The 57,671-nt window shown below is 36.1% G+C and carries 53 protein-coding genes (1 of these 53 running past the window's edge); 34 read left to right on the top strand and 19 right to left on the bottom strand.

What is annotated here, in order from left to right; genetic code table 11:
* The 4 genes in view from HMPREF3031_RS01090 to HMPREF3031_RS01075 are tightly spaced (at most 40 nt apart) and all read left to right on the top strand, a layout consistent with a single transcriptional unit that may run on beyond the window.
* Window positions 1-44, top strand: the end of a protein-coding gene (locus HMPREF3031_RS01090) for a DM13 domain-containing protein (protein ID WP_002481494.1). 385 nt of this gene lie to the left of the window's left edge; 44 of the gene's 429 nt are visible here — the last part of the coding sequence; its start codon lies off the left edge, out of view; its stop codon occupies window positions 42-44.
* A gap of 40 nt (window positions 45-84) precedes the next feature.
* Window positions 85-558, top strand: a complete 474-nt coding sequence (locus tag HMPREF3031_RS01085; RefSeq protein ID WP_002481495.1) for a DoxX family membrane protein — start codon at window positions 85-87, stop codon at window positions 556-558.
* Window positions 559-571: 13 nt separating this feature from the next.
* Window positions 572-1,222 (top strand): response regulator transcription factor, encoded by a 651-nt coding sequence (locus HMPREF3031_RS01080; protein WP_051036002.1) that lies wholly within the window; start codon window positions 572-574, stop codon window positions 1,220-1,222.
* On the top strand, window positions 1,223-2,257 hold the full coding sequence (locus HMPREF3031_RS01075; protein WP_002481497.1) for a HAMP domain-containing sensor histidine kinase: 1,035 nt from the start codon (window positions 1,223-1,225) through the stop codon (window positions 2,255-2,257).
* Between the two features lie 171 nt (window positions 2,258-2,428).
* On the opposite strand, the gene scdA is transcribed toward HMPREF3031_RS01075, so the two are convergent.
* Complete coding sequence (scdA, locus tag HMPREF3031_RS01070; protein WP_002481498.1) at window positions 2,429-3,124, bottom strand: iron-sulfur cluster repair di-iron protein ScdA; 696 nt, start codon at window positions 3,122-3,124, stop codon at window positions 2,429-2,431.
* Between the two features lie 512 nt (window positions 3,125-3,636).
* Here scdA and HMPREF3031_RS01065 point away from each other — a divergent pair.
* Window positions 3,637-5,940: a nitric-oxide reductase large subunit gene (locus HMPREF3031_RS01065; protein WP_031262615.1), complete on the top strand. Its 2,304-nt coding sequence runs from the start codon at window positions 3,637-3,639 to the stop codon at window positions 5,938-5,940.
* A gap of 104 nt (window positions 5,941-6,044) precedes the next feature.
* On the opposite strand, the gene HMPREF3031_RS01060 is transcribed toward HMPREF3031_RS01065, so the two are convergent.
* The 6 genes from HMPREF3031_RS01060 to queC all read right to left on the bottom strand — a co-directional run bounded on the left by HMPREF3031_RS01060 (window position 6,045) and on the right by queC (window position 9,932).
* A complete protein-coding gene (locus HMPREF3031_RS01060; RefSeq protein ID WP_070724568.1) occupies window positions 6,045-6,884 on the bottom strand; it encodes an aldo/keto reductase in 840 nt (279 codons plus the stop codon).
* A 179-nt stretch (window positions 6,885-7,063) separates the two neighbouring features.
* Complete coding sequence (locus HMPREF3031_RS01055; RefSeq protein WP_031262612.1) at window positions 7,064-7,327, bottom strand: GlsB/YeaQ/YmgE family stress response membrane protein; 264 nt, start codon at window positions 7,325-7,327, stop codon at window positions 7,064-7,066.
* 87 nt (window positions 7,328-7,414) lie between these two features.
* Window positions 7,415-8,011 (bottom strand): hypothetical protein, encoded by a 597-nt coding sequence (locus HMPREF3031_RS01050; protein ID WP_002481502.1) that lies wholly within the window; start codon window positions 8,009-8,011, stop codon window positions 7,415-7,417.
* Window positions 8,012-8,126: 115 nt separating this feature from the next.
* Window positions 8,127-8,840 carry a 7-carboxy-7-deazaguanine synthase QueE gene (gene queE, locus HMPREF3031_RS01045; protein ID WP_002481503.1) on the bottom strand — a complete coding sequence of 238 codons (714 nt, stop codon included), beginning with the start codon at window positions 8,838-8,840 and terminating at the stop codon, window positions 8,127-8,129.
* Window positions 8,833-9,258 carry a 6-carboxytetrahydropterin synthase QueD gene (queD, locus tag HMPREF3031_RS01040; RefSeq protein WP_002481504.1) on the bottom strand — a complete coding sequence of 142 codons (426 nt, stop codon included), beginning with the start codon at window positions 9,256-9,258 and terminating at the stop codon, window positions 8,833-8,835. The genes queE and queD overlap by 8 nt, the downstream gene beginning before the upstream one ends.
* A gap of 2 nt (window positions 9,259-9,260) precedes the next feature.
* Window positions 9,261-9,932 carry a 7-cyano-7-deazaguanine synthase QueC gene (queC, locus tag HMPREF3031_RS01035; RefSeq protein WP_002481505.1) on the bottom strand — a complete coding sequence of 224 codons (672 nt, stop codon included), beginning with the start codon at window positions 9,930-9,932 and terminating at the stop codon, window positions 9,261-9,263.
* A 365-nt stretch (window positions 9,933-10,297) separates the two neighbouring features.
* Here queC and HMPREF3031_RS01030 point away from each other — a divergent pair, with 365 nt between their 5' ends.
* From HMPREF3031_RS01030 to HMPREF3031_RS00970, 12 genes are all read left to right on the top strand, one after another.
* Entirely contained in the window at window positions 10,298-10,891 is a 594-nt protein-coding gene (locus HMPREF3031_RS01030; protein ID WP_002481506.1) for an anthranilate synthase component II, read from the top strand.
* Entirely contained in the window at window positions 10,875-12,011 is a 1,137-nt protein-coding gene (locus tag HMPREF3031_RS01025; protein WP_037556546.1) for a chorismate-binding protein, read from the top strand. The genes HMPREF3031_RS01030 and HMPREF3031_RS01025 overlap by 17 nt, the downstream gene beginning before the upstream one ends.
* A gap of 5 nt (window positions 12,012-12,016) precedes the next feature.
* Window positions 12,017-12,625 carry an aminotransferase class IV gene (locus HMPREF3031_RS01020; protein WP_037556548.1) on the top strand — a complete coding sequence of 203 codons (609 nt, stop codon included), beginning with the start codon at window positions 12,017-12,019 and terminating at the stop codon, window positions 12,623-12,625.
* Between the two features lie 276 nt (window positions 12,626-12,901).
* Window positions 12,902-13,609: a 5-oxoprolinase subunit PxpB gene (gene pxpB / locus HMPREF3031_RS01010; protein ID WP_002481509.1), complete on the top strand. Its 708-nt coding sequence runs from the start codon at window positions 12,902-12,904 to the stop codon at window positions 13,607-13,609.
* A complete protein-coding gene (locus HMPREF3031_RS01005; protein WP_002481510.1) occupies window positions 13,597-14,601 on the top strand; it encodes a 5-oxoprolinase subunit C family protein in 1,005 nt (334 codons plus the stop codon). The genes pxpB and HMPREF3031_RS01005 overlap by 13 nt, the downstream gene beginning before the upstream one ends.
* 566 nt (window positions 14,602-15,167) lie before the next feature.
* Window positions 15,168-17,114 carry a polyglycerol-phosphate lipoteichoic acid synthase LtaS gene (gene ltaS / locus HMPREF3031_RS01000; protein WP_002481511.1) on the top strand — a complete coding sequence of 649 codons (1,947 nt, stop codon included), beginning with the start codon at window positions 15,168-15,170 and terminating at the stop codon, window positions 17,112-17,114.
* A gap of 224 nt (window positions 17,115-17,338) precedes the next feature.
* On the top strand, window positions 17,339-19,210 hold the full coding sequence (locus HMPREF3031_RS00995) for an ABC-F family ATP-binding cassette domain-containing protein (protein WP_002481512.1): 1,872 nt from the start codon (window positions 17,339-17,341) through the stop codon (window positions 19,208-19,210).
* A 12-nt stretch (window positions 19,211-19,222) separates the two neighbouring features.
* The gene (gene recQ / locus HMPREF3031_RS00990; protein ID WP_002481513.1) at window positions 19,223-21,001 is read left to right on the top strand and encodes a DNA helicase RecQ; all 1,779 of its coding nucleotides are present in this window, start codon (window positions 19,223-19,225) and stop codon (window positions 20,999-21,001) included.
* Window positions 21,002-21,098: 97 nt separating this feature from the next.
* Entirely contained in the window at window positions 21,099-22,055 is a 957-nt protein-coding gene (locus tag HMPREF3031_RS00985; RefSeq protein ID WP_002481514.1) for an ABC transporter ATP-binding protein, read from the top strand.
* On the top strand, window positions 22,052-23,566 hold the full coding sequence (locus HMPREF3031_RS00980) for an ABC transporter permease/substrate-binding protein (RefSeq protein ID WP_002481515.1): 1,515 nt from the start codon (window positions 22,052-22,054) through the stop codon (window positions 23,564-23,566). The genes HMPREF3031_RS00985 and HMPREF3031_RS00980 overlap by 4 nt, the downstream gene beginning before the upstream one ends.
* Window positions 23,567-23,729: 163 nt before the next feature.
* Window positions 23,730-24,794: a histidinol-phosphate transaminase gene (hisC, locus tag HMPREF3031_RS00975; RefSeq protein WP_002481516.1), complete on the top strand. Its 1,065-nt coding sequence runs from the start codon at window positions 23,730-23,732 to the stop codon at window positions 24,792-24,794.
* Window positions 24,795-24,935: 141 nt separating this feature from the next.
* On the top strand, window positions 24,936-25,472 hold the full coding sequence (locus tag HMPREF3031_RS00970; RefSeq protein ID WP_002481517.1) for a 5' nucleotidase, NT5C type: 537 nt from the start codon (window positions 24,936-24,938) through the stop codon (window positions 25,470-25,472).
* Window positions 25,473-25,598: 126 nt separating this feature from the next.
* Here HMPREF3031_RS00970 and HMPREF3031_RS00965 read toward each other — a convergent pair whose 3' ends face one another.
* From HMPREF3031_RS00965 to HMPREF3031_RS00950, 4 genes are all read right to left on the bottom strand, one after another.
* Window positions 25,599-27,101 (bottom strand): peptide MFS transporter, encoded by a 1,503-nt coding sequence (locus tag HMPREF3031_RS00965; protein WP_002481518.1) that lies wholly within the window; start codon window positions 27,099-27,101, stop codon window positions 25,599-25,601.
* Between the two features lie 294 nt (window positions 27,102-27,395).
* Complete coding sequence (locus HMPREF3031_RS00960; protein ID WP_002481519.1) at window positions 27,396-28,919, bottom strand: peptide MFS transporter; 1,524 nt, start codon at window positions 28,917-28,919, stop codon at window positions 27,396-27,398.
* Window positions 28,920-29,101: 182 nt separating this feature from the next.
* The gene (gene queF / locus HMPREF3031_RS00955; protein WP_002481520.1) at window positions 29,102-29,605 is read right to left on the bottom strand and encodes a preQ(1) synthase; all 504 of its coding nucleotides are present in this window, start codon (window positions 29,603-29,605) and stop codon (window positions 29,102-29,104) included.
* 2 nt (window positions 29,606-29,607) lie between these two features.
* Window positions 29,608-30,495 (bottom strand): DMT family transporter, encoded by an 888-nt coding sequence (locus HMPREF3031_RS00950; RefSeq protein ID WP_002481521.1) that lies wholly within the window; start codon window positions 30,493-30,495, stop codon window positions 29,608-29,610.
* 884 nt (window positions 30,496-31,379) lie between these two features.
* On the opposite strand from HMPREF3031_RS00950, the gene nrdI reads away from it, so the two are divergent.
* From nrdI to HMPREF3031_RS00915, 7 genes are all read left to right on the top strand, one after another.
* Window positions 31,380-31,781 (top strand): class Ib ribonucleoside-diphosphate reductase assembly flavoprotein NrdI, encoded by a 402-nt coding sequence (nrdI, locus tag HMPREF3031_RS00945; protein ID WP_023015387.1) that lies wholly within the window; start codon window positions 31,380-31,382, stop codon window positions 31,779-31,781.
* Window positions 31,744-33,849: a class 1b ribonucleoside-diphosphate reductase subunit alpha gene (gene nrdE, locus HMPREF3031_RS00940; RefSeq protein ID WP_070724553.1), complete on the top strand. Its 2,106-nt coding sequence runs from the start codon at window positions 31,744-31,746 to the stop codon at window positions 33,847-33,849. The genes nrdI and nrdE overlap by 38 nt, the downstream gene beginning before the upstream one ends.
* A gap of 112 nt (window positions 33,850-33,961) precedes the next feature.
* Window positions 33,962-34,936 carry a class 1b ribonucleoside-diphosphate reductase subunit beta gene (gene nrdF, locus HMPREF3031_RS00935; RefSeq protein WP_002481524.1) on the top strand — a complete coding sequence of 325 codons (975 nt, stop codon included), beginning with the start codon at window positions 33,962-33,964 and terminating at the stop codon, window positions 34,934-34,936.
* 317 nt (window positions 34,937-35,253) lie between these two features.
* Window positions 35,254-36,210 carry an ABC transporter permease gene (locus tag HMPREF3031_RS00930; RefSeq protein ID WP_172954254.1) on the top strand — a complete coding sequence of 319 codons (957 nt, stop codon included), beginning with the start codon at window positions 35,254-35,256 and terminating at the stop codon, window positions 36,208-36,210.
* The gene (locus tag HMPREF3031_RS00925; protein ID WP_002481526.1) at window positions 36,200-37,159 is read left to right on the top strand and encodes an iron chelate uptake ABC transporter family permease subunit; all 960 of its coding nucleotides are present in this window, start codon (window positions 36,200-36,202) and stop codon (window positions 37,157-37,159) included. The genes HMPREF3031_RS00930 and HMPREF3031_RS00925 overlap by 11 nt, the downstream gene beginning before the upstream one ends.
* Entirely contained in the window at window positions 37,159-37,917 is a 759-nt protein-coding gene (locus HMPREF3031_RS00920; protein ID WP_002481527.1) for an iron ABC transporter ATP-binding protein, read from the top strand. The genes HMPREF3031_RS00925 and HMPREF3031_RS00920 overlap by 1 nt, the downstream gene beginning before the upstream one ends.
* Before the next feature lie 85 nt (window positions 37,918-38,002).
* Complete coding sequence (locus HMPREF3031_RS00915; RefSeq protein ID WP_002481528.1) at window positions 38,003-39,031, top strand: ferrated catecholamine ABC transporter substrate-binding lipoprotein SstD; 1,029 nt, start codon at window positions 38,003-38,005, stop codon at window positions 39,029-39,031.
* Window positions 39,032-39,146: 115 nt separating this feature from the next.
* On the opposite strand, the gene HMPREF3031_RS00910 is transcribed toward HMPREF3031_RS00915, so the two are convergent.
* The 3 genes from HMPREF3031_RS00910 to HMPREF3031_RS00900 all read right to left on the bottom strand — a co-directional run bounded on the left by HMPREF3031_RS00910 (window position 39,147) and on the right by HMPREF3031_RS00900 (window position 40,993).
* Window positions 39,147-39,473 (bottom strand): CHY zinc finger protein, encoded by a 327-nt coding sequence (locus HMPREF3031_RS00910; protein WP_037556551.1) that lies wholly within the window; start codon window positions 39,471-39,473, stop codon window positions 39,147-39,149.
* Window positions 39,466-40,389: a UDP-N-acetylmuramate dehydrogenase gene (gene murB, locus HMPREF3031_RS00905; protein WP_002481529.1), complete on the bottom strand. Its 924-nt coding sequence runs from the start codon at window positions 40,387-40,389 to the stop codon at window positions 39,466-39,468. The genes HMPREF3031_RS00910 and murB overlap by 8 nt, the downstream gene beginning before the upstream one ends.
* Before the next feature lie 76 nt (window positions 40,390-40,465).
* On the bottom strand, window positions 40,466-40,993 hold the full coding sequence (locus HMPREF3031_RS00900) for a GrpB family protein (protein ID WP_002481530.1): 528 nt from the start codon (window positions 40,991-40,993) through the stop codon (window positions 40,466-40,468).
* Window positions 40,994-41,100: 107 nt separating this feature from the next.
* On the opposite strand from HMPREF3031_RS00900, the gene HMPREF3031_RS00895 reads away from it, so the two are divergent.
* The 3 genes from HMPREF3031_RS00895 to HMPREF3031_RS00885 all read left to right on the top strand — a co-directional run bounded on the left by HMPREF3031_RS00895 (window position 41,101) and on the right by HMPREF3031_RS00885 (window position 43,829).
* Entirely contained in the window at window positions 41,101-42,003 is a 903-nt protein-coding gene (locus HMPREF3031_RS00895; RefSeq protein ID WP_002481531.1) for an EMYY motif lipoprotein, read from the top strand.
* 133 nt (window positions 42,004-42,136) lie between these two features.
* Window positions 42,137-42,457 (top strand): bacillithiol system redox-active protein YtxJ, encoded by a 321-nt coding sequence (ytxJ, locus tag HMPREF3031_RS00890; protein ID WP_002481532.1) that lies wholly within the window; start codon window positions 42,137-42,139, stop codon window positions 42,455-42,457.
* Between the two features lie 232 nt (window positions 42,458-42,689).
* Complete coding sequence (locus HMPREF3031_RS00885) at window positions 42,690-43,829, top strand: glycerate kinase (RefSeq protein WP_002481533.1); 1,140 nt, start codon at window positions 42,690-42,692, stop codon at window positions 43,827-43,829.
* Window positions 43,830-43,946: 117 nt separating this feature from the next.
* Here HMPREF3031_RS00885 and pepT read toward each other — a convergent pair whose 3' ends face one another.
* The 4 genes from pepT to HMPREF3031_RS00865 all read right to left on the bottom strand — a co-directional run bounded on the left by pepT (window position 43,947) and on the right by HMPREF3031_RS00865 (window position 47,698).
* Complete coding sequence (pepT, locus tag HMPREF3031_RS00880; protein ID WP_002481534.1) at window positions 43,947-45,176, bottom strand: peptidase T; 1,230 nt, start codon at window positions 45,174-45,176, stop codon at window positions 43,947-43,949.
* Between the two features lie 14 nt (window positions 45,177-45,190).
* Window positions 45,191-45,685, bottom strand: coding sequence for a threonine/serine exporter family protein (locus HMPREF3031_RS00875; protein WP_031262607.1), 495 nt, complete (start codon window positions 45,683-45,685; stop codon window positions 45,191-45,193).
* A gap of 21 nt (window positions 45,686-45,706) precedes the next feature.
* Window positions 45,707-46,471, bottom strand: a complete 765-nt coding sequence (locus HMPREF3031_RS00870) for a threonine/serine exporter family protein (RefSeq protein WP_002481536.1) — start codon at window positions 46,469-46,471, stop codon at window positions 45,707-45,709.
* Between the two features lie 162 nt (window positions 46,472-46,633).
* A complete protein-coding gene (locus HMPREF3031_RS00865) occupies window positions 46,634-47,698 on the bottom strand; it encodes a GGDEF domain-containing protein GdpS (RefSeq protein ID WP_002481537.1) in 1,065 nt (354 codons plus the stop codon).
* Window positions 47,699-47,941: 243 nt separating this feature from the next.
* On the opposite strand from HMPREF3031_RS00865, the gene HMPREF3031_RS00860 reads away from it, so the two are divergent.
* Window positions 47,942-49,003 (top strand): glycosyltransferase family 4 protein, encoded by a 1,062-nt coding sequence (locus HMPREF3031_RS00860; RefSeq protein ID WP_002481538.1) that lies wholly within the window; start codon window positions 47,942-47,944, stop codon window positions 49,001-49,003.
* 66 nt (window positions 49,004-49,069) lie between these two features.
* Here HMPREF3031_RS00860 and HMPREF3031_RS00855 read toward each other — a convergent pair whose 3' ends face one another.
* Window positions 49,070-49,711: a YigZ family protein gene (locus HMPREF3031_RS00855; protein WP_002481539.1), complete on the bottom strand. Its 642-nt coding sequence runs from the start codon at window positions 49,709-49,711 to the stop codon at window positions 49,070-49,072.
* Between the two features lie 157 nt (window positions 49,712-49,868).
* On the opposite strand from HMPREF3031_RS00855, the gene fakB1 reads away from it, so the two are divergent.
* The 6 genes from fakB1 to prfB all read left to right on the top strand — a co-directional run bounded on the left by fakB1 (window position 49,869) and on the right by prfB (window position 57,603).
* Window positions 49,869-50,765 carry a fatty acid kinase binding subunit FakB1 gene (fakB1, locus tag HMPREF3031_RS00850; RefSeq protein ID WP_002481540.1) on the top strand — a complete coding sequence of 299 codons (897 nt, stop codon included), beginning with the start codon at window positions 49,869-49,871 and terminating at the stop codon, window positions 50,763-50,765.
* 88 nt (window positions 50,766-50,853) lie between these two features.
* Window positions 50,854-52,161, top strand: coding sequence for a DEAD/DEAH box helicase family protein (locus HMPREF3031_RS00845; RefSeq protein ID WP_081600404.1), 1,308 nt, complete (start codon window positions 50,854-50,856; stop codon window positions 52,159-52,161).
* Window positions 52,148-52,828 carry a ComF family protein gene (locus HMPREF3031_RS00840; protein WP_002481542.1) on the top strand — a complete coding sequence of 227 codons (681 nt, stop codon included), beginning with the start codon at window positions 52,148-52,150 and terminating at the stop codon, window positions 52,826-52,828. Before HMPREF3031_RS00845 ends, HMPREF3031_RS00840 begins: the two co-directional genes overlap by 14 nt.
* Before the next feature lie 71 nt (window positions 52,829-52,899).
* Complete coding sequence (gene hpf / locus HMPREF3031_RS00835; protein ID WP_002481543.1) at window positions 52,900-53,463, top strand: ribosome hibernation-promoting factor, HPF/YfiA family; 564 nt, start codon at window positions 52,900-52,902, stop codon at window positions 53,461-53,463.
* 337 nt (window positions 53,464-53,800) lie between these two features.
* Complete coding sequence (secA, locus tag HMPREF3031_RS00830) at window positions 53,801-56,329, top strand: preprotein translocase subunit SecA (RefSeq protein WP_070724551.1); 2,529 nt, start codon at window positions 53,801-53,803, stop codon at window positions 56,327-56,329.
* A gap of 157 nt (window positions 56,330-56,486) precedes the next feature.
* Window positions 56,487-57,603, top strand: a protein-coding gene (gene prfB, locus HMPREF3031_RS00825; RefSeq protein WP_096754524.1) for a peptide chain release factor 2 whose coding sequence is annotated in 2 segments (ribosomal slippage) — window positions 56,487-56,558 and window positions 56,560-57,603 — 1,116 coding nt in all. Because the reading frame shifts where the segments join, the coding sequence is not laid out codon by codon here.
* Window positions 57,604-57,671 lie beyond the last annotated feature (68 nt).

The following is a 57,671-nucleotide window of genomic DNA, read 5'->3' as shown; positions in this document are numbered from 1 at the left end:
GTAAGAAAGCGCATGTTATCTTCGGTGCCGCAAAAGTAAAATAGAAGGTTAAAGTGATAATTCAACGAGAAGAGAAGTGATTTCATGAAACATTATCTACGTACGATTGAACTCGTAATTTTATTTTTAATTCGTATTATAGCCGGTGGCTACATTTTAGCTCAAGGTTGGGAGAAGTTAACAGGCGGTTTTAAAATAGAACCGCTGATCCCAGTTGTGATTAAGAATGAAGATTCTCCAGTGTGGTTCAAACTCTTTTTTGAACACATCGTCGCGCACAGTGCTCCCGTCTTTAATGTAATTGTACCTTTAGGGGAAATTGCGATTGGTTTAGGGTTAATATTAGGAATTCTGTCACATATTGCAAGTTTCTTTGGCGCCTTTGTTATGCTAAATTATATTTTATCAGATATGATATTTACGTATCCTGTTCAATTAGCACTCTTTATTATATTGTTAATGAATAAAAACTTATTAAAACAAATTTCATTGAGTGCTGTAATCGCATATATTAAAGAAAAAGGTGATACAAGACGTGAACACAATCTTAATCGTTGATGATGAACAAGACATGGTCGACATCTGCCAAACGTACTTCGAATATGAAGGTTATAAAGTATTAACTGCACATAATGGGGAAGATGCTTTGAACCAACTTGACCCATCAATTGATTTAATTATTTTAGACATCATGATGCCGAATGTAGATGGTTATGAAGTGATTAAGGAAATGAAACAACGACAACTGGACATTCCATTTATTTATATGTCCGCAAAAACAAAAGAACATGACACCATTTATGCTTTGACTCTCGGCGCAGATGACTATTTAAAGAAGCCTTTCAGTCCAAGAGAACTCGTGTTACGTGCGAATAATTTGTTGAGCCGCGTTAAGCGCAGTCAGTCAGCACAAACAGCTTTAACTTTTGATACTTTAAAGTTGAATGATCAACAAAAAAGTGTGGAAATTAATGGTGCTGTGGTGAACTTGAGAATTAAAGAATTTGAATTGTTGTGGTATTTAGCAACGCATGAAAATCAAGCGATATCTAAATCGCAATTGTTAGAAGAAGTATGGGGTTATGATTATTACGAAGATGCAAGTACAGTCAATGTACATATTCATCGCATCAGAGAAAAGTTCGAACAATTTCATTTCGATGCTTACACGATTACCACAGTATGGGGTCTTGGTTATAAGTTCGAAAGGAAAGCAGACTAAATGTTTTCAATCAGAACACAAGTGATTATCGGAGTATTATCTAGTGTATTATTGGCCTCTACCATCCTCGGTATTGCTTATAAACTGATGTTGTTCAATGGTCATACCACAGTGTTATTGACAATTAGCGCTATAGTATCGAGTTGTTTAACCTTATTCATCTGCAGTTTCTTTTTAACACCTCTCGTTCAAAAGATTAAACATTTCAATGTCAGAACGAAACAATTCGCAGATGGTAATTACGAAATGGAACCTACGCAGTTTACTTCACCGAGAGAAATTAAAGAACTGAGTCATTCCTTTAATAAAATGGCGCATGAGATTACTAAACAAATGGCACAAATCAAGTCAGAACAACAAGAGAAGTATGAATTGATTCAAAATTTAGCACATGATTTAAAAACACCGCTCGCTTGTATTATTTCGTATTCAGAAGCATTAAAAGACGGTGTCGTTCACTCACAAATAGATCGTCAGGAAGCCTATGACACCTTAATCAAACAATCTAATCGCCTATCCAAAATGTTTGACGAGTTAACGCATGTCGCAACATTAGATGCTCCGAATACTTATGTAGTGGAAATAATCCAAATTGATCAATTGTTATTGAATATACTCAATGGTTATGAACAACGTATGAAAATAGACAACAGACATTTAGAAGTGAAGTTTTGTGATAAGTTGACACCTTTCAAACAATATCCGCAACCGTTAGAACGTATCATTACGAACTTAATTGATAATGCGATGAACTTTTCGCCATCAGGTAGTCCAATTTATATTTGTCTTGCTGAAAGCGAAAAACATATCCAAATTTACATCAAAGATAAAGGCATCGGAATTGCGAAAGCAGATATTAAACGTATTTTTGAGCGTACTTTCAGAGTAGAAGATTCTAGAAATTACCATACAGGCGGTTCTGGTTTAGGGTTATACATCACACAAGAACTGGTGAAACAAATCGGCGGTACGATTCAAGTTGAAAGTGAACCTGAAGTAGGAACTACGATGATCGTATCTTTGCCAAAATTATAAAGCAGTAGAAAAGAAAAGCGTAGAAAGTAAAAGTAAGTATTACAGATAAAAGATAAGAACTAATCCCTAATGAATTAGAAAAGAAAAAACAGACAAGGTTGAAGATATAATCACATCTTCAACCTTGTCTGTTTAGTTTTATAAGATATTCACGCTAAATATAAAGTTAAATCAGCCTTGTTGTAATTGTTCGCGGCATTTTTCGAATAAAACGTGGTTTTCTAAATGTACGTGTTGTAATGTCGCATTTTCTAACGCAGCTAAACGAGTGTACACTAAACGCCATGTTCCGCAAGCTTCGATAGGCGGTTGGAAATCATTCGTAATTTCATCCATTCTACGTAACAAGTTACCTGTACTGTCATGATCTGCAGTTAAATCTTCGATAATAGCTTCTACGTTATCAACATTCTCACCATTCGCAAATGCGATAAGTTGAGGGAAGTCTTTTTCATCTTCTTTTTGTGTATGTTCTAACATGTTGTTTTTAAATGTTGTATATAAATCTTTTAATTCTAACAAGTAATCATGACTTGGACCGTGAACTTTTGCGAGTTTAGTCACATAAGGTGTTAAGTTTTTGAACTCTTCTTTCATTGGTTCGTGGTATGCATCTTGGATGTATTGAATTAAAGAAGGGATGCTTAAATATTTAGGATTTAAGCCTTGTCCTCCGGCATTTTGTTTACTTGCTTCATCAAGTTCAGCTAATAAATCTTCTAAAACAACTCTTTTTTTATCTTTCGCAGCTTCTTCAATAGAAACTTGGCCGCCACAACAAAAATCTATACCAGAACGTTTGAAGATATCAGCAGTTTTCGGATAGTCTGTCACAACGTTCGCTACAATATCAGTTTTAGTAATCATAATATACGCTCCTTTTCGACTCATCTCTATTATAAGAAGAATAGTGATAAATAAAAACAAAAAGTGTTCTAAATTAAAAGTATTATTGTAATCTTCATAAAAACTTCAAGGAAATTTATTATAAATTTACCCTGATAGAGACTAAAGTAACTCACAAAAGGAGTATTAATATTAAAATAAATGTCATAAAAATTACTTTAAACACTATAAGTGTAAATAGACTTTAAATCAATCGTTTGTGACAAATTTCTGAATAATTGAAAATGATTCCCAATATCAGTAGATTAATGAAAAATATTAAGAAGGAGAGACCATACCGCTTATTAAAATATTTGTAGAACACAAAGTTTGCTTAACAATAAACATATTAAAATAAAACTAAAATCGAAGAAAACAACAATTTATGTATAAATACATTTATGACAAAATTAAGAACTAATTGAGAATGATATTTACTATCAATTGCAGTAGGCGTATTCTGAAGTTGAGAGTCGAAGTTACTGAGGAGAGAAATCGGGATGAAAAATCCATACAGTAGATTGTCGAAGGTCTTAGTAACAATTTTAGTCGTCGTATTCGGTATTTTGCTAGCTGGTGGTTGGTTGATATTTAAAAATGAAGCGCCTCGTCCAACAAAAGTGGTGAACGAAAGTGGACAGACGGTCATTTCTAAATCCGAACTAATCAGTGGTCAAGCCATTTATGAAAAATATGGATTGACGGATTATGGTTCATATTTAGGAAACGGATCTTATTTAGGTCCTGATTATACTGCAGAAACATTGCATCATTATTTAAAAGGGATGCATTACTATTATGCTGAACATCTTTATGATAAACCTTTTAAACAATTAAACCAAATGCAAAAAGCAGGCATTGAAGACAAAGTTAAAAAAGAAATACGGGTGAATCGCTATTCAAAAGCTAAAGATGAACTTGTATTAACAGATGCACAAGTTGCAGGCTTGAATTATGTCAGAGATTATTATCATAAAGAGTTTGTGAATAATCCCAAGCAAGCAGGGTTACCACAAAATATGATTGATCAAATCAAGACAGATGATTATATGGTCAAAGGGAATAAAATTGAGCATTTGAGTGATTTCTTCTTCTGGGGTGCATGGTTATCTTCAACAGATCGTCCAGATAGAGATTTCTCATATACAAACAACTGGCCATTTGATGAACAAGCGGGTAATACAATGCCAAGTGAAGCATTGATATGGTCAGCAATTTCCGTTGCGATATTAGTCGCTGGTGTTGCGATTATTATTTACTTCCAAAGACGTTATCAATTCGACATGGAATCAACATATGATAGTGAACGTCGTTTACCTGAAATTAAAATTCAAGATACAATTTCATCAAGTCAGGCCAAAACAGCCAAATACTTTGTGATTGTGATGGTGCTGTTTTTAATTCAAATCTTATTAGGTGAATTAATGGCCCATTATTATGTGGAAAATGAATTCTTTGGTATTCCGCTTCAAAAACTATTCCCATTCAACATTGCGAAGACATGGCACTTGCAGTTGGTGATCTTCTGGGTCGCTACAACATGGCTTGCGACAGGGATCTATATTGTGCCGAGGGTGCTCGGTAAAGAGCCAAAACATCAAGGTAAATTAGTCGATATCTTATTCGTCGCATTATTGATTGTTGCTGGCGGTAGTATGATAGGTGAATGGGGCAATATTCTTGGCTGGATTAACGAAAAATGGTGGTTATTCGGTCATTTCGGTTGGGAATATATTGAGCTTGGTAAATTCTGGCAAATTCTATTTATCATCGGTATGGTGCTATGGATGATTATTTTAGCCAGGGGCTTCATCCCAGCGATTAAAGATGGCAGTGAACAACATCGTAAACGTTTAATCTTGCTCTTGTTTATTGGCGCAATCGCAATTCCAATGTTCTACTTAGCATCACTCTTTATTATGCCTAACTCACATGTCACTTTCGCAGATTATTGGCGTTGGTGGATTGTACACTTATGGGTAGAAGGCATCTTTGAAGCTTTTGCGGTTATTTTAATTGGTTTCTTAATGGTAGATATGAAATTAACGACAATACATTCTACAATTCGTGCATTGTACTTCCAAATCATTTTATTACTAGGTACAGGTATTGTAGGAATGGGGCACCATTATTACTGGCAAGGCGACCATTCAATTTGGTTAGCATTAGGTTCAAGCTTCTCTGCTTTAGAAGTTGTACCGTTATGTTTATTAATTTGGGAAGCTTACACCCATTATCGTGTTTATAAATTCAGTAAAATTGAATTCCCATACAAAGGTACATTCATCTTCTTAGCTTCTACAGGATTATGGAACGCAATTGGTGCGGGTGCACTAGGATTCTTGATTAATGCGCCAGCCATTAACTACTTTGAACACGGAACACAGTGGACATCTGCGCACGCACATGGCTCAATGGCCGGTGTGTATGGTATGTTCTCAATTGCGATTATGTTATATGTATTAAGAAGTATTACTAAACCTGAATTCTGGACGAAGAAAGTTGAAAAATGGATTTCTATTTCATGTTGGTTATTAAATATTGGTTTAGCTGGCATGGTTTTTATGACATTGCTTCCAGTAGGTTATATTCAACTTACAGATGCATTGAAACATGGTTACTGGCATGCAAGATTGACAGAGTTCTATCAAAAAGACTCAGTCTTTTGGTTATTATGGGGCAGATTGCCTTGGGACTTAATCTTCACAGCCGGTGTAGTTATTTTGCTTGTGATCACAGTTCGTGCAGTCATGCATCTTAAAAAAGTTAAAAATAATGAATATCAAAATAAAATCTGATAGACAGTAAATAGCTTTCACATAAGCGGAAAAAGTAAAAATAAGGACAGTACAGAGTTTCGCGCTCTGCACTGTCCTTTCGTTATATATGAACTTGAATTAAGTTATTTTAACGTACCGATTCTAACGTCATCAGGGTGCTTGCCTTGGCGTAAGTTCTGATTTAACTGATCGATTTTTTTAACGTCTTTATCTCGTAATTCAAAGTCAATTGCTTCAAAGTTTTCGCTGATTCTTGAAGGAGTTTGAGACTTAGGAATCACAATTCTATCATGCATTAAATGCCAATTTAAGATGATTTGCGCAGGTGTTTTTTCATATTTTTCAGCTAGCTTTGCGATAACCGGATCTTCAAATAAACCACGTCCACGCATTAAAGGCATCCAAGCGGTAACTTTTATACCATGTTTATCACAGAAGTCTTGTAAGTCTTGTTGGTTTAAGTATGGGTGGAATTCGATTTGGTTAACCGCCGGCACAATTTCAGTATGTTCCATTAATTTTTCTAAGTGATGTTGTTGGAAGTTGCAGACACCGATTGCTTTAACGCGTCCTTCTTTATAAAGTTCTTCCATTGCTTGATATGTTTCAATGAATAAGCCGTCTGCTTCACATGGCCAGTGAGTTAAAAACATATCTAAATAATCCACACCAAGATTCTCTAATGATTTTTCAAAGTAAGCTTTTGTGCTGTCATAACCTTGATAATCATTCCATAGCTTAGTCGTAATAAAGAGATCTTCACGGGGGACTTTACTTTTTTTAATTGCTTCACCTAATTCTTTTTCGTTGAAATAAAAATAAGCGGTATCAAAAGCACGATAGCCTGAATCTTCAGCAGTTTTGACTGCAGATTCCATATGCTTTTCGTCAATTTTGTAGACTCCTAAACCTATACGAGGAATTTTCACATCGTTATTCAACTTTACTTTCTTTTTCAAGATGATTCGCACTCCTTCTACTTTTTCTTCATTATATCAAACGAAAGATATGTAATACTATTAAAGAGAAAATGATGCGCAATTTAATTAAAGGTTATTTAATCAAATGAAATAAAAAAACAGCAACACCATTGAATGATGTTGCTGCAAGTCGTATGTTAATACACATTAAGTATTAAGACTTATTTTCTTTTGTTTTTGTGGATTGCACCCAAGATTAATGAAAGGATTACAATTAATAAAATTGTACCGATTAATGCTGGGAAAATCGCAATGCCGCCTAGTGATGGACCCCAATCACCGAAGATTGCTGAGCCAAGCCAAGCGCCGACAATACCAGCAATAATGTTACCTAAGATTCCTCCTGGAATATCTTTACCTAAAATTGCGCCGGCTAACCAACCGATTAGGCCTCCGACGATAATCATTAATATTAATCCCATAATAGTAGCCTCCTAATTCAATACTGACAATACTTTTTTATTGTGCTTGTTAATGTTTACCACTAATACATGATAAGTAATCATCTTAAATCAATTTTTTAAAAAAGGTTTTGTCCACAAGATAAATAAAATTAATATTAAGTAAATAATTAGGTAAACATACCAGAAAGGAGTTAATAAATTCATTACAAGAAATGAAATAATAATTAATAATGTGCCGATTGTCAGTGATTTAGGCTTATTCTTCATGAAATGACTACGAAAGCTTGTATCTTCAGAGCTTTCAAAAATGGTTAAGAAGATGAAAGATGCTCCGATTAAGAAGAAAACAGGTGCTAAATATGGAACGGACATATAATAAGATTTTTCACTCGTATTGAATACGATGAACAAAGAAAGACTCAATAAAGTAAAGACAATAAAAGCCATGAATTTCTGTGTCGTAAAGACAATGGGCTTAAATTTTCGATCAGTCAACAGTGCGAGTAATGTCCAAATTAATATAAACGCAACCATCGCATGCGAAATAAAATCATACTTTCCGATGACGATAAGATTAATCACACTGTTTATTGAAACTGCAATAAGAATCGTACTTAATTTGACTTGATTGTTAGATTGTAAATACATATCAATCAAAATGGAAGCTGATATAATCGCAATGTTGATAATTATGTAGATGAGCATAGGGTGCGTCTCCTGACTTCTAATATTCACTGGAATATTATACCAATTTCAGTACATTTAAGCATTTGAAAACACTTTAAAATTAAAAAAGCTCGGGCATTCTGCAGCCCGAAACTTATACACCTTTCATATTACTCCAAAGTAAAGTATGCAATTGTGGTAAAACATAGACTTGGTTCATATCATTGCTTCGCATAACCTTATCTACAAGATTTTCGTAACGTTCAAGCAAACGTGCTGTATGATTTTCTACTTCATCATCTAAGTAAGGATTACCGACTTGTAAATAAAATGGGAGATCTGGATAACGATGATGTATATATTTAGCGAATTCATAGTCGTCATCATCAAAAACGACAACTTTAAGATTTAATGTTTCTTTAACACATTGTTCAATTACTTCATCAAGTATTTGTATATTTGGTTTCATACCTGAGCTCGGTGGTTTAGGACTAATTGTTAAATCATTGATTTGGCGCATCCACGGTTGGAAACGACTTCCTTGTGTTTCTAATGCACTTTCAATGTTCTTTTCTTCAAAGAGATACACTAAATCTTGAATACCTTTAATTAATGCAGGATTACCGCCTGAAATTGTGACATGATTAAAGCAATCGCCGCCGATTTCATAAAGTCGGTCATAAATTTCTTCTGCAGTCATCATTTGAATTTCATCTTTCATACTGCCATCCCAAGTGAAACTGGAATCACACCAGCTGCATCGATAATCACAGCCAGCAGTTCGTACGAACATTGTTTTACGTCCGATGACACGGCCTTCACCTTGAATGGTCGGTCCGAAAATTTCTAATACAGGAATTTTAGCCATGACGGAACTCCTTAGGACGATAAACCACATAGCTAGATGGAGTTTCACGTAAATAGACTTGTGCACATTTTGGACGGTTCGGCTGTTTCTCTAAAATTTCTTCTGTAAGTTGGCAAATCGTTTGTGCGACCACTTCAGTAGATGGCATTTTATCTTCGAACTGCGGTAAATCATTTAATAAATAATGATCGAACTGCTCATGAATTTGTTTTTTTAAAGCTGCAAAGTTGATTAAGAAACCGCTATGATCAAGTTCGTCACCAACGATAGTTAAATTAACGAAATAAGTGTGACCATGCGTACGTACACATTTACCTGCATCTTCGCAAGGGATGTAGTGTGCAGCTGCAAAATGGAAATCTTTATTTAATTCGAAAGCATAGGGATGGGCAACTGTTGGATAAATTTGTTGTAACAAAATCAGTTCACTCCTTTTTCTGCTAAATAAGCATTTAAACCACGTGCGCGTAATTGACAAGCCGGACATTCACCGCAGCCATCTGCGATAATCCCGTTATAGCAAGTCAATGTGTTATATCTTACATAATCTAAGACACCAAGTTCGTCACTTAATGCCCAAGTTTCTTTTTTGTCTAACCACATTAATGGTGTATGAATGACAAAGTTTTTATCCATCGATAAATTCAATGTGACATTCATGGATTTCACAAAATCATCGCGACAATCCGGATAACCAGAGAAGTCTGTTTCACAGACACCTGTAATAATGTGACGTGCTTTAATCTGATAAGCTAACGCGCCCGCAAACGATAAAAATAATAAGTTGCGTGCTGGAACGAAGGTGTTTGGTACACCATCATCAGTATCTTCAATTTGTAAATCATGTTGGGTTAACGCATTCGGTGTGAGTTGAGATAATAAAGACATGTCTAAAATGTGGTGCTTTAATCCTTGTTCTTGTGCGATTTGTTTAGCGACTTCAATTTCAGTATCGTGACGTTGACCGTATTGGAAAGTCACAAGTTCTACTTCTTTGAATTTTGCTTTCGCATAAAAGAGACAAGTCGTACTGTCTTGTCCGCCGCTGAATACGACGAGTGCTTTATCATCATCAAGTTTATGGGGTGCCATAAGTCAATCTCTCCTTTAAAGTGATGACCTAGCTCGATCAATAAAAAAACTCGAACGCTAAAGTGCGTGTATCTTGATGATTCAAAATAACGCTTTTAGGTTCGAGTTGATATAGACAATGACGTAGTATATTGACTATCTCTATAAAAGATAGACGATTGAAAGTAAAAGTCTAGTTTTTTATAGAGGGTATCAGCTAGGAACCTCTGTGTTTCTATGTCGATAGACAGAATAATATATTTCCTAAGTAAAATCAAGGTGTCTCTGCTTCTGCTATTACAAAATCGTGTGACATCTTGTAAAATGAAGTTAAAAGCATTGTTCGACGAAACAAATAGAATGTTGAGTAAGGGGACAAGTTTAGTATGATTATAATGATAGATAACAAAGACTCATTTACATATAACTTAGTAGATTATCTGAAGACAGAAAGTAATGAACGTGTGACAGTTATCGATGTAGATGACGTAGATATAGAAACATTAAAAACAATGCAGCCGCATGCGATTGTGATTTCCCCAGGTCCAGGAAGTCCAAGTGATTATCCGATTTTACATGAAGTCCTTAGCACGTTTGAAGATAGTGCACCTATTTTAGGTGTGTGCTTAGGATTTCAACTCATTGTTGAACATTACGGTGGTGCTATTATTCATAGTTCGCGACCTGTACACGGACACACCACGCTGATTACCACAAATGAGCAAGGTATTTTTGCGGGGTTACCTAAACAATTTCATGTGATGCGTTATCACTCCTTATGTGCAGATGCATTGCGCATGCCAAGTGCGCTAGAAGTCACAGCATATAATGAAGAACAAATTGTGATGGCAGTGGCGCATAGAAGTTATCCGATTTATGGTGTGCAATATCATCCTGAATCTATATTGAGTGAATATGGCCATGCGCAAATTCGACTATTTCTTCAACAGGCAGGTGAAAACATTGCGCGCGCACTTTAATTATCGATATTACACAGATGAAACAGATTATAAGCAGTACCAATATTGTTTCAAGACAATTCTTGATCAAAAGATTGCTTATGATTTAAATGAGGTACATGAAGTCATTGATTTTGCTGAACAAGCACATCAGGCAGGTCATTTTGTTTGTCTGTATTTACCTTACGAAGCGGCACCTGCCTTTAATTCTGAAATGGCAGTACATCTACCAGAAACTTCCAATTATGTTTATGCGGCAGCCTATATATTTGAAGCACCTGAAACAAGGGAAGAAGTAAAAGATAAGGCTGTATCAGCACGTCCGCACTTTCATTTTCGTTTGTCGAAGCCAACTATGATTCAACATATCCAACAAGTTCAAGATGCGATTGTAGAAGGGAATACATATCAAGTGAACTATACAACACGTATGTATGATCGTATCCGTATGCCTATCAGCGAAATGTATGATTATTTAACACGAAGCAGTCACGGTAATTATACAGCGTTGCTTGATACCGATGAATTACAAATCGCCTCGATTTCACCTGAATTGTTCTTTCAAAGAGGTTCTTTTAAAACGATGGAGGACGTGGTATTAAGTAAACCGATGAAAGGCACTATGCCAAGAGGGAAAGATAAAGCAGAGGATGACTATTATTATCAACAACTCGCACAATCTAAAAAAGATCAAGCGGAAAATGTGATGATAGTAGATTTATTACGTAATGATATTGCACGTATTTCAAAACCAGGCAGTGTGAAAGTGTATCAACCGTTTCATATTGAACGTTATCAAACTGTCTTTCAAATGACGAGTATGGTCACAGGACAATTACCGCAAGCAACGTCATTACAACGTATTTTGACTGCACTCTTTCCATGCGGTTCGATTACTGGTGCACCTAAATTAAATACGATGCGCTATATTAAAGCATTAGAAGGCACACCGCGACATGTATATTGTGGTACCATCGGGTTAATGATTCCAAACGGTCCCTCAATATTTAATGTACCGATACGTACGGTGCAATATATTGAAGACGAAGCAGTCTATGGTGTAGGTGCAGGTATTACGATTGATTCAGATCCAGAAGCAGAAGTCGCAGAGTTTGAAGCGAAAACTAAAATATTGGAGTGATAATGATGTACTTATTTGAGACAATGCGTTTATCAGAAGGTAAAATTCCACGTCGAGATTATCACAAAGCACGTATTTTACAGTCAGCTAAGGAGCTTTCTATTCCATTACCTGAAATTCAGTGGGAAGCATTTATCGCAGATATTAAAAAGGAATATCCAACAGGCACTTATCGTTTGAAAGTCATGGCAGATGAATCTGGCGAATTGACTTATCAATGTGTCGACTTACCTGAAAAAAGTAGTTTCACTGCTCAAGCGCAATTGATGCGTTCGGATTACCCAAAGTGGCAATACGTCAATAAAACGTCTCATCGTGAACATGTAGAACATCTTCATGAGACAGATATTGTTCTTTTTTATAATCTGCAAGGTAAAATTTTAGAGTTTGATATCGGTAATGTGCTGATCAAAGAACAAGGTAAATACTACACACCTTGTTTTAATAATGATTTCTTAAAAGGGTGCATGCGTGCACAGTTATTAGATGAAGGTAAAGCAGAAGAAAGAGATTATACAATAGATGAGTTGAGAGAAAAATTGGAGGCACATGAAGCGGAGCTTTTCTTGATAAATAGCTTGCGAGAGGTTGCCGAGATACAGATTAATCTTTAAAATTAAGTATGATTAAACTTATAAGTAGCAGAAGGGTTTAAAAAGGTGGCAGCATGATTGGAATAGTCCTGATATTAATCATTGTGGTAATTTGGGTTGCGAAGCGGCTGGCACGCTATTTCCTACAACAGCAGAAACCTTTAGCAGCAAAAGCCGTCGTAGGTATAATGCTGCTTATCCAACTCGTGCTCGTATATTACTTTATGAAGATGATGATGACGTATATTTTAAGGTTACTAAATATCTTTTATAATCAATGAAGACCAGAGGTGCATTATGAAAATTTATAGTCAAGGTGACAAAGCAATTGTGGTTTCTGTGGAGAAAGAAGTCACGCAACATACAACAGAAGACCTGTTAGCATTACGTTCGTATTTATTAGAACAAAACTATCCATTTATTACAGAAATCGTGCCGACTGAATCTGATATGATGATTGTCTATAATGCGCGAGATATGATGAAACATCATCATATTACATCACCGTTCCAATATATGACGGATTTACTGCACTCTATCAAAATCGAAGTCAGACATGGGGATGCTGTAAAAATGCCTGTAGAATTACCTGTTTACTATGGTGGCGAATACGGTCCAGATTTAGCAGAGTTGGTAGAATACTTCGGAATGAGTGAAGAAGAATTTATTTCATTGCATGCGAATAAAACATACTTCGTATCGATGATGGGCTATTCACCAGGATTCCCGTATCTAACAGGATTAAATGAACGTATTTATGTTAACCATACAGGAGATGAACAAAAATTTATTCCAGCAGGATCTGTCATCCTTGAAGGTAAGAAATGTGGTGTAGTTACAACTGATACATACGGTGACTGGCTTGTTATCGGTTATACACCTGTCCGTTTATTCAACCCAGAAAAAGAAGACTTCACTTTATTGAAGTTAGGTGATACTGTACGGTTCAAACCAGCTGAACCTGAAAATGAAAGTGAAGGAGGCAGTGAATCATGTCAATCATAATAGAAAATCCAGGACTTTTTTCAAGCTTCCAAGACTTTGGACGACAAGGTTACGAGCATGATGGCGTTATTCCTGGCGGTGCAATTGATTTCTTAGCACATGAAATTGCGAATCGCTTGGTTGCGAATGATAAAAATGAAGCAACGTTAGAGATGACGACAAAAATGGCGCGTATTCGCTTCACTGAGCCGACTTTAATTGCACTTTCTGGCGGCAACTTCAAAGCATGGACACAAAACATGCGTATTTTGCCGAACAAATTGTATTTAGTAGAAAAAGGAGATGTCCTACAGTTCTCTGAATCTAACCGTACATCTCGTGTTTACTTAGCAATCGGCGGCGGGGTAGAACTTGAAGAGTGGCTAGGTTCAACTTCAACAGACTTCCTATCTAAAATAGGTGGTTACGAAGGACGCGCATTACAAGCAGGTGATGCGATTAATATGAAACGTAACTATACTAAACGTCATCTGAAATTATTTGATAACTTGAAGGTTACACATAAAACGGATTGGGGTATTGATGGTTATGCACTTTCTTTCAACTATATGTCTGATATGTTCCATGTAGTGTTAAATAAAGGAGCAGAGGACTTTGATGAAGAAACTTTAAATCGCTTTACATATGGTGAATATAAAGTAACCAGCAAAGCGAACCGTGCAGGGATGATTCTAGAAGGCGATCCAGTAAAGGCCTTTTATGAAGACATGCCGCCACATCAATCTGTAAAACGTGGTACGATTCAAGTGAAACGTGATGGTTCACCAATCATCTTATTAAATGACCACTATACATTAGGAAGCTATCCGCAATTAGGTACAATTGCGAGCTATCATTTAACAAAACTTGCGCAAAAACCACAAGGTGCGCGCTTAAAGTTCCAATATATTGATATTTATACTGCAGAAAATAACTTAATGAAATACAGCAGTTGGTTACAACAGCTATTCCATGGTATTGAATATCGTATGATGCAAGAAATGAATAAATAACATGACACATTAATTTAAATGAATTCAACTGAGAAAGCTGGTTACTTTCTCAGTTTTTTTAATGTGCAAAATGCACAATTACATTCTAAGGCTGGAGTCTGATTTAATCGTGTGTGATTTCCTGTATAATTTTATAATATTAACGCGAATTCAAAATAAAAGTGAACAAGCTTAACATGCATGATGAAAGCATTTTATCTTTTCTTAGCAATAAATTAACATAGAAAAAATATAGTGTAATATGTCAATTTTGGATAGGTTTTCGCTTGAAATGTCGTGTGAAATGTTCTATATTTAGTTACTGTACTACGTAATTTTTGTTACAATAGTGTTACAAAGAAGTAGGCAATGTAAATTTTTGATGAATATAAATTAGAGCAATTTAAATGAAAAATGACGCAATTATTGAAAATACAGAGATAAGAAGCAGCACGAGACTGCTTCGCTTTTAATTGATTGGCCATTGAGCAGCAATCTTTTCTATAAGAAACATTAAAAAGTAGACGGGAAATGGTACTGTTTGATGATTGATTGAATACTAAATAACAATAACGGGGGAGACACACATGAGTCTGCAGAAAAAGAAAATAAGCATTTTTGTCTTTTTCTTACTCACTGTTTTAACAGTGAGTTTGAAGACCTATTTTGCTTATTATGTTGATTTTTCTTTAGGAGTTAAGGGATTAGTCCAAAATTTAATTTTGTTAATGAATCCATACAGCTTACTCGCATTAATACTTAGCGTATTCTTGTTCTTTAAAGGTAAGAAGGCGTTTTGGTTTATGCTCATCGGCGGATTCTTATTAACTTTCTTGCTTTATGCAAACGTTGTTTACTTTAGATTCTTCTCAGACTTTTTAACATTCAGTACTTTAAACCAAGTAGGTAACGTTGAGTCTATGGGAGGCGCAGTATCTGCGTCATTCAAATGGTATGATTTCGTGTATTTCTTAGATACAATTATCTATCTGTTTATTTTGATCTTTAAATCAAAATGGTTAGATACACGTACTTTCAGCAAGAAATTTGTTCCAGTCGTAATGGCAGTTTCAGTTGCTTTGTTCTTCTTGAACTTAGCATTTGCAGAAACAGATCGTCCTGAATTATTAACTCGTACATTCGACCATAAATACCTAGTTAAATATCTTGGACCATATAACTTCACAGTTTATGATGGTGTGAAATCAATTCAAAACCATCAAGAGAAAGCAATGGCTTCTGAAGATGATTTAACAAAAGTATTGAACTACACAAAACAAAGACAAGCAGAAGTAGAACCTAATCCGGAATATTACGGTGCAGGTAAAAAGAAAAATATTATTAAAATTCATTTAGAAAGTTTCCAAACTTTCTTGATTAACAAAAAAGTCAATGGTAAAGAAGTGACACCTTTCCTTAACAAATTGTCTTCAGGACAAGAAGGTTATAAATATTATCCAAACTTCTTCCACCAAACTGGACAAGGTAAAACATCAGATGCGGAATTCACAATGGATAACAGCTTGTATGGTTTACCACAAGGTTCAGCGTACTCATTGAAAGGTTCTAATACGTATCAATCATTACCAGCAATTCTTGATCAAAAACGCGGCTACACAAGCAACGTTATGCACGGTGACTACAAAACATTCTGGAACCGTGATCAAGTTTACAAACATTTCGGTATTGATAAATTCTACGATGCGACTTACTACGATATGAGTCCTGAAAACATTGAAAACTTAGGATTGAAAGATAAACCGTTCTTTAAAGAATCAGCAGAATATCAATCTAAAATGAAAAAACCATTCTATTCACACTTGATTACATTGACAAACCATTATCCATTCACATTATCACCAGATGAAGCGGGAATTGAAAAACCTAACACTGGCGATGCGACAGTAGATGGCTATGTACAAACAGCGAACTACATGGATAGTGCTTTAGAAGAATATATCAACGAATTGAAGAAAAAAGGTATCTATGATGACTCAGTGATTGTCATCTACGGTGACCACTATGGTATTTCTGAAAACCATAATAAAGCAATGGAAAAATTATTAGGTGAAGAAATTACACCAGCGAAATTTATGGACTTGAACCGTACTGGTTTATGGATGAAAGTTCCTGGTAAAGAAGGCGGCGTTGACAACACTTACGGTGGACAAATCGACGTAATGCCGACATTACTTCACTTAGAAGGTATCGATACTAAGAACTTCTTAATGTTAGGTACAGATTTATTATCTAAGGATCATAAACAAGTCGTACCATTCAGAAACGGTGACTTTATCACACCTGAATATAAATATGTGAATGGTAGAGCATTTGATAATAAAACAAATGAACCATTAGAAAAAGAACCTGCTGACTTAGAGAAAAATAAACAACAAGTTGAAAAAGACTTAGAAATGAGCGACAGTGTTCTTAATGGTGACTTATTCAGATTCTACAAAAATCCGGATTTCGATAAAGTAAATCCATCTAAATATCAATATAAAACAGGACCTAAAGGTTCTCAGAAAAAATAAACAATGACTTAGTCATTTCAACAGCGGGTGAATCCTCTTATGGATTTGCCCGCTGTATTTTTTTGGTGCGAACCTTTACAAAACTTACACAATTATCCGCTTAAGATGAACCTGTAACAGTATCTTTTGACGTGCAAAGGGTGTATAATATATAGAACTGAAAATTGAGATAAAGGTTGAAAACTCAATTAAATGAACGGACTGAACATAAGTGGAGGCATGACATGGAAGCGTATAAAATTGAACATTTACATAAATCCTATGCAGATAAAGTGATTTTTGATGACTTGCACTTATCTGTTTCAGCACATGAACGTATCGGACTTGTAGGGATTAACGGTACAGGTAAAAGTACATTACTAAAAGTCATCGCAGGGCTGGATGATGACTTCGAAGCAGAAGTGAATTGTCCGAATGATTATCGCATTCGTTATTCTTCTCAAAAGCAAGATTTAACGAAAGACAGAACAGTGCTGGAAGAAGTTTTGAGTGCAGATACAGATACGGTGAAGTTAATCAGAGACTATGAAAAAGCAGTACAAGAGTATAGCCAAACGCAAAATGACCAAAACTTAAACCACATGATGAAAATGCAAGAGGCGATGGACCAAGCAGAAGCATGGGACTATAGTGCAGAAGTTAAAACGATTTTATCTAAACTCGGTATTCATGATACATCTGTATCGGTTAAATCGTTATCAGGCGGCCAACAAAAACGTGTCATTTTAGCAAAAACATTAATTGAACAGCCAGACTTATTATTACTAGATGAACCGACCAACCATTTAGATTTCGATTCAATAAAATGGTTGATCAACTACGTAAAACAATATCCGCATACTGTGTTGTTTGTAACGCATGATCGTTATTTCTTAAATGAAGTTTCAACACGCATTATTGAATTGGATAGAGGTAAATTAACGACTTATCCAGGTAACTATGAAGACTATATTGCGATGCGTGCGGAGAACGAACAAATAGAGCAGCAACAAAACCAAAAAGCACGTGCTTTATATAAACAAGAACTTGCTTGGATGCGTGCAGGTGCAAAAGCAAGAACAACAAAACAACAAGCACGTATTAATCGCTTTAGTGATTTAGAATCACAAGTAAAAAATCAAACGACACGTGAAAGCGGACAATTGAACCTAGCGCATTCTCGTTTAGGTAAACAAGTCTTTGAACTAGATGATGTATCTAAAAGCATTGCGGATAAAACGTTATTTGAACATGTGACGCAAATCATACAAAACGGTCAACAAATCGGGATTGTCGGACCTAACGGTGCAGGCAAAACGACGTTGTTAAATATCCTTGCTGGTGAAGATACTGACTTCAGCGGAGAACTGAAAATCGGCCAAACAGTCAAAACAGCTTACTTTAAACAAACGGATGAACGTTTAGATAGAGATATCCGTGTGATAGATTTCTTAAGAGAAGAAAGTGAAGTTGCGAAAGAAAAAGATGGTACGACGGTGTCAGTAACACAATTGTTAGAGCGTTTCTTATTCCCAAGTGCTACACACGGTAAAAAAGTATATAAACTTTCCGGTGGCGAACAAAAACGCTTGTATTTACTAAGATTATTGGTTCATCAACCGAATGTATTGTTGCTTGATGAGCCGACAAATGACTTAGATACTGAAACGCTAACTATTCTTGAGGACTATATCGCAACTTTCGGCGGCACAGTTATTACTGTCAGCCATGATCGCTATTTCTTAAATAAAGTTGCACAGGAATATTGGTATGTGCATGACGGTCAAATTGAGCGTGTTATTGGAAGCTTTGAAGACTATGAAGCTTATAAGCAAGAACAAGAGAAACAACAAGCAGTTGCTAAAGCTCAACCAAAAGTTCAAAAAGAAAGACAACGTAAGGGATTGTCTTATAAAGAAAAACGTGAATACGATACGATTATGGAACGTATTGAAGAGACTGAAGCGCGTCTAGAAGTGATTGAACAAGAGATGGTAGACGCAAGTGATGATTATGCGAAAATTCAAGAACTGAATACTGAAAAAGAAGCATTAGAATCACAATATGAAGAAGACATGACACGATGGAGCGAATTAGAAGAATTAAAAGAACAATAAGGGGTCAATTTTATGGAAACGACATTATCGCATTATTTTGGATATAAAGATTTCCGTCCAGGACAAAGGGAGATTATTTCCAAAATACTAGACAAAAAGAATGTGCTAGGGGTATTACCTACTGGCGGCGGTAAATCATTATGTTATCAAGTGCCTGGATTGATAATGGGCGGCGTGACAATTGTGATCAGCCCATTAATTTCATTAATGAAAGACCAAGTCGATCAATTAAAAGCGATGGGCATTAACGCTGCATTTTTAAACAGCAGCTTATCGCAAAAAGAACAACGAGCGATTGAAGAAGATTTACGTCAGGGTAAGATTCAATTCTTATACGCGGCGCCTGAACGTTTTGAGAATCGTCAATTTATGCAGTTGCTATTCGGATTAGATATTCACTTAGTTGCTTTTGATGAAGCACACTGTATTTCTAAGTGGGGACATGATTTCAGACCAAGTTACCAACAAGTTATTGATAAAGTCCTTTGCTTACCGCAAGACTTTGCCATTGCTGCTTTAACCGCAACAGCTACTGTTGAAGTACAAAAAGATATTATGGAACGTCTGCATATCTCCGGTGCGAACCGAGTAAAAACAAGTATCAAACGTCCTAATTTAGTCTTTAAAGTCAATCCGACATATCAGAGGCAAAAATTTGTGATGGATTATGTAAAGGCACACAAACAACAAGCAGGGATTATTTATTGTTCAACAAGAAAACAAGTTGAAGAACTTCAACAAGTATTTGAAGATCAAAATATCAGCAGTGCCATTTATCATGCAGGTTTAACGAATAAAGAGCGTGATGAAGCACAAAATGATTTTGTCTTTGATCGCATTAAAGTTGTAATTGCGACGAATGCGTTTGGTATGGGGATTGATAAATCTAACGTGAGATATGTCATTCATTACAATATGCCAGGAGATTTAGAATCTTATTATCAAGAAGCTGGACGTGCAGGACGTGATGGCTTAACAAGTGAATGTATCTTACTGTTTAGTGAACGTGATATTAATCTGCATCAATTCTTTATTTCATCTTCTAAGGGTGATGATGACTATAAAGAAAAAATGGGCGAGAAGCTCAATAAGATGATTCAATATACCAAAACAAAAAAGTGTCTAGAAGCTACATTGGTTCATTATTTCGAGCCAAATGAAAAATTAGAAGAATGTGGCCGCTGCAGTAATTGTCGTAATGAAAATAAAACGTATGATATGACGAATGAAGCGAAGAAAATCATCAGTTGTGTGGTGCGTATGGGTCAACAAGAGACTTATGGTGTGATTATTCAAGTGCTGAGAGGCGAGTTGTCTGATTACATCAAGTATAACCAATATGACAAATTATCAACTTTCGGTATTATGAAAGAGTATACGACATCAGAATGTAGTCATTTAATTGATGAATTGCGCTTCAAAGGCTTCTTAAACGAAAATGATGAGGTTTTAACTTGTGATAAAAAGGTTAAGCAAATACTAAGTGAGGATTTAAAAATTTATACTGTACCATTCAAGAAAAAATCTCGTGAAAAAGTCAATATCAATACTATTGAAGGTGTCGATAGAGCATTGTTTGACGCATTAGTACAAGTCAGACAAGAACTCAGCGAGAAATTAAATGTAGCACCGATTAGCATTTTTACTGATTTTACACTTGAAGAATTCGCCAAACGTAAACCTGAATCTAAACAGGAAATGATTGCGATTGACGGTGTCGGTAGTTATAAATTGAAACATTACTGTCCTCAATTTATTGAAACGATTCATAATTATAAAGCGCAAGTTTAATAGATTTAAATACAGAACAGCAAGTTTCACTGTGCTAACGATAGTGTGAGCTTGCTGTTCTTTTTTAAAATAGAAATAGAATGTGGGTGACCTATGCATGATTGAGTTAAAAAACGTTTCGAAGCAATACGGTAATAAAATGGCTGTCGAAGATGTCAGTTTTAACATTGAAGAAGGTGAGTTCTTCGTTTTAATTGGTCCTTCCGGCAGTGGTAAAACAACAACATTAAAGATGATTAACAGATTGATCCCCTTAACGAAAGGCTATATTTATTTCAAAGGCAAACCAATCAGTGATTTTCCTGTTTATGAAATGCGTTGGGATATGGGTTATGTCCTTCAACAAATCGCGTTATTTCCGCATATGACGGTTAAGGAAAACATTGCGCAAGTACCGCAAATGAAAGGTTGGGACAAAGCTAAGATAGACAAGCGTATTGATGAGTTGCTTGAGATGGTGAATCTAGATCCTGATACATATCGCGATCGCAAACCAGATGAATTATCAGGCGGACAACGTCAACGTGTCGGTGTTGTACGTGCATTAGCTGCAGATCCGCCAGTGATTTTAATGGACGAACCATTTAGTGCCTTAGATCCAATCAGTCGTACGAATTTACAAGAAGATTTGATTGAGCTGCAAGCTAAAATCAGAAAAACCATTGTCTTTGTGACACATGATATTAATGAAGCGATGAAATTAGCAGATCGCATTTGTTTATTTAATGATGGACGTGTAGAACAAATCGATACACCTGATGGTTTTATGCAACATCCTAAGAATGATTTTGTGAGACAGTTTATTAATCAATATGACCATGCGGATACGTCTCACTTAACGCTTGAAAAACTTCTGCAAGGCAAACAACTTAAAACAGTTGATACACCAAATGATTTACCGGTGTTGTTGCCAGATACACCTTTAAACAAGGTATATGAAGATTTAACACACTATCCTAGTGTCGTAATTAAACAACATGATCAACACCATCTCTTAACACGAGAAGATGTCTTTAAGTTTTTAGCTCAAAGTAAGAGAGGTGACGTATCATGAATGCATTCTTTCAAACATTCTCAGAGCGAAAAGGGGAATTGCTGAGCACGCTGTTAGAACATATGCAAATTTCCTTTATCGCATTGTTAATTGCTTGTTTAATCGGAGTACCGCTTGGTATCTTACTGACGAAAACAAAACATTTTTCTGAAGCGGTCATCAACGTTGCCGCTGTGATGCAGACGATTCCTTCACTAGCTTTATTAGGACTAATGATTCCATTGTTTGGTATTGGAACAGTGCCAGCGATTATTGCATTAGTTGTATATGCGTTACTGCCAATTCTACGCAATACATATACTGGTATTAAGGAAGTTGATCCGTCTCTTGTTGAAGCAGCGAAAGGTATCGGAATGAAACCTGGACGTCGTTTGACGAAAGTTGAGTTGCCGATTGCGATGCCGATTATTATGGCAGGTATTCGTACAGCAATGGTGTTAATCATTGGTACTGCAACACTTGCAGCATTAATCGGTGCAGGCGGCCTTGGTGATTTAATCTTATTAGGTATCGACCGTAACAACAGTTCGTTAATTTTATTAGGTGCGATTCCAGCTGCTATTTTGGCGATTGTCTTTGACTTAGCCTTACGTTTCATGCAGAAACTATCATATAAGAAATTGTTGATTACTTTAGGCACTATCGTGTTAGTTGTAGCGCTTGTTATTGTTATCCCAATGTTAGGCGGCAAAGGCGATAAAATCACGATTGCCGGCAAGCTTGGTTCAGAACCATCAATCATTACGAATATGTATAAGATTTTAATCGAAGAAGAAACAGACAACACAGTGGATGTTAAAGATGGCATGGGTAAAACGTCATTCTTATTCAATGCTTTAAAATCTGGCGATATTGATGGCTATTTAGAATTTACAGGAACAGTTTTAGGTGAATTAACTAAAGAACCACTGAAATCCAAAGAAGAAGCTAAAGTGTACGAACAGGCAAAACAAAGTCTAGAGAAAAAAGAAAACATGACGATGTTGAAACCGATGAAATACAACAACACTTACACATTAGCTGTGAAGCGTGACTTTGCGAAGAAACACGGATTGAAAACAATTGGTGATTTACAAAAAGTTGAAGATGATATCAAACCTGGTTTCACTTTAGAATTTAATGACCGTCCTGACGGTTATAAAGCCATTTCTAAAGCATATGATTTAAACTTTAATAAAGTTCGTACAATGGAACCGAAATTACGTTATCAAGCTGTTGAAAAAGGTGACATCAATTTAATTGATGCTTATTCAACAGATGCAGAGTTGAAACAATACGATATGGTCATTTTAGAAGATGACAAACACGTCTTCCCACCATATCAAGGTGCACCGATGTTTAAAGAGAAATATCTCAAAGAACATCCTGAAATCATTAAACCGCTCAATAAATTAGCAGGTAAAATCACTGATGAAGAAATGCAAGAAATGAACTACAAAGTCACAGTGAAAGATGAAGATCCGTATCATGTGGCAAAAGAGTATTTAGAGAAACACAATTTAGTTAAGTAATATGAATAAGAAAGTCTGGGTATTGTAACTCAGGCTTTCTTTTTAGTTTTAACATAATCGAGGTACAATAAATTTGTCGTTGCCAAAGGGTTACTTAAAGGTATATAATTGTCAGTAAATTTAAAATTATTAGAAACAACATTTTGAGGAGGCAGATGTATCTATGAAAGAACAAATTAAACAGCTCTCAGCGTATCAACCAGGCTTATCACCAAGAGCGTTAAAAGAAGAATTCGGTTTAGACATTGAATTACATAAACTAGCATCAAATGAAAACTTATATGGTCCATCACCTAAAGCGAAAGAAGCGATTAAAGCGCATGTAGATGAAGTGTTGTATTATCCTGAAACAGGTGCACCGACATTACGCAAGGAAATTGCGAAAGGGTTAGGCATTGATGAAAATCGTATTTTATTTGGAGCTGGCTTAGATGAGGTTATCTTAATGATTTCTCGTGCGGTATTAACGCCTGGAGACAAGATTGTGACAAGCCAAGCGACATTTGGTCAGTATTATCATAATGCGATTGTGGAAGCGGCAGAGGTCGTACAAGTACCTTTAAAATCTAATGGTCAATTCGATTTAGATGGTATTTTAGAAGCGATTGATGAAGACACTGCATTAGTATGGATTTGTAATCCAAATAACCCGACAGGCACATATGTGACACATGATGATTTAGAAGCGTTCTTAGAAAAAGTGCCAAGTCATATTCCAGTTTTAGTTGATGAAGCATACTTTGAATTTGTGACTGCGGAAGATTTCCCAGATACATTAAAGTTACAAGAACGTTTCCCAAATGCGTTCTTAATGCGTACGTTCTCTAAAGCATATGGTCTAGCAGGTCTAAGAGTCGGTTATATCATTGCGACTGAAGAAGCAATTCATAACTATAATATTATTCGTCCACCGTTTAACGTAGGGCGCTTATCAGAATATGCGGCAGTCGCAGCATATCAAGATCAAGATTACTTAAAAGACATTCAACAAAAAAATGCTGAGGAACGTGCAAAATTCTTTGAAATTCCAGAAAGCAAACATTTCTTTGACAGCCAAACGAACTTTGTCTTTGTGAATACGAAACGTCCGCATGACTTATATAAAGCGTTATTAAAAGTCGGATGTATTACGCGTGAGTTCCCAATTGGTGTACGTATTACCATTGGCTTCCCAGAACAAAATGATAAAATGATCGAAGTGCTTAAAGACTTTGATTTTGAAGCATAACCGATAACAAAACAAGTATCAACATAATTTCGTGTTGATACTTGTTTTTACTTTACATATTTTCAAATCAGACTTCACAACTCTATAAAATAAATATGCTATACTCGAAGAGAAGAAAAGGAAAGGAAGTTGCTATCAGTAATGAAGAGAGAATCAATAGCGATTGATATGGATGAAGTTTTAGCGGATACAATCAAAGCATTGATTGAAGAAGTGAATAAACGCACAGATTTAGGTATTAAAGAGGCGTTATTAGATGGAAATAAACTACGTCACTTTATGCCTGAACATGAAGGGGTACTTGATGAAGTATTAAAACAACCAGGATTCTTTAAGAATTTAGAAGTTATTAAAGATTCACAAGAAGTGGTGAAGAAGTTAGCTGAACACTATGATATTTATATTGCGACAGCCGCAATGGATGTGCCGACTTCATTCCATGAAAAATATGAATGGTTAAGAGTACACTTCCCATTCTTAGATCCGCAACAATTTGTCTTCTGCGGTAGAAAGAATATTGTCAAAGCAGATTATTTAATCGATGACAATCCAAGACAACTTGCACGCTTTACAGGGAAACCAGTGATGTATACAGCACAACATAACATCCACAATAAAGATTTCGATCGTGTCAATAACTGGAAAGAAGTTGAACAATATTTCTTAGGAAATAAATAAGCAAATTTTACAGACGGGGTCGCCCGTCTTTTTCTTATTCTACATTTATAGTTGAATTAAGTAATGACATAAAAAAAGAAGCATCAAACCACTATTTTGAATAGCGTTTGATGCTTCTTTTATGTGTTAACGTATGCCACGCATACCTTTAATAATCTTTGGTACAAACATAAATGCGATTAAGCCGATAACTACTGCTAGAACTCCTAGGAATAAGAAGTAGTTTTGATAGCCTAACGGTTCGATTAATTTAACAAGTGTTCCGTTAATGGCTTGTGCAGTAGCGTTTGTTAATAACCATAAGCTCATCATTTGAGAGTTGAAAGCTTTTGGTGCTAATTTTACTGCGGCACTGCTGCCTGTTGGTGATAAGCAAAGCTCACCGACTACGCAAATGATGTATGACAGAATGACCCAGTTTACGGATACTGTGCTGCCGCCAGAAGTCATCATGACTACCGCCACTAAGATGTATGAAATACCTGCTAACCAAGCACCCCAAATAAATTTAGTCGCAAGGCTTGGTTGACGATCTCCCATTTTCTTCCAAACATAAGACAATACTGGCGCAAATAATACAATGAATAATGGGTTGATTGATTGGAAGTATGTTTTACCAAAATCAGTTGTCCAACCGAATAAATTCAATTTCATATCTGTGCCTGTAAATGCGTAGATATTTAAAACGTTAGAACCTTGTTCCTGGATAGACCAGAAAATTACCCCAATAATGAATAACGGAATAAATGAAATAACACGTGAGCGTTCATCATCTGTAACCTCTTTACTTCTAATCATAGTTGTAAAGTAAGAGACTGGTAAGGCAATACCTAAGATTAAGACAGTTGTGCTGACTAAGTTGAATGATAATGTACCAGTTAAACCGGTGATGATTAATACAAGTGCGATGACTACGACTACAATACCTGTAATCATTGAATAACGTTTCTTTTCAACTGCGTTTAATGGGTTTGTCGGCGCTGAACCAACGTTACCTAAGTTACGTCTGTTGAATAAAAGATAAATAACCAATGCGAGTGTCATACCGATTGCTGCGATTAAGAAACCTTGGTGGAACATATGACCTTTAGAGAATTGGTCTAAAATTAATGGCGCAGCAAGGGCACCCATGTTTACGGACATGTAGAAAATAACAAACCCTGAATCGATACGTTTATCGTTTTCAGGATATAAGCGACCTACAATATTAGAGATATTCGGTTTCATAAGTCCTGAACCTACGATGATAAAGAACATTGAAATGAATAGTCCTGTTTGTGCTAACGGCAAGCTTAAGAAAACGTGACCGATAATAATTAAAATAGCACCATACATTGTCGCTCTGCGTGTACCTGTGATTCTATCTGCGACCCAGCCGCCAAGTACACTGGTCATAAAGATCAGTGACCCATATACTGACATGACTGACTGTGCAGTCGTTTTATCCATGCCTAATCCGCCATCTTTAATAGCGAAGAACATGTAAAAGATTAAGAGTGCACGCATTCCGTAATAGCTGAATCTCTCCCAAAATTCTACGAAGAAGAGGACTCCTAATCCTTTTGGATGTCCAAAGAACCCTTTCTGTGGTATTTCTTGGACATGCTTTTGATGTAAATTGTTCTGCAAACTAACCCCGACCTTTCTATCCTATAACGGAGTGGATTATATTCGATTCTACTATGTAAAAAAGAGAGTTTCAATAATTTTCTAAAAATAAAAATATTAACAATTTTCTGAAAAGAATAAGATATAAAACATGATTAATCAAGCTTAATTAGAAGAAAAGGCGTAATTTGAGAAGATTTTAACTAAAGAAGGTATGCAGATTGAAATATGGCAAAAAAGTGAAAGTGAAAAATTGACCATAGAAAAAGCCTGAAACCTCTGAGAGATTTCAGACTAAATTTGTTCGATTTTGTATTAGTGAATACCTTTCATTGCACGACGTACAAATGGTGAAATAATCACAAGCAATACCCCGATAGCTAGTGTTAGTAAACCAGAGTATAAGAAGTATTGACCTGAATCCATTTTAGCGTATACAACAACTAGCTGCGCATTCAGACCTTGTGCAGTCGCATTACTTAACATCCATAAGCTCATCATTTGTGCTGTAAAGGCATATGGTGCAAGTTTTGTCGTAGTAGCTAGACCGACAGGTGAGATACATAACTCACCGATTGTGATTAATAAGAAGCTTAAGACTAACCAGATAGGGTGAATCAGTTCTCCAGGTGCTAATCCACCAGCTAAAGGAACGACCATGATTAAATATGAAACCCCACCGATGATGGCACCTAATGCGAATTTAATGACAGTAGGTGGGTTGTGTTTGCCGAGTTTGACCCATAACATCGCAAAGAGTGGTGCTAACGCTACGATAAAGATAGGGTTCAATGATTGGAACCAAGCAGCTGGAATATCGAAATGAATTGCGCCGCCTGTTAATTTAGCTAAGCTTAATTCTGTTTTCTTATCTGCAAAGTTTGCCAAGATTGTAGAACCTTGCTCTTGGATCATCCAGAAAGCTACAGAAGTGATGTATAACGGTACATAACTGCCGACACGAGATTTTTCTTCTGGTGTCACTTTCTTGCTGACAAGCATGTAAACTACAATGTAAATTGGTAAAGCAATTCCGATAAATGTAACTAATAAACTGAAGTTTTCAATTGTTAATGCATTGAATGACTTTAAAACGATTAAATAAATGGCAAACGCTGCGACGATTGCTAAAGCGATTAAAGAGAATTTCTTAGTATCTTCTTTTGTTAATGGATTATGTACAGATAACCCTGCTAAATTTAAATACTTTTTACGTTTAGACCAGTAAACAACTAAACCGATAAACATCCCGACAGCTGCTGTTGCAAAACCAGCATGGAAACCAACACGTGTTTGTAAGTAACCAGTTAAAATAGGTGAAATTAAAGCACCTAAGTTAATTCCCATGTAGAAAATAGTGAAGGCTGCATCAACACGGTTGTCGTTTTTATCGTATAATTCGCCGACTGTTGTAGAAATGTTTGGTTTTAACAAACCTGTCCCGATAATCAAGAGTAATAAAGCAATCATAACGGCGGTTAGGCTGCCCGGTAAACTTAAAATAATATGACCGAACATAATGAGAATACCGCCGAAGAACACAGCGTGTTGTGTTCCTGTGATACGGTCAGCAATCCAGCCCCCGATAACCCCAGACATATAGATTAACGTTCCGTATAAAGCAACAATCTGCATGGCTACAGACTCATCTAATCCGAATCCGCCTTTAGCCACAGAATAATACAGGTAGTAAACTAAAATAGCTTTCATACCATAGTAACTGAATCTCTCCCAAAACTCAGTGAAGAATAGTGTGCTTAATCCCTTCGGATGACCAAAGAAACCAGTTCGTGGTGTGCTTTGAATAACTTCTTCGCGTGTATATTGTTTCTTGTTCATAAATTTCCCCCTAAGAATGACTTAAAATAATTTTAAGCTATTAAAAGTGTATATACAAGAAAATTCTGAAAATTAATGAAGCTACCTTTTACATTTTTTGTAATAAAAAGTTATGTATCCGCTTCCCACAAAATAAAAAACAACCCGAATTTAATCAGGTTGTTCTTCAAATAAATCTGCAATTATCTATTATCTATCGTTTCTGGATATAAATCGTGATTCATCATGCGATATTCAGCCATTTTTTCATACTTAGAATCAGGACGGCCATAGTTTGTATAAGGGTCGATAGAAATACCGCCGCGTGGTGTGAATTTACCCCAAACTTCAATATAATGCGGATCCATTAATTCAATTAGGTCATTCATAATAATATTCATACAATCTTCGTGGAAATCACCATGATTTCTAAAACTGAATAAATAAAGTTTCAATGATTTAGATTCTACCATTTTGATATTCGGAATATATGAAATGTAGATAGTAGCGAAATCTGGTTGGCCTGTAATCGGACATAATGATGTAAATTCAGGACAATTGAATTTTACAAAGTAGTCGCGTCCTTGATGTTTATTATCGAAAGACTCTAACACATCTGGACGATAATTAAAGTCATATTGGTTATTTTGATTACCAAGCAATGTAAGATCTTCTAAATCTTCTTTGCTTCTGCCTTGTTGTGACATATTTATTTTCCTCCTCTATGAGACGATTGTACTGGTTTTCTGCTTTGTCTGCGTGCTTTTTCGAACATATAGTAGCTGGCACTGATAATAATGACATAACCTAGTGTAGCATATAAATCCGGTGATTCTCCGAAAATGATGATACCCATTAACGCTGTAAAGATAATGGAAGCATACGTAAAGATTGAAATGTCTTTTGCAGGTGCAAAACTATATGCGAGTGTAATTCCGATTTGACCGACAGCAGCTGATAAGCCGGCACCTACTAAATAAATCATTTGTAGGCCTGACATCGGTACATACGTAAAGATAACGAATGGAATTAAAGCAATAATTGAGAAGAAAGAGAAGTAAAAGACAATCGTATAAGGTGCTTCTCTTGTACTTAATGCACGTACACAAGTATAAGCTGATGCGGCGAAGATACCTGAGAATAATCCGACGATAGCTGGAATCATTTCTGAAGAGAATTGCGGTTGTACAACAAATAACATACCGACAATTGCGACTAACATCGCTGTAATTTGATATTTACGGATTTTCTCATGCAAGAAAATCATACTGAGTAAAATCGTCCAGAAAGGATTAAGCTTCATCAATGTATCTGCGTCACTTAACAGCATATGGTCTATAGCGTAAATGTTGAATAAGACACCGATTAAACCAAGGGTTGAACGTGCAATTAATAAGGGCTGACTGCTTAATTTACCAAACATGGGTTGTTTGTATTTATATAAGAAATACAGTGGGATGAGCATTGCGACTAAGTTTCTAGCGAGTGACTTCTGGAAGACGGGTAAATCACCAGCAAGTCTGAAAAATAGGGACATAAAGCTGAATCCTATAGCTGAAACAAGTATCGCAATGATTCCTTTTATTTTTGGATCCATATACTTTCCTCAACTTTCCTCAAAACTTAACGTATATCATCTTAGCATATATAGAAATAAGTGCCTATATAGACTTGCTAAAGAAAATGAACATGGTATACTATAAACCGAACGTACGTTCTATCCATTAGATTAAATGACACGTCACTAACTGAAAGGAATGATTATTTTGTGTTGATGAATAAATTGTGTTAAGCCTTTCATGACGCAAATCAGCGGAATCTTGTGATGACAAGCGGTACACAAATTCTCAAAAAATCAAGAGCAAAATTACAATTATTTATTTTAAAATGATTTTTGGAAAAATTTAAGAACGCCAAGCATAGAGATGACGCTACTTTCATCAATTTTGACAAATTTAAAGAAAATTTTCAGGGGTGAATCTCTTTGAAATTATAATAGGTGTTCGGTATAATGAATCACATAATATAGTATTGAAGAACGGAACCTAACACTATATATTGTGGTCGAGTCCAAAAATAAGAAAATTATATTTCACTATTTTAAGGCAATTTCACACAGAATTTGCAAGATGAACAGATTGGTTAGGGGATTAACCAATATGTTCTGTATAGTTGAGAAATCGTGTTCAAAGTTGTGATGACAAGTCATGTCTAAGCAAATAGAAATATGAGTAATTGTACTTATTTGGACAAGAGTATTGTGAAGGAATACTCGGTTAACTGATTACCAACACAATATGTAGTGGCAGGGAGCAATGCATTTAACATATCGAAATAAACTAAAACATGCAGCAGTCACAACTTCTTTTTAGAAACAGCAATACCAGTACGGCAGCCTGGCATGTTTTTTAATTATGAATAATATGTGCATGACGCTATGTGACGATTAAGCGCGTTCTTTGTAAGAAAGCGGGTGATTCAATGAAGGTAGTATATTTTTCATTTACTGGTAACGTGAGACGATTTGTTGCAAGAACTGAATTTGAGGACACTTTAGAGATTACAAATGATAACTGCGCGGATGTGCGCTTGGATGAGCCTTATGTATTGGTCACTAGTACAATCGGCTTTGGAGAAGTGCCAGATGTTGTCAAAACATTTTTAAGTCATAACGGAAACATGATTAGAGCAGTGGTCGGCAGTGGTAACCGTAACTGGGGTCAAAACTTTGCGAAAGCCAGCGAGACCATTTCTCGAGAATATCTCGTTCCGCTATTAATGAAATTTGAAGTACAAGGTACAAAGAAAGACGTAGAAGAGTTTAAAGATAAGGTGGGGCATTTATATGAAGACTATGAACGAAAAGCAATACAATCATATTGAGTTAAATAATGAGGTTACAAAGCGTAAAGAAAATGGTTTCTTCAGCTTAGAAAAAGACCAAGAAGCGCTAGAAGTTTATTTAGAAGAAATCAAAGATCATACGATTTATTTCGATTCAGAAATCGAACGTTTGCACTATCTTGTAGATAATGATTTCTATGTAGATGTATTCCAAATATATAGTGAAGAAGACTTAAAAGAAATCACTGAATATGCACGCAGTATTCCATTTACATTTGCGAGCTATATGTCAGCAAGTAAATTCTTCAAAGATTATGCATTAAAAACAAACGATAAAAAACAATATTTAGAAGACTATACACAACACGTGACTATTGTCGCACTTTATTTAGCAGATGGTGACAAAGCGCAAGCAAAACAATTTATTTCATCTATGATTGAACAACGTTACCAACCTGCAACACCAACATTCTTAAACGCAGGCCGTGCCCGTAGAGGTGAGCTTGTATCATGTTTCTTATTAGAAGTAGATGACAGCTTAAACTCTATCAACTTTATTGATTCAACAGCGAAACAATTAAGTAAAATCGGCGGCGGTGTCGCAATCAACTTATCTAAACTTCGTGCACGTGGTGAAGCAATCAAAGGAATCAAAGGCGTCGCAAAAGGTGTCTTACCTGTAGCAAAATCACTTGAAGGCGGCTTCAGCTACGCAGACCAATTAGGTCAAAGACCAGGTGCTGGTGCTGTTTACCTAAACATCTTCCACTATGATGTTGAAGAATTCTTAGATACGAAAAAAGTAAACGCAGATGAAGACCTTCGTCTAGCAACAATTTCTACAGGTTTAATCGTACCTGCTAAATTCTTTGAACTTGCAAAAGAAGGTGAAGACTTCTACATGTTCGCACCACACACAGTTTACAATGAATACGGTGTAACATTAGATGATATCGATCTGGATAAATACTATGATGAAATGGTCGAAAATCCGAATGTCTTAAAACGTAAAAAAGATGCACGTGAAATGTTAAATACAATTGCTCAAACACAATTACAATCAGGTTATCCTTATTTAATGTTTAAAGATAACGCAAACAAAGTACATGCCAACTCAAACATTGGACAAATCAAAATGAGTAACTTATGTACTGAAATCTTCCAATTACAAGAAACATCTATTATCAATGACTATGGTGTGGAAGATGAAATCAAACGTGACATTTCATGTAACTTAGGTTCATTAAACATTGTCAATGTGATGGAATCAGGTAAATTCAGAGATTCTGTACACACAGGTATGGATGCTTTAACAGTTGTAAGTGACGAAGCAAACATCCAAAACGCACCAGGTGTACGTAAAGCAAACAGTGAATTGCACTCTGTTGGTTTAGGTGTTATGAACTTGCATGGTTACCTTGCGAAGAACCAAATCGGTTATGAATCTGAAGAAGCAAAAGACTTCGCAAATGTGTTCTTCATGATGATGAACTATTACTCAATCGAGCGTTCAATGCAAATTGCGAAAGAACGCGGCGAAGCTTATAAAGAATTCGAGAAATCAGATTATGCGAGCGGTAAATACTTTGAAAAGTATACAGAAGCGGATATCGTGCCTGAATACGAAAAAGTTAAACCTTTATTTGAAGGTTTAGAAATCCCTACTGCAGAAGATTGGAAAGCTTTAGCAGAAGATGTTAAGCAATATGGTTTATATCATGCTTATCGTCTTGCGATTGCGCCAACACAAAGTATTTCTTACGTGCAAAACGCAACAAGTTCAGTAATGCCGATTGTTGACCAAATCGAACGTCGTACGTATGGCAACGCAGAAACATTCTATCCAATGCCATTCTTATCACCACAAACAATGTGGTACTACAAATCAGCATTCAATACAGATCAAATGCGTTTAATTGATTTAGTAGCAACAATCCAACCACACGTTGACCAAGGTATCTCAACAATCCTTTACGTTAACTCAGAAATCTCTACACGTGAATTAGCACGTTTATATGTCTATGCACATCATAAAGGTCTAAAATCACTTTATTATACACGTAACAAATTATTAAGCGTAGAAGAATGTACAAGCTGCGCAATCTAATAAAGCCTATCAAGGAACAATCTTAACGAGGTTGTTCCTCTAATCATATAAATTTTTTAAACGGAATTTGAACGAGTAAAATTAAAAATCAAGAATGGGGAAATGCACTTTGATGATTGCTGTCAATTGGAACACGCAAGAAGATATGACAAACATGTTTTGGCGACAAAACATCTCCCAAATGTGGGTAGAAACTGAATTTAAAGTTTCTAAAGATATTGCGAGTTGGAAAACATTAACACCAGAAGAACAAGATACATTTAAGAAGGCACTTGCAGGTTTAACAGGTTTAGATACACATCAAGCTGATGACGGCATGCCTTTAGTCATGATGCATACAAAAGATTTACGTAAAAAAGCTGTCTACTCATTTATGGGTATGATGGAACAAATCCATGCGAAAAGTTATTCTCACATTTTCACAACATTATTACCATCTAGCGAGACAAACTATCTTTTAGATACATGGGTACTTGAAGAACCACATTTAAAATTCAAATCAGATAAAATTGTGGGTAACTATCATAAATTATGGAGAAAAGATGCATCAGTATATGACCAATATATGGCACGTGTATCTAGTGTGTTCTTAGAAACATTCTTATTCTATTCTGGATTCTACTATCCACTTTATCTTGCTGGACAAGGTCGTATGACAACATCTGGTGAAATCATCCGTAAGATTTTATTAGACGAGTCTATCCACGGTGTGTTCACTGGTTTAGATGCGCAACACATGCGTAATGAACTTTCAGAAAATGAAAAACAACGTGCAGATCAAGAAATGTATAAACTATTAGATGAGTTATACAAAAACGAAGTTTCTTATACACATTCACTATATGACCAAATTGGTTTAACTGATGATGTATTGAACTATGTACGTTATAACGGAAACAAAGCATTATCGAACTTAGGTTTTGAACCTTATTTCGAAGAACGCGAATTCAACCCAATTATCGAAAACGCATTAGATACGTCAACGAAAAACCATGACTTCTTCTCAGTTAAAGGTGACGGTTATACGTTAGCGTTAAACGTAGAAGCATTACGTGATGAAGACTTTATTTTTGATGATGAAAAATAAATAATATCATTTTGAAGAGCATTGATTCTGACTGTGAAAACAGTTTGAAGTCATTGCTCTTTTTTTGATTTAAAAAAATATAATTGAAAATAAAATATGTTGAAGCAAAAGAGTTAATCGAAATAAAGAGAGAAAAAATACATTCTATCTCAGGGAATAGCCTATATTTGTAAAAGAATTTTCCTGAAAATGTTTGAAAAGCATTGATAAAACGGGAGAAACTGATACGATAGAAAGTAAGTGGAAATGATTATCAGTTACAGTTAATCATTAATTGTTTTTAGAGGGGATAGGAGTTTCAAATGATTAAACAACTCATGCGCTTTCCAGTTTTATTAATTCTTTTTATATTTTTGACTATCCTTTCATTGTTTGTGGGCGTTAGTCAGCTTTCTATTACACAAATTTTTCATTTAACCGCAGATCAGCAAAATATACTTGTTTCGAGCCGTATTCCAAGAACAGTCAGTATTATCATTTCAGGCAGTTCTTTAGCACTGGCTGGACTGATTATGCAACAGATGATGCAAAACAAGTTCGTCAGTCCGACAACTGCAGGGACGATGGAGTGGGCGAAACTAGGGATCCTCATCTCATTAATCTTCTTTCCGCAAGCGCATATTTTAATTAAGCTGTTATTCGCTATGGTACTTAGTATCGGCGGAACATTCTTCTTTATGAAATTGATTCAAATTATACGCTTTAAAGATGTTATATTCGTGCCGTTACTCGGTATTATGATTGGCGGTATTATATCTAGTTTAACAACGTTTGTGGCATTAAGGACGAATGCACTGCAAAGTATTGGGAACTGGTTGAACGGTAACTTTGCGATTATCACAAGCGGTCGATATGAAGTCTTATATTTAAGCATCCCATTGCTTATTGTTACGTATATTTTTGCCAACTATTTTACTATTGCTGGTATGGGTAAAGACTTCAGCCATAACTTAGGAGTCAACTACGATCGAATTATGATGTTCGGCTTAACGATTACCGCAACAATGACCGCATTAGTCGTTGTGACAGTTGGTACTTTACCGTTCTTAGGCTTAATTGTGCCGAATATTGTGTCTATCTATAGAGGAGACCATTTAAAAAATGCCTTGCCGCACACTGCTGTCTTAGGTGCGATTTTTGTATTGGTGTCCGACATCTTAGGACGTGTGATTGTTTATCCATATGAAATCAATATCGGATTGACTATCGGTGTCTTCGGGACATTAATTTTCTTAGTAATGTTATTTAAAGGGAGTCGCAACTATGAGTCATAAACAAAGTAATATCAGATTATTTATATTATTGGGTGTAGTTGTGGTAACGGGTATTTTATATCTCTTGTTAGGCATTGACTTTGATATCTTTGCGTATCAGATACAAAGTCGAATCAGGAAACTGATTTTAATGATTTTAGTCGGTGCAGCGATTGGTACCTCTGTCATTATATTCCAAGCGATTACAGTCAACCGATTATTAACACCGTCTATGATGGGATTAGATGCGGTCTATATGTTTGTCAAAGTTGTCTTAGTCTTTATCTTTGGTATTCAATCAATGGCAGTGACAAATATTTATCTCAACTTTGCGTTAACATTAGTCGCAATGATTATATTCGCACTTATTCTATTCCAGGGTGTTTTTAAATACGGTAACTTCTCAGTGTACTTTATCTTATTAATCGGTGTGATTTTAGGTACATTCTTTAGAAGTATCACTGGCTTTATCGAACTCGTAATCAACCCTGAAGATTTCTTAGCTGTACAAAGTTCAATGTTTGCGAACTTTAATGCATCGAACTCAAAATTAGTTGCCATCAGCAGCATTGTCTTAGTTATTCTAATTTTAATTACAATTAAAATCTTGCCTTATTTAGACGTATTACTATTAGGGAAAGCACAGGCATTGAACTTAGGTGTCAACTATACACGAATGACACGTTTATTAATGATTATGGTCGCGTTATTAACTTCAATCGCTACAGCGCTTGTTGGTCCGATTACATTCTTAGGGTTATTAACTGTGAACATTGCGCATGAAGTCATGAAAACATATGAACATAAATACTTATTACCTGCGACAATATTTTTAAGCTGGATCAGCTTATTTACTGCAGAATGGATTGTAGAACATTTATTTGAAGCCACGACAGAAGTAAGTATCCTCATCAACTTAATCGGAGGAAGTTACTTCGTATACTTATTGATTAAAAGGAGAAATTCATGATGATACAAGTTCAAGATTTAAATAAAACGATTCATGATAAACCGATTCTTAAAGATATTAACGTAGAAATTCGTAAAGGACGTTTGACGTCATTAATAGGTCCAAACGGGGCAGGTAAAAGTACCTTATTATCTGCGGTCAGCCGTTTAATGGATATAGATACAGGTTCTATAGAACTTGAACACGAAGGTATTGGCGCATTTACAAGTAATGAAATTGCGAAGAAGCTTTCAGTTTTAAAACAAACGAATCATACTGAACTAAATATTACAGTAGAACAATTAGTCGCATTCGGTCGCTTCCCATACTCTAAAGGCCGATTAGACGATACAGATAAAGAAAAAATCAATGAAGCTTTAGATTTACTCCAACTACAAGAAATCAGAGATCGTAATCTTAAAACACTTTCAGGTGGTCAACGTCAACGTGCTTATATTGCGATGACAATCGCACAAGATACAGAATGTATCTTATTAGACGAACCGCTGAATAATCTAGACATGAAATATTCAGTAGAAATTATGAAAACATTGAGAAAGCTAACACGAGAACATGGCAAAACAATTGTAATTGTATTACACGATATCAACTTTGCGTCTAGTTATTCAGATGATGTAATTGCGATGAAAGATGGCGAAATCGTCAAAGCGAGTGAACGAGACGAAGTTATTCAACCAAGCATCTTAAGACATCTTTATGACATGGATGTCGATATCGAATGCATCAGAGGCCAAAGAATTTGCCTATATTATAGTTAAACACTGACCATTTGAAAGGGGTGATGCCGATTTTTTACGGCATATCAAGACGGGGGTCTAACACATTTCAGGAGGATAAAGAAAAATGAAGAAATTAGGCTTATTTATTTTAGTTAGTATTATGTTTTTACTTGCTGCGTGTGGTAATGGCAGTGATTCAAAAGAAAGTTCAGAAAAAGGTTCATCAGATAAAAAGACAGTTAAAATTGAAAATAATTACCAATTAAGAAGTGAAGATCCTAAAGGCGGCGATGAAAAAGGGGTTAAAAATGAAGTTGAAGTACCAGTGAACCCTAAAAATGCTGTCGTTTTAGACTATGGTGCATTAGATACACTTAAAGCTATGGGTGTCGCAGATAAAGTTAAAGCAGTACCTAAAGGTGAAGGCAACAGCACATTACCAGACTTCTTAAAAGAATTTAAAGATGACAAATACATCAACACAGGTTCATTAAAAGAAGTGAACTTCGATAAAATTGCGCAAGCTAAACCAGAAGTTATCTTCATTTCATCACGTACAGCTAACCAAAAGAATTTAGATGAATTCAAAAAAGCAGCACCAGACGCTAAAGTTGTTTATGTAGGTGCTGATGATAAAGACTATGTCAATTCAGTGAAGAAAAATGCTGAAAACTTAGGTAAAATTTACGACAAAGAAGATAAAGCGAAGTCATTAAATAAAGAATTAGACAAAAAAATCGCTGACATGAAAGATAAAACAAAAGATTTTGATAAAAAAGTAATGTACTTATTAGTAAACGAAGGTGAATTATCTACTTTCGGTCCTAAAGAACGTTTCGGCAGCTTAGTTTATAACACATTAGGCTTTAAACCAGCAGACAGCAAAATCAAAGGCAGCTCACATGGTCAAAACGTAACAAACGAATACATCAATGAGAAAAATCCAGATGTGATTTTAGCAATGGACCGTGGTCAAGCTATTGGTAGTAAATCAACTGCGAAACAAGTCTTAGGAAACGATGTAATTAAGAATGTTAAAGCAGTTAAAGACGATGAAATTTATGAACTTGATCCGAAATTATGGTACTTTGCTTCAGGTTCAACAACTACAACAATGAAACAAATTGACGAATTAAAAGAGGTTGTTAAATAATAATTACCGTTTTTAATAGGGGGAAGATGGTAATTAAAAAACCGAGTCGGAATGCAATATATTTCCGGCTCGGTTTTATTTAGTTTAAATCGTCATTAATTTGTATACTGTTACTTTAAACGTCAAAGTATAAAGGATAATGTGCAGCGCATCTTGGATTGAATTGCGCACCACAGTGCGGACAATGGTCTGTTTCCATATATTCCTTGATAGACAATGTGGTGTCACATACACCACATAAAATCGCATGTTCATCGAATTCTGATTTTGACCATGGCACAGGTGCATGATCTTCTGATTCATTATGGCAATGAATACATGCATAGAATTTATTACAGCATTTGAATTTAATGGCGATAACATCAACAGGTGTATGGTAATGCGTACAACGCGTCTCATTGTCTAGACCGATACCATGAACGGTATGATGTTTATTATTCATCTTCTGGATGATCACCAATAACACGTACTTCTGGATGCAATTCGACATCAAATTTTTCTTTAACGACTTGTTGTACATGGTGAATCAAGTCTTCATAATCTGTCGCAGTACCGTTATCAACATTGACCATAAATCCAGCATGTTTCGTTGAAACTTCAACACCGCCGATACGGTGGCCTTGTAAGTCAGAGTCTTGAATTAATTTACCCGCAAAGTGGCCTGGTGGTCTTTGGAAAACACTGCCGCATGAAGGATATTCAAGAGGTTGTTTAGACTCACGACGTTCTGTTAGGTCGTCCATAACGGCTTGGATTTCATCTTGTTTGCCAGGTGTTAAGTTAAATGCAGCTTCTAGCACAACCAAGTGTTGTTTTTGAACAATACTGCTTCGGTAGCCAAGTTCTAATTCATCACGTGTAAGTTGTACAAGTTCACCGCGTTCATTGACACATACCGCGTAATCAATACAATCACGGACTTCGCCGCCATAAGCACCGGCATTCATAAAGACAGCACCGCCAATTGATCCTGGGATACCGCAAGCAAACTCTAAGCCAGTTAAAGATTCATCACGTGCAGTACGGGAGACATCAATAATCGCTGCACCGCTTCCTGCAATTATGACATTATCTTCAACTTTAATATAATCCATAGGCAATAGGCTCAATACAATCCCGCGAATACCGCCTTCACGAATAATAATATTAGAGCCGTTGCCTAAATAAGTGACAGGAATGTTGTTGATTCTAGCAATGTGATTGATGGCTTGAACTTCTTCAAAAGTTGTCGGACTGAGATAGAAGTCAGCATTTCCTCCTGTTTGCGTATAAGTATAGCGTTTTAATGGTTCATCAACTTTAATAATTTCTTCTGGCAGAACTTTTTTCAGTTCTGTAAGAATGTCATCTTTGTGCAACGATAGAACTCCCTTTCAATTATTTTCACTTTCTTATTATAGCAATGAAACAGGCTTTTTGTGAAATACAATCCGCTTAATTCAACTCGTATCTTCGTGACAACTTTTCAAACAAAGCTGTTTTACCTGTTTCATAGTCACGAATAGTCTCTGATTTAGCATGTAAAGCTTGTTTTGCTTCTGCAAATTCTGCTTGTAACTCAGAATTATGGGTTAAAACCTCTTGCATCGTTAAATAGTGGTCATATTGATCAGATTCAATTTGTAATATGTGCAGACGAACGATTTGTTTAAGTTCTTTCATATTATTGAATTGCGCCATTACTACTTTTTTCTTATAACGGTGGTGCAAGCGATAGAAACCGGCATAATTTAATCGTTTTTCATCTAAAGCTGTAATATCATGTAAATTAGTAACGCCGACTAATAAATCTAAAATCGGTTCTGTTGGATAATTAAAATGTGCAGTACCGCCGATGTGGTGGACTGTCTTAACAGGTGTATTAAGTAGACCGAGTAATAAGTCGCTTAACTCTTGAAATTGATTTTGATAATTTTGAAGCGCTTGCCTATCTTTGATTAAGGGCTGCGTTTTAGAATACATATTCAACCGTCCTTTGTAAAAGTTCTAAAAGTATTATATTATGAATTCTGACATACTCAAACATTAATCATGCAAACTATACAGATAAAAAGACAGGAGTGGACAATGTGAAAAAATGGCTTCTCGCAATAACGATTGTTTGTCTAACGCTGTCTCTTGCGGCATGCAATAGTAAAACACAGTCAGATTTAAATCACTTTGAAAAAGCGAAGCATGAAGTGGATAAAGAAGAGAAACATGTTAAACAAGTCATGGATGATATTCATTTAAATCGTTTAAGTGAATTAAGCAAATCAGATTTAACAGATAGAAACAAAACAGACTTTCAACAAATGGAAAAAGATATCGATAAGAAATTAATGCCGGCCTTTAAATCTTATAAAAAAGCCGCAAAACAGCTTCCTGCAGAAACTAAAAAGGTGAAACAATTACGTCACACGTATTTGCATGAGGTAGACCAACAAGAAAAAGCATTAAAAGATATTCGCAGCTTCGTACATTTATGTAATCAATCCATCAAAGCGAATGAAGATATTTTAAATTACACGAGATTATTTGAGAAGAATCGTGCACTTTTAGAGAAGCAAGTAACAGAAGCACGTCAAAATGGTGAAACTGAGAGTATAGATAAATTTACAAGTAAATTAAAACATCATAATAAGGAGTTGCAGAAGATTGCGAAGAAATATTTAGATGCTGACAATCCTCAAAACACTAAAACAGTCATCAAAGAAAAAATTCAACCTTTAATCAGCAAACAAATTGAAGAGTTGAATCAAGCAAGTGTATCAGAAGAAAAGACTGCAAAAGCGCATCAGACCGCAATCGAAATGTATTATAGTCTGCAAAATTATTACGAGACACGACAAAGAACCATTGACATCAGCCGTAAATTGGAGCAATATGATATGAATAAAACTCCTTTAACAGGGAATGAATTAGATAAGTACCACCATCAATTCCGTAATGATTTCAAGGGCTTAAAGAACGATGTACATCAGAATGATTGAAAAAAGCAAGAAAAATATTAGTATTTTGGTTAACATTGAAATATAAAGTGTGTATAATTAGACACATTGAAATAGGAAATGGAATGAATGGGACTATCACTTTAGGTGATAAATATTTTTAGAGGTGAATAGAATGGCTACAAAGCTGACTTCAATTGACCAGTTTAAACAAGTAATTAACGACAACAAATATGTATTTATTATGAAACACAGTAACACTTGCCCAATTTCAGCAAATGCTTACGATCAGTTCAATAAATTCTTATATGAACGTGATATCGATGGGTATTATTTAATTGTGCAAGAACAAAGAGATGTATCTGATTACATTGCAGAACAAACTGGCGTGAAGCATGAATCGCCACAAGCTTTTTATTTTGTTGACGGTGAAGTTAAATGGCATGCAAGTCATGATGACATTAATGTGACTTCACTTGCACAAGCTGAAGAGTAAACTTGCTTGTCAGGGGACACAAGCACTAATAACATAAAGTAAAAAGCGGACTCCATGCTTTTAGACGTTGGACATGAAGGGTATATGTTTCCAACACAATCTGAAAGCTTGGAGTTTTTTTAATTTAAAGCAAAACAAGCATTAGGCGTTACAGTAGGTTTTTTGAAATAAGCCCTGTATAATATTTAAGTGAATTGAACAAACATTGGGAAACTTTATTTGAGGTGACAAAATGAGAGTATTAGTCGCAATGGATGAATTTAATGGAATCGTTTCAAGTTATGAGGCGAATCGATATGTAGAAGAAGCGGTCGCTAGTCAAATTGAAGAAGCGGATATTGTCCAAGTGCCGCTGTTCAATGGGCGTCATGAATTGATGGACTCTGTCTTCTTATGGCAGTCTGGCACGAAATATCGTGTGAATGTCCATGATGCAGATATGAAACAAGTTGAAGGTGTTTATGGTAAGACTGAGAGCGGCATGACGATTATTGAAGCGGATTTATTCTTACAAGGGAATCGACCGCTGACAGAGCGTACCAGCTATGGTTTAGGTGAATTGATTGCGGCAGCATTAGATAATGATGCCAAGCATTTAGTGATTTCACTCGGTAATATCGCAAGTTTTGACGGCGGTGCTGGTATGCTGCAAGCATTAGGTGCCAAATATTACAACGATGAAGGTGAACCTGTCGATGCGAAAGAAGGCGTAGGCGTATTAAAATACATTCGTCGTGTAGATTTCTCAGGCCTTGACCAACGATTAAAAGAAACGCGTATCCAACTCGTCTCTGACTTTGCCAGCAAGATGTATGGTAAAGAAAGTGAAATCATGCAAGTTTATAAATTGTTAGAGATTTCTAGAGAAGAAGCTGCGACAATTGATAATTTAGTTTGGTATTTCAGCGAAATCTTAAAAAATGAAACACGTACGGTGACAAGTACAGTAGAACGCGGTGGTGCAGGTGGCGGTATTGCGGCTGTCTTAGCTGCACTTTATAACGCAGAAGTTCTAACAAGTCATAGCTTAGTGGATCAAATTACGCACTTAGAAAACTTGATTGAACAAGCAGATTTAATTATGTTCGGTGAAGGTATCAATGAACAAGATCATTTATTAGAAACAACATCATTAAGAATTGCAGAGCTTGCGACAAAATATCATAAGCCTTGCATTGCGATTAATGCGACAGCAGATAAATTCGATCGTTATGAAGCGTTAGGTGTTACTGGTATGTTCAACTTATTTATGACAATGCCGAAGCGCTATACAAGTTTTGAAGCCGGTTTACAAATCCGCTTCTACGCTGTCCAAGCTTTAAAGCTCCTAACAACAACATTCAATACGCAAAAATCACAAACAAAAGCATAATCAACTAATAATCTTAAATGAATAATCAAAAATGGCTGAACCCTTTGTAATTTAGGTTCAGCCATTTTTATATTTATACGTACATAGTGACGTCTCTTTAGTAACGTTAAAGTTGTATTATGCTTCGGTATTGCCTACTTCTTCTGCGATACCTACAATCACTTGTACTGCTTTTTCCATGACATCGATAGAAGCGTATTCGAATGGACCATGGAAGTTATCGCAACCTGTGAAGATGTTTGGTGTCGGTAGGCCCATAAATGATAGTTGTGAGCCGTCTGTACCACCGCGAATCGGTTCGGTATTAGGTTCAATACCTAATTGTTTGAAGACACGTTTTGGAATCTCGATGACTTCAGGTACTTCATTGATTTTTTCAGCCATATTGAAGTATTGGTCATGGACTTCTACTTCAACTGGATTATTTGAGTAATCTGCGTTAATTTCATTTTTAATATCTTCAAGCAATGCTTTACGTGCTTCAAAGCGATTGCGGTCGTGATCACGTACGATATATTTCAGTTGAGCTTTTTCAGTTGTACCATTGAAGTTCATCAAGTGGAAGAAACCTTCATAGCCTTCTGTTTCTTCTGGCACTTCATCTTGTGGTAATTGACTATCGAAGCGTTCGCCTAATTTAATCGCATTAACCATGACATCTTTCGCAGAACCTGGATGTACATTGACACCATGACAAGTAATCGTTGCTTCAGCTGCGTTAAAGCTTTCAAATTGTAATTCGCCATATTGACTGCCGTCCATTGTATAGGCAAAGTCAGCCCCGAAACGAGCTACATCGAATTTATGAGGCCCGCGTCCGATTTCTTCATCTGGCGTAAATGCGACACGGATACGTCCGTGTTTCACTTCTGGATGTTCAACTAAATAGTTTAAAGCAGTCATAATTTCAGCAACACCCGCTTTATCGTCTGCGCCAAGTAATGATGTACCGTCTGTAATCATTAAAGTGTGGCCTTCTACTGATTTTAAAGCAGGGAAGACAGTTTGGTTTAATTCGCGGTCCGTATCGCCGAGTTGAATTGGCTTGCCGTCGTAGTTTTCAATAATTTGCGGCTTAACATTTGTCGCATTAAAGTCTGGTGAAGTATCAACGTGTGCTAAAAAGCCTACAGTCGGTACTTCTTTTGCGATATTGCTTTCTAATGTCGCAAATAAATAGCCATTATCATCTAAGTCTGTTTCTAAACCAAGATTTTCTAATTCTTGTTTTAACACATTTAACAAATCCCATTGTTTCTCAGTTGATGGTGTTGCTTCTGAGTCTGGATTAGATTGTGTATCAATCTCCGCATAACGTTTCAGTCTGTCGATTAATTGTTCTTTCACTTGATATGCACCCCTTAACCTCTATTATTCATGTTAAATTGTTTCCTATAGGATTTACCTTTCATTTTACCATAGTTGATTCTAATACGATTATAAATATGGTAACTGATTTCTGCACATAATATACCAAAAGCAATGGCACCTGAAATCAAGGTAACCTCTAAAAAAGTGTTGACTGCATGGGTATATTGATTTGTGACTAGGAAACGTGTGGCTTCATACGCAGCGCCCCCAGGTACAAGGGGAATGATACCTGGCACAATAAAGATAATGACAGGTTGGAAATAACGTTTTGCCATCGCATGACTCATAATTGCTAAGATAAAGCTGCCTAGGAAAGAAGCAGCCACTTTACCTGAGTTCAAATCCATCGAAATGATGTAGATGGTCCATCCCATTGCGCCTACATAACCGCATGCCGGCAATTGTTTACGCGGCGCGTTGAATAGGATTGAAAATAGCAATGTAGAACAAAAGCTGATAACAAAGTGAAATAAATAATGTAAGATCAATTCTGTAACACGCCTTTCTTAAAAGAAGAGTAAAATAATCGCAACACCGGCACCGATCGCAAAGGCAGTCAATGCAGCTTCCATACCGCGTGACATCCCAGCAAGCAATTCACCGGCCATTAAATCTCTGATTGCATTAGTGATTAAAATACCTGGTACTAAGACCATGACCCCTGAAATGGTAATAATATCTTGGTTGATGGATAGTCCGAGTTTATGACTGATGGCGGCGACACTAATGACAACAATGGCACTGATAAACTCAGAAAAGAATTTGATTTGAATAAAACGTTGAACGAAATCGAATGTTAAGAAAGCACCTGCACCCGCCAAAATGGCAAAAATGGAATCTTGTGCAACGCCTCCAAACATAAATAAGAAAAATCCACAGGCAATAGAAGCGGCTAAAAATTTAGTTAAATATGAATATTGCAGTGAAGCGTGTTCTAAATGAATCAATTCTGATTTTGCTTCATCAATCGTTAGTTCATTTTTAGCGATTTTACGTGAAATATTATTGGCTAGGGCAATTTTTTCTAAGTCCGTTGTTCTATCACGCACACGAATCAATCGTGTGTTCGTTCGGTCGTTTAATGAGAATATAATCGCAGTATTCGACACGAAACTGTTGGTATTATCTAAACCAAAACTATAAGCGATGCGAGACATCGTATCTTCAACACGATATGTTTCTGCACCGCTTTCAAGTAATATCTTTCCTGCAGTGAGTACAACGTCTATCACTTTGTTCTCATCTATTATGGTAATTGCTTCTTCAGGCACCTTTTTGCGCTCCTTCTCGTTTGATTTTGTTGACACTTGAAAGTTTACAGGGAACAGTAAAAAGTTGCAATAGAACATCGATGATTGCAATAGAAATGAAAAAAAGAGACAAGAACCGTAATAGATTCTTGTCTCAATATGTCATTTTTTGAAACAAATGGTTTATTTAACAATTGGGTTAAACATCACTTGGTTACGCCCTTCATTTTTAGCCATATGCAACATATCATCTGCATCTTTAAAGACTTTACGTTGTGATTTGTAATCGTCTGCGGTTAAATAACCGATACCGATAGATACAGAGAGTTTGATGACTTCTTTATTCGGCAAGTGGAATGTTGATTGTTCCACGCCTGCACGAATACTTTCAGCCAGTTTCACACTTTGGTCAAGTGAATAACCAAGCAGTACTACTGAGAATTCTTCGCCGCCGTTTCTGAATATTTTCATGTTCGGTGGCACATAGTTGATTAATAGTTGTGAGATTTGTTTTAAGACTGCATCTCCTGAACGGTGCGTAAAGGCATCGTTTACATCTTTGAAGCCGTCGATATCAATTAAAAGTAAACCTAAACTTGTATTTTTATCATCTGCTTTGTCTGCCATTTTATTTAAATGACGATCAAATTCTTTTACATTGCCAAGTCCAGTTAAATAATCATAACGTTCTTCGTTTTCATATCGTTGGACAAGTGTAAAGAAACGCCAAATATCTACAAAGATAATGGAAGATGCGATAGTAACGATAAATGATATCGGAATTAAGTATATAATTTCTTGTAATGTATAGAAGTGCGTAATCATTGAAACGACACTTAAGATAACTAAACTTACGACGTTCAAGATTTGAAGTGACACAATATCATTTTGTTTGATAAAGGGTCCGATGATGCTTACAGCTAAGGCGATAATTAATAAAGCAATATTATATGCCAAAGGATCGCCGTAAACGAAAACATCTACGACAAAAATAATAGCTGCAGCCACCATAGTAAAGAAGACGTTTGTATAACGTCCTAAGAATAAGAGCGGCACAAATGTTAAATAAAGTAAATAATTATGAACTGGTATCGGATAGGCCGCAAGTAAAAGTGCGACGACAGTCATAAGAATCGTGACATAAGTTTGTGAAAACTTCATTTGTTTCGTTTCTGAATATTGCAGTCTATGAAAGAGATAGATACCTGCAACAGTCACCGAAGTATTGTAAATGATAGCTTCAATCATAATTGATCTGCTCCTTTGTATAACCACTTAGTTATTGTAAGTGAAAATATACATTTTGTCATCTGAAACATTGATAACTGTTATTATAATCTACTACAATAATCAATAATTCGTGTTAAAATAGATTATTGATATTGTATACATATGAGTATTGAAGGGAGGTTCCCTTGTCAAAAGGCAGATAACAGCGTGTTCTCTTTAAGTATGACATAGATTGAACAGTATTTTGGCAATGGATATAAAATGATAACACTTTTACTGATATTAGTTACCATGGCGGTAAGTGTGATTTTGACGCCGATTGTGATTAAAATATCCAAAAAGCTGGATATTATGGATAAGCCGAATTATCGAAAAGTGCACACGAAACCTGTTTCTGTACTAGGGGGAACGGTGATACTCTTTGCGTTTATTTTAGGAATTTGGATTGGTCATCCTATTGAACGTGAAATTATTCCTTTAATTCTTGGAACGATGATTATGTATTTTGTCGGTTTGATTGATGATGTGCATGACTTAAAACCGTTGTACAAACTTGCAGGCCAGATTTTAGCTGCACTAGTGGTAGTGTATCACGGTGTCACAATTGACTTCATTCAATTGCCGTTCGTTCCAGGCACGATTCAGTTCGGTATTTTAAGTATTCCGATTACTGTTTTTTGGATTATTGCGATTACCAATGCGATTAATTTAATCGATGGGCTAGATGGTTTAGCCGCAGGGGTTTCAACTATCGCATTTATGACGATTGGCTTTATTGCGATATTACAAGCGGATATTTTTATCATGATGATTTGTTCAGTCATGATTGGTTCGTTGCTCGGCTTTTTATTTTATAATTCACATCCCGCAAAGATTTTCTTAGGAGACAGCGGCTCACTACAACTCGGCTTTATTATTAGCTTTGTTTCTTTACTCGGGTTCAAAAATATTACTTTCTTCTCGTTACTGTTCCCGATGGTGATTTTAGCCGTACCGTTTATCGATACATTATTTGCGATGATCAGAAGAGCGAAAAAGGGACAACGTATTATGCAGCCGGATAAATCGCATTTACATCACAAGTTATTAAAACTTGGTTATACACACCGTCAAACCGTGTTTTTAATTTATTCGATTGCGATTATGTTCAGTATCTCAAGTGTTATTTTATACTTATCACAACCATGGGGCGTTGTGATGATGTTGATCCTAATTTTAGTCACGATTGAATTGATTGTAGAATTTACAGGATTAATTGATGACAATTATCGTCCGTTACTGAGTATGCTTGAGAAACGTGGCAGCAGACACGACAAAGAATAATATGTAAAATCACATAAAAATAACCGCTTGAGTTTCGTCTTGTGAAATTCAAGCGGTTTTTTATATCTAATTTGTTTCAATATCGAAAGGCAGGCGCGTTACTTGTTCTTCATCTAATTCGAATGTACCTGCAGTAATTCGATTTAAAAAGTTGATAAAGTCTTCGTAATCATCTTCTAATACATCGATACGGTAACTCACTTTATCTGTATACATCGTATCTCTTAAAATGAAGTTTGTTGATTGCAGTTCGTATTCGAATTTACCTGTCTGTTCATAACTGATTGTAACTGTAGTGGGTATCGCATTACGTAATTCAACACGTCCGCCTTCTTTGATCGCATCACGAACGGCGCCACTGTACGCTCTGATTAAGCCGCCTGTACCAAGTTTGATGCCGCCGAAGTAACGTGTCACTACAGCTGCAGTATTATGTGTCTCAAGTTTTTTTAGAATTTCTAACATTGGTACGCCAGCTGTACCACTTGGTTCTCCATCGTCATTTGCTTTTTGAATCAACATACTATCGCCGATGGTATACGCTGAACAGTTATGTGTGGCATCGCGATGTTCTTTTTTAACTTCATCAATAAAAGCTTTTGCCTCATCTTCACTTTCTACTGGCTTAATATGAGCGATAAAACGTGACTTGTTAATCACGTTTTCAATCACGTATTCTTGTTTAATCGTAATAATATGATTCTCCATTTTATGACATCCTTTAACTAGTTCCTATGACAATAGAATTGCTTGTCTTTGCTTCTATTATACATGCTCCGGATATTTTTTCTAAATGGAAGAATCAATTTTCTTTTTTAATAAAATAGGGTATGATTGACAATGAGTATATTTGAGGAGGAAAATCATGAAGATTGCTGTAATGACGGATTCTACAACATCATTAACACAAGCTTTATTAGATGAATATGATATTTCGGTTGTGCCATTAAGTGTGATATTTGAAAATGGAGATTCCTTTATTGAAAGAGAGGATATTCAACCAAGTGAATTATATCAGCGTATGCGTTCAGAAACGCAAATTCCGACAACAAGTCAGCCCGCTATTGGTAAAGTCGTAGAAGAATATGAGAAACTCAAAGATGAAGGATATACAGATGTTATCGGTTTATTCTTATCAGCAGGTATCAGTGGTACATACCAATCAGCAACACAAGCTGGCGAAATGGTCGAAGGCATTAACGTGCACACATTCGATTCAAAATTATCAGGTATGATTTTAGGCGGATATGTGGTTTATGCTGCTGAACGCGTAAGAGAAGGTGCATCTCCAGAAACAATCATCGATGAATTATTAGAGATGCGTGAACATACAGGGGCAGAAGTTGTTGTAGATGACTTAAAGAACTTACAAAAGAGCGGCCGTATTACAGGTGCACAAGCGTTTATCGGTACATTGTTAAAAATGAAACCTGTCTTAAAATTCGAAGATGGCGTGATTGTACCATTAGATAAAGTGCGTACGAAAAAACGTGCTGTCAAACGCATTGAAGACGGTGTGTTAGAAAAAGTGAAAGATTATGATGAGGTTACACTCTATGTCGTAAATGGTGATTCAAGAGAAGATGGCTTAAAACTTTATGAGAATTTGAAAAAACGTTGCCCTGATCATTATGTGATCAACTATTCGGATTTCAGTCCGGTTATCGCATCGCATTTAGGTGTCGGCAGTGTCGCATTAGGTTTCACTAATAAACGTATTCCATCTTTAGAAAATCGTCCAGAGGACTATGTAGAACAATAATAAAATTAAATACAATTTTTCGGGCAAATGAAGTCCACTGTATCAGACAGTGACTTGATTTGTCTTTTTTTATTTAGGAGGGATTATACTGACAACAATTAAGCATTATGGAAAGTTAGTCAGAAGTACGAAACATCTGACTGATGAAACGATTATCTATCAAGGACCAGGTGTGATACAAAATGACAAAGGAAAATGGTATTGTCAGCAATGTGGAACACCTCATCAAGACGAGTATTATACGTATCATTCAAAAATTCACGATCAACCGATAACTTATTGTCGAAGTTGTTTATCACTCGGTCGTATGGATAGCTTTAAGCCAATATATATTACCAAAACTGCACATCAAATTAGTTCAGGAGAATATCATTTGGACTTTGAACTGTCTGAACAACAAGCCTATGCTTCCTCACATATTATTCGAGCGATTCAACAGCAGGAAAATTTATTACTATATGCGGTAACAGGTGCAGGAAAAACAGAAATGATGTTTGTGGGAATTCAACATGCCAGACAACAAGGTATGAATGTGGCGATTGTATCACCGCGTGTCGATGTGGTCATTGAAATCAGCAAGCGTATTATCGAATCGTTTAAAGGTGAACATATAGACGTCTTGTACCAAGGACAAAGCCAGACGTATCAAGGTCATTTTGTCATTGCGACGGTGCATCAATTATATCGCTTTAAACAATACTTTGATGTGATATATATTGATGAGGTTGATGCATTTCCGCTTGCGATGGATCCTTTATTGATGCAGACACTCATTCAAGCTTCAGCTTCTGCTTATAGTCATATTTATATGACAGCTACGCCTTCCTCACGTTTATTAAAACAATTCAAAAAAGAGAATATCATTACTTTACCAGCGCGTTATCATCGTAAACCGCTTCCCGTCCCCAAATTCCACTACTTCAAATTCAAACCGAAACGCATGCAGCGCTATTTACTCGAACTTCTTCGAAAACAACTTGAAAACCAACGCGTCACTTTAGTCTTCTTTAATCAAATTGAAGCGATGGAACAAGCCTTGGCACACTATCAAAAATATTTCAAAGACTTGGTGGCAGTTCATAGTGAAGATGCCTTACGTTTTGAGAAAGTAGAAGCTTTAAGAGCAGGTAAACATCCGATTATCTTCACGACCACGATTTTAGAACGGGGTTTCACGATGGCACATTTAGATGTCATTGTCATCGACAGCCAAAGTTTCCAAACTGCAGCTTTAGTTCAAATTGCAGGACGTACAGGACGGAAATTACAAGATACCAGCGGCTTAGTGTTGTTTTTGCATAATGGGGTCACCTTATCTATGGTGCAAGCCAAACGCCAAATTAAACAAATGAATCAATTAGGGTTACAAAAGGGGTGGTTGGATGCCGAAATGTAAACTATGCTTAACTCTATTTTCGGAACCTTTAACTGCCGCGAATTTTTATAAATCACCTGAAATTCTGTGTGAACATTGTCGACAAGCATTTGAAGTATGTCGTTTAGAAAAAGTGAAACGCTGTCCGCGTTGTTTAAAACCGTTAGACGAAAGTGAAGAAGCTTGTTTAGATTGTCAGTTTTTAGCTCGCAAATTCAACTTAATGCATCAACTTTATTGTGATTACCGTTATACAGGGAAAGTACGCGAGACGATTCATCAATATAAAATTGCTGGAGATACGGCATTATGTGAAGTCATCGCAAACCTTATTCGATTGCCGAAGCAACAGTATGACTATATCATTCCAATTCCTTCACCAATCGTTAGGGATCAACAAAGAACATTTAATCCAGTAGAAATGGTTTTAGCTGCAAAAGGGGTTAAGTATCATCTGATACTGCAAACAGACGTTAGACCGAAACAATCCACTTTGAATAAAGCGATGCGTGCCAAAGCTCCCAATCCATTTTATATTAATCCTGCATTTCAAGATGTAGATTTACAAAATAAGCGCATTTTACTCGTAGATGATATTTATACAACAGGGCTAACGGCCCATCATGCGATTGAAGCTTTATTTATCAGAAAAGTTGGAAAAATAGATGTATTTGCTTTTGCTAGATAGTTGAAACATGTTATTATAAAGGTGAGCATTACCAATCAAAACATATATAGAGGTTAAAGGAGTCGATCACTATGATTAGATTTGAAATTCATGGAGACAACCTCACTATTACAGACGCAATTCGTAATTACATTGAGGACAAAGTTGGTAAACTAGAACGTTACTTTACAAATGTGCCGAACGTTGATGCACATGTTAAAGTAAAAACTTACGCCAATTCAAGCACTAAAATTGAAGTGACAATTCCGCTTAAAGACGTGACACTTCGTGCAGAAGAAAGAAACGACGATTTATATGCGGGCATTGATTTAATCACTAACAAATTAGAACGTCAAGTGCGTAAGTACAAAACACGCGTTAATCGTAAAAAACGTAAAGAGAATGAGAAAGAACCATTCCCATCAATCCCAGCAGCTACACCAGAAACTGCTGATCAAGATAACAATGATGAAATCGAAATCATTCGTTCTAAACAATTCAGCTTAAAACCGATGGATTCTGAAGAAGCCGTATTACAAATGGACTTATTAGGTCATGACTTCTTCATCTTTACAGACCGTGATACAGATGGTACAAGCATCGTTTATCGCAGAAAAGATGGAAAATACGGTTTAATTGAAACAGTTGAAAATTAATAATTAATGTCTCATGAGAGGCTCGCAGCTGTGAGGTTGCGAGTCTCTTTTTTAATGACTACTAATTTCAAAGATTAAGTTTGTATTAATAAGATTGTATTTGATTGATTTCAGTAAGTTGAACGTGTCAAAATATAGAGGATATGTTTGAAACGTGTAATGCACCAACAACACAAATAGAAACTTTGGATTAAGTGAAGAAAATCATAAACACTGATACTTATAAATAAAGAGTTATCAACTATTAGATTGAGTATATAAGTGTAACTTTTACGATATAAATGGTAAGATGAATTGTTGTAAGCCAAACAGTTTTTATACCAAAGGAGCGAACAGAATGGGTTTTTTATCAAAAATTGTTGACGGCAATAAGAGAGAAATTAAACGCCTAGGTAAGCAAGCGGACAAAGTACTCGCATTAGAAGAGGAAATGTCGATTCTTACTGATGAAGAAATTAGAAATAAAACACAAGAACTTAAAGAACGAGTTCAAGCTGAAGAAGATGTAGTTAAACAAGATAAAATATTAGACGAAATCCTTCCTGAAGCCTTTGCTTTAGTAAGAGAAGGGGCTAAACGTGTGTTCAATATGTCACCTTACCGTGTCCAAGTTATGGGTGGTATCGCGATTCATAACGGTGACATTTCAGAAATGAGAACCGGTGAAGGTAAAACGTTGACAGCGACAATGCCGACGTATTTGAACGCTTTAGCAGGTCGCGGTGTACACGTTATTACAGTCAACGAATATTTAGCAAGTGTACAAAGTGAAGAAATGGCTGAGTTATATAACTTCTTAGGTTTATCTGTAGGATTAAACTTAAACAGTTTATCAACAGAGGAGAAACGCCAAGCCTATAATGAAGATATCACGTACAGTACTAACAACGAACTTGGTTTCGATTACTTATGGGACAACATGGTGAATTATGCAGAAGAACGTGTTATGCGTCCGCTTCACTTCGCCATCATTGATGAGGTCGACTCTATCTTAATTGACGAAGCACGTACACCTTTAATTATTTCTGGTGAAGCAGAAAAATCAACATCACTTTACACACAAGCGAACGTATTCGCGAAAATGTTGAAAGCTGAAGATGACTATAACTATGATGAGAAAACAAAATCTGTTCAATTAACAGATCAAGGTGCAGATAAAGCTGAACGTATGTTTAAACTGGATAACTTATATGATTTAAACAACGTAGATATTATTACACATATCAATACAGCATTACGTGCCAACTATACACTACAACGTGATGTCGACTACATGGTGACAGATGGTGAAGTATTAATCGTTGACCAATTTACAGGTCGTACAATGCCAGGTCGTCGTTTCTCAGAAGGGTTGCACCAAGCGATTGAAGCAAAAGAAGGCGTGCAAATCCAAAATGAATCTAAGACAATGGCATCGATTACGTTCCAAAACTTCTTCCGTATGTACAACAAATTATCTGGTATGACAGGTACAGCGAAAACTGAGGAAGAAGAGTTCCGTAATATCTATAACATGACAGTTACGCAAATTCCGACGAACCGTCCTGTACAACGTATCGACAAACCTGATTTAATTTATATTAGTCAAAAAGGTAAATTCGATGCGGTGGTTGAAGATGTTGTAGAAAAACATAAAAAAGGTCAACCGATTCTTTTAGGTACAGTAGCGGTTGAAACCAGTGAATATATTTCTAAGTTATTGAAAAAACGCGGCGTACGTCATGACGTCTTAAACGCGAAAAACCATGAGCGTGAAGCAGAAATCGTTTCTACTGCAGGTCAAAAAGGTGCTGTAACGATTGCGACAAACATGGCCGGTCGTGGTACAGATATCAAACTTGGCGAAGGTGTCGAAGAACTGGGCGGTTTAGCAGTTATCGGTACAGAACGTCATGAATCACGTCGTATCGATGACCAATTACGTGGTCGTTCTGGTCGTCAAGGTGACAGAGGTGAAAGTCGTTTCTACTTATCACTTCAAGACGAATTAATGGTACGTTTCGGTTCAGAACGTCTTCAAAATATGATGGGCCGTTTAGGTATGGATGATTCTACACCGATTGAATCTAAAATGGTTTCTCGTGCTGTAGAGTCTGCACAAAAACGTGTAGAAGGTAATAGCTTCGATGCGCGTAAACGTATCCTTGAATATGACGAAGTATTACGTAAGCAACGTGAAATTATTTACGGTGAACGTAACAGCATTATCGATAATGAAGAAAGTTCTGATCTTGTAAAAACAATGATGCGTTCAACACTAGATCGCGCCATCGGTTATTATGTAAATGATGACTTAGATGAAGTAGATTACGATCCGTTCATTAATTATGTAGAAGATGTCTTCTTACATGAAGGTGAATTAGATATCTCTGAAATCAAAGGTAAAGATAGAGAAGATATCTTTGATACAGTATGGGAAAAAGTTGAAGCTGCTTATGAAAAACAAAAAGCTAATATTCCTGAGCAATTTAATGAATTCGAACGTATGATTTTATTACGTTCTATCGATAGTCGTTGGACAGACCATATCGATACGATGGACCAATTACGTCAAGGTATTCATTTACGCTCATACGGACAACAAAACCCACTTCGTGATTATCAAAATGAAGGACATCAACTTTTCGATAATATGATGATGAATATCGAAGAAGATGTCAGCAAATATATCCTTAAGTCTGTCATCACAGTAGAAGATGATGTGGAACGTGATAAAGCAAAGGAGTATAAAGGGCAGCATGTCTCAGCTGAAGACGGTAAAGAGAAAGTCAAAGCGAAACCGATTGTGAAAGGCGACCAAGTCGGCCGTAACGATCCCTGCCCATGCGGAAGCGGCAAGAAATACAAAAACTGCTGCGGCAAATAGTATGCATTTCTAAGAACCATTGCGTATTGTAAGGAAGAAAATTTGTTCTTCCTTACAGGCAGTCGGTTCTTTTTTCATACAAGCATATCTCTAAGTTATGCTAAAATAGGAAAAGTATAGAACAAACTAATCAATCAATGTACAGGAGAGAAAAAAGATGGAACTATCCGAAATTAAGCGTAATATCGCGAATTATAGTGAAAAATTAGAACAACTTAGGGGGTCTCTTTGACTTAGAAGAAAAAGAGACAAACATCCAAGAATATGAAGAAATGATGACAGAACCGACATTCTGGGATGATCAAAATAAAGCGCAAGAAATTATCGATAAAAATAATGCGTTAAAGTCAGTAGTGCAAGGCTATCGTGATTTAGAAGCAGAAATCGAAGATATGAACGCGACGCACGAATTACTGCAAGAAGAATATGATGAAGATTTAAAAGCAGACTTAGAAGAAGAAACTGTAAACTTTAAAAGTAAATTAGACGAATTTGAATTACAGTTATTATTAAATGGACCTTATGATGATAACAATGCAATCTTAGAATTGCATCCAGGTGCTGGCGGTACAGAATCACAAGACTGGGCGAGCATGTTGCTTCGTATGTATCAACGCTATGCTGAAGATAAAAACTTTAAAGTAGAAGTAGCAGATTATTTACCTGGTGATGAAGCGGGCGTTAAAAGTGTGACATTGTTAATCAAAGGTCATAATGCGTATGGCTATTTAAAAGCTGAAAAAGGTGTGCATCGTTTAGTACGTATTTCGCCGTTCGACTCATCAGGCAGACGTCATACGTCATTCGTCTCTTGTGATGTCATCCCTGAATTCAATAATAATGAAATCGAAATCGATATTAACCCGGATGATATTACAGTCGATACGTTCAGAGCATCAGGTGCCGGTGGTCAGCACATCAACAAAACAGAGTCTGCCATCCGTATTACCCACCATCCAACAGGTATTGTGGTAAATAACCAAAATGAACGTTCACAAATTAAGAACCGTGAAGCGGCTATGAAAATGTTGAAATCTAAATTGTATCAATTGAAATTAGAAGAACAAGAAAAAGAAATGGCTGAAATCCGAGGCGAACAAAAAGACATCGGCTGGGGCAGTCAGATTCGTTCTTATGTTTTCCATCCATATTCAATGGTGAAAGATCACCGTACGAATGAAGAAACAGGTAACGTTAACGCAGTAATGGATGGAGAAATAGGGCCATTCATTGAAGCGTACTTACGTACACAAATGGATAACCGTGACGCGTAATGTCACAAATCAAGACCAGAGTATAATATACTTTGGTCTCAGACCGTAGACAAACTACCGTTATAACT

The sequence above is a fragment of the Staphylococcus sp. HMSC072B07 genome (assembly GCF_001815505.1).
Lineage (GTDB): Bacteria > Bacillota > Bacilli > Staphylococcales > Staphylococcaceae > Staphylococcus > Staphylococcus simulans.
The sequence above is the reverse complement of the archived record's forward strand: the minus strand, read 5'-3'. Positions and strand labels throughout refer to the sequence as shown.

Coding starts and splice junctions, on each gene's coding strand:
- HMPREF3031_RS01085 (WP_002481495.1), top strand. CDS start 85: ATGAAACATTATCTACGTACGATTGAACTCGTAATTTTATTTTTAATT.
- HMPREF3031_RS01080 (WP_051036002.1), top strand. CDS start 572: ATGGTCGACATCTGCCAAACGTACTTCGAATATGAAGGTTATAAAGTA.
- HMPREF3031_RS01075 (WP_002481497.1), top strand. CDS start 1,223: ATGTTTTCAATCAGAACACAAGTGATTATCGGAGTATTATCTAGTGTA.
- scdA (WP_002481498.1), bottom strand. CDS start 3,124: ATGATTACTAAAACTGATATTGTAGCGAACGTTGTGACAGACTATCCG.
- HMPREF3031_RS01050 (WP_002481502.1), bottom strand. CDS start 8,011: ATGCTCATCTACATAATTATCAACATTGCGATTATATCAGCTTCCATT.
- queE (WP_002481503.1), bottom strand. CDS start 8,840: ATGGCTAAAATTCCTGTATTAGAAATTTTCGGACCGACCATTCAAGGT.
- queC (WP_002481505.1), bottom strand. CDS start 9,932: ATGGCACCCCATAAACTTGATGATGATAAAGCACTCGTCGTATTCAGC.
- HMPREF3031_RS01030 (WP_002481506.1), top strand. CDS start 10,298: ATGATTATAATGATAGATAACAAAGACTCATTTACATATAACTTAGTA.
- HMPREF3031_RS01020 (WP_037556548.1), top strand. CDS start 12,017: ATGTACTTATTTGAGACAATGCGTTTATCAGAAGGTAAAATTCCACGT.
- pxpB (WP_002481509.1), top strand. CDS start 12,902: ATGAAAATTTATAGTCAAGGTGACAAAGCAATTGTGGTTTCTGTGGAG.
- HMPREF3031_RS01005 (WP_002481510.1), top strand. CDS start 13,597: ATGTCAATCATAATAGAAAATCCAGGACTTTTTTCAAGCTTCCAAGAC.
- ltaS (WP_002481511.1), top strand. CDS start 15,168: ATGAGTCTGCAGAAAAAGAAAATAAGCATTTTTGTCTTTTTCTTACTC.
- HMPREF3031_RS00995 (WP_002481512.1), top strand. CDS start 17,339: ATGGAAGCGTATAAAATTGAACATTTACATAAATCCTATGCAGATAAA.
- recQ (WP_002481513.1), top strand. CDS start 19,223: ATGGAAACGACATTATCGCATTATTTTGGATATAAAGATTTCCGTCCA.
- HMPREF3031_RS00985 (WP_002481514.1), top strand. CDS start 21,099: ATGATTGAGTTAAAAAACGTTTCGAAGCAATACGGTAATAAAATGGCT.
- HMPREF3031_RS00980 (WP_002481515.1), top strand. CDS start 22,052: ATGAATGCATTCTTTCAAACATTCTCAGAGCGAAAAGGGGAATTGCTG.
- hisC (WP_002481516.1), top strand. CDS start 23,730: ATGAAAGAACAAATTAAACAGCTCTCAGCGTATCAACCAGGCTTATCA.
- HMPREF3031_RS00970 (WP_002481517.1), top strand. CDS start 24,936: ATGAAGAGAGAATCAATAGCGATTGATATGGATGAAGTTTTAGCGGAT.
- HMPREF3031_RS00960 (WP_002481519.1), bottom strand. CDS start 28,919: ATGAACAAGAAACAATATACACGCGAAGAAGTTATTCAAAGCACACCA.
- queF (WP_002481520.1), bottom strand. CDS start 29,605: ATGTCACAACAAGGCAGAAGCAAAGAAGATTTAGAAGATCTTACATTG.
- HMPREF3031_RS00950 (WP_002481521.1), bottom strand. CDS start 30,495: ATGGATCCAAAAATAAAAGGAATCATTGCGATACTTGTTTCAGCTATA.
- nrdI (WP_023015387.1), top strand. CDS start 31,380: ATGAAGGTAGTATATTTTTCATTTACTGGTAACGTGAGACGATTTGTT.
- nrdE (WP_070724553.1), top strand. CDS start 31,744: ATGAAGACTATGAACGAAAAGCAATACAATCATATTGAGTTAAATAAT.
- nrdF (WP_002481524.1), top strand. CDS start 33,962: ATGATTGCTGTCAATTGGAACACGCAAGAAGATATGACAAACATGTTT.
- HMPREF3031_RS00930 (WP_172954254.1), top strand. CDS start 35,254: ATGCGCTTTCCAGTTTTATTAATTCTTTTTATATTTTTGACTATCCTT.
- HMPREF3031_RS00925 (WP_002481526.1), top strand. CDS start 36,200: ATGAGTCATAAACAAAGTAATATCAGATTATTTATATTATTGGGTGTA.
- HMPREF3031_RS00920 (WP_002481527.1), top strand. CDS start 37,159: ATGATACAAGTTCAAGATTTAAATAAAACGATTCATGATAAACCGATT.
- HMPREF3031_RS00915 (WP_002481528.1), top strand. CDS start 38,003: ATGAAGAAATTAGGCTTATTTATTTTAGTTAGTATTATGTTTTTACTT.
- HMPREF3031_RS00910 (WP_037556551.1), bottom strand. CDS start 39,473: ATGAATAATAAACATCATACCGTTCATGGTATCGGTCTAGACAATGAG.
- HMPREF3031_RS00900 (WP_002481530.1), bottom strand. CDS start 40,993: ATGTATTCTAAAACGCAGCCCTTAATCAAAGATAGGCAAGCGCTTCAA.
- ytxJ (WP_002481532.1), top strand. CDS start 42,137: ATGGCTACAAAGCTGACTTCAATTGACCAGTTTAAACAAGTAATTAAC.
- HMPREF3031_RS00885 (WP_002481533.1), top strand. CDS start 42,690: ATGAGAGTATTAGTCGCAATGGATGAATTTAATGGAATCGTTTCAAGT.
- HMPREF3031_RS00865 (WP_002481537.1), bottom strand. CDS start 47,698: ATGATTGAAGCTATCATTTACAATACTTCGGTGACTGTTGCAGGTATC.
- HMPREF3031_RS00860 (WP_002481538.1), top strand. CDS start 47,942: ATGATAACACTTTTACTGATATTAGTTACCATGGCGGTAAGTGTGATT.
- HMPREF3031_RS00855 (WP_002481539.1), bottom strand. CDS start 49,711: ATGGAGAATCATATTATTACGATTAAACAAGAATACGTGATTGAAAAC.
- fakB1 (WP_002481540.1), top strand. CDS start 49,869: ATGAAGATTGCTGTAATGACGGATTCTACAACATCATTAACACAAGCT.
- HMPREF3031_RS00840 (WP_002481542.1), top strand. CDS start 52,148: ATGCCGAAATGTAAACTATGCTTAACTCTATTTTCGGAACCTTTAACT.
- hpf (WP_002481543.1), top strand. CDS start 52,900: ATGATTAGATTTGAAATTCATGGAGACAACCTCACTATTACAGACGCA.
- secA (WP_070724551.1), top strand. CDS start 53,801: ATGGGTTTTTTATCAAAAATTGTTGACGGCAATAAGAGAGAAATTAAA.